The organism is Staphylococcus sp. HMSC063F05 (genome assembly GCF_001837075.1).
GTDB classification, from domain to species: domain Bacteria; phylum Bacillota; class Bacilli; order Staphylococcales; family Staphylococcaceae; genus Staphylococcus; species Staphylococcus epidermidis.
Map to the genome: position 1 here is coordinate 57,672 of NZ_KV831333.1, position 46,581 is coordinate 104,252.

Sequence of the window (46,581 nt, forward strand, 5' to 3'; positions counted from 1 at the left end):
ACTTTACTGACAACAATTTTGAAGCCGACAGGTTTTTGACCTATCGATTGTAAATGATTAACGAAATTCAGTAAATCTGTTGGATTTTTAATAAAATCAAAACGATTAGGTGAATTAATAGTTTCATATGGTTTCACATTTCTAATGCGTGCAATCTCTTCTGTGACTTTGTTCCCCTCCATATGCCCACCACGTGTTTTAGCACCTTGAGCTAACTTAATTTCAAATGCGCGTACATTATTGTGTTCGGCAAGATTGATAAACATGTCTCTATTAAAATTGCCATCATGATCTCTTACTCCAAAGAGTCCTGGACCAATTTGATAGATGATGTCACCATTACCTTTCAAATGATATTCAGATAATCCACCTTCACCTGTATTCATCCATGTACCAGCTTTAGCTAACCCCATTGACAGTGCAGTAATTGCATTTTTACCTAAAGCGCCATAACTCATCCCAGATTGACCAACTAAGCGTTTAATTTTAAAGGGATGCTTAAGGTTAGAGCCCAATACTACTGCATGTTCATCAGTTAAGAAAAACGGATCAACCTGAGCGCTTTTTCTGTATTCTTCTCTACTAAATAGGCGCTCATTCTCAATATGATATAAGAATGTAGAAATGAATTCAGTATGATCGATATGTAATTCAGTTGCTTGAAGTGGGAACATCGTATTTTGAATATAAAATCCCTCTAAGTAATCTTTCCCTGTACCAAAACTGGTCATTCGTGATTTATATTTTCCAGCTAAAACGATGTTTTTATAATCACTTCGTGAAAAAGGTTTTCCTTCATTATCGTTAGCGAAGAAATATTGTCTTAATTCGGGACCGATTTTTTCAGAAATATAACGGATTCGACCCAAAACAGGAAAATTTCTTAGTACACTGTGTTGATTTTGACCTTTATCTTTAAATAACCAAATAACCCCAAGAATCATAATCGTTAATAACACAATCATGATGATAATATTGACTATGAATTGCATGACAGTTAAAACTGACATAAACAATACCCCCTAAAAACGTTTTCAATATTATGATACAACAATGTATGCGTTTTACAATGAAAGTCTAATAGAAAAACATTAAAATTATTGTACGGCTATATTAAGATGAAAATAAATGTTTTATGCGAGAAGAGGGACAATATGGATATTAAACAATCTTCAGAGAAACAAGGTCGACCGCATCATTTATCAGACAGTAGGACAGTTTTAAAAAGAAATTTTATATTAATACCAACTTATATTTTATTACAAAGTATCATACCAATCATTGTTGTTTTCGGCTCATTAGGCATCACTGCCATGATAACACAACAGGCACCACCACAATGGTTGTATCATTGTTCATTGAGTTTAAGTTTTGTGATTGCTCAAGGTCTAATATTAATTATCTTTTATAAAATACATCAATCTGTAATAAATGATGTGATGAAGCAACAATGGATAATTGCAAAGAATAAAATAATTAAAATTGTAATAGTTGCGATTGTCGTATATTTATTATTACTTATAATTCGGGTGATTGGAACATCATTACCTAATCATTTAAGTTATCATCTCACTCAATCCGAACAACGTACGCTAGGGCTATTTAAATCACCATATGTGTTGTTAGTTACTTTTATATCCATGGTATTCTTACGTCCAATGGTAGAACAAATCATTTATAGATATCTCATCATCCATGAATTAGGAAAAGTATGGAATAGACAATTTGTAATTGGTTTGTCTATTGTTATTGAAACGATCGTACATGTTTACGACATGGCATCGATTTTTGAAATTTTTCCATATATCGTTATTGCTTCAGCAGCTACAATACTATATATTAAATCGCGGGATAATTTAATTGTCGCTTATATATTTCAAGTGATTTTGCAATGTATCCTTTTTATAGAAATTTTATGTAAGTATACCAACTTTTAAGAAGAAAAGTTTGAAAGTGGATAACACCCATACTATTTATAGATATTGTTATTTTTACACCAATCATTGAAGAACTTTTATTTCGTCATTTAATCATTCATGAACTAGGTAAAAAATTAACTTATGGTTTGATGTATATTGTGTCAATAGTGGGATTTACATATTTTCATTGTACTGATGCAGTTTCACCATTTGAAGCAGGACCTTACTTTATTGCAGCAGTCGTATTTGTTATAGGTTACCATTTTAGCCACCGTAATTTAGCAGTACCCATTGCTTTGCATATGATTACAAATTTAATAGCATTTTAAACAGTACTGCTACTTATACGATTGTGTTTAAGTAAACTATTACTTCATATTAGAACCTAACAACCGCAAATAAACTATTTCAGATAATAAGTATTTTAGTGGTAGAAATTTAGCAGTTGCTATACTAGTGCATATGATTTTAAGTGTGGTTGCATTTATAAGTATGTATACATCTATAATATAAGTGAGTGATTGAGTACAATAATTTAACAGGTACAAACTTAAATTTAATAATATTAAAATAGTCAAAATAGGGAATAGAGTTTAGTAATGTCGATATAAGGATGTGTTTAAATTGCTACTTAAGGTTGAACATCTTACATACAAGGTTGATAATCGTACGATTTTAGATGATATTAATTTGAATATTAATAAAGGAGACACGATTGCTATTGTAGGTCCTTCTGGAAGCGGTAAGAGTACTTTACTCAAACAATTGAATCATTTAATTAGTCCCACGAGTGGAGATTTATATTTGAATGATCAATCTTACTTTAATTATAAGCCGGAAGAGATAAGAACACGTGTGAGTTATTTAATGCAACAAAGTGAGTTAATCGGTTATACAATTGAAGATAATATGAAATTTCCTGCTGAGGCTAGAAGTGAAGCTTTTGACCGTGATAAAGCGAAACAACTCATCTCTCAAGTAGGATTAGGTAATTATCAGTTAGATGCTCAAATTGAGCACATGTCTGGGGGAGAGCAACAACGTATTACCATCGCTAGACAACTCATGTATGAACCTGAAGTTTTATTATTGGACGAAGCTACTAGCGCTTTAGATACACATAATAAAAAGAAAATTGAAGAAATTATATTTAAACTAGCAGATAAAGGGATTGCCATTTTGTGGATTACGCATAGTGATGACCAAAGTATGCGTCATTTTAAGCGTAGAATCACAATTACTGACGGTAAGATATCGAGTGATGAGGAGTTGAATGGTAATGAGTAATACAGCACTTTGTCTGACAGCACTTTTATTACTAATCCCTATCTTTATTTCTTATAAAGAAGGATTGCATATTATCAAAGATTTAGTTATTGCTACAATTAGAGCAACCATACAACTATTGATTTTAGGCTTTTTATTACATTATATTTTCGAAATTAATGAAAAATGGTTATTAGTGCTATGTGTGTTAGTCATTATTATCAATGCATCTTGGAATACAATAAGTCGTGCTTCACCTGTCATGCATCATGTTTTTTGGATATCATTTGTGGCTATATTTGTGGGAACAGCGCTACCATTGGCAGCAACTGTTGCTACAGGTGCAATTAAATTTACAGCGAATGAAGTGATTCCAATTGGAGGTATGTTAGCTAATAATGGTTTAATCGCGATTAATCTCGCTTATCAGAATTTAGAAAAAGCATTTGTTCAAGATGTTTCTGATATTGAATCCAAACTTACGTTAGCAGCGACACCTAAGCTCGCATCAAAATCATCTATTAGAGAAAGTATACGCTTAGCGATTGTTCCTACAATTGATTCTGTAAAAACATATGGTCTAGTTTCAATTCCAGGTATGATGACAGGATTGATTATCGGAGGCGTTGACCCACTTCAAGCAATTAAATTTCAATTGCTTGTCGTGTTTATTCATACAACAGCGACGATTATGTCTGCACTCATTGCAACGTATATGAGTTACGGTCAATTCTTTAATGCTCGTCATCAACTCATTGCTAGAACGCAACGCACAAGACAAAGTAGTTAAATATAGTTGTTAACCTACACAGTACAGCTTTAAATATTATATAATAAAACAGTTATAAACAATGATAAGTTTGTAGCTGTTTTATTTTAGTCAAAATCAATAGTTACGTTATTACTTTGAAAGGGGCATCTAGTTGTTATGACTGTCGCACGCACAACAACATTTATATTAAGTGTTTTCATCGTAGGTATGGTTGAGATGATGGTTGCAGGTATTATGAATTTAATGAGTCAAGATCTTCATGTTTCTGAAGCGGTGGTTGGGCAACTGGTAACGTTGTACGCGCTTACCTTTGCGATATGTGGTCCGTTATTAGTGAAGTTGACTCATCGGTTTTCTTCGCGATCAGTATTATTATGGACGTTAATTGTCTTTATCTTCGGGAATGGTATGATTGCCATTGCGCCACATTTTGGAATAATAGTTGTAGGACGTATTTTATCTTCTGCCGCAGCTTCACTCATTATTGTGAAAGTTTTAGCACTCACAGCGATGCTCACATCAGCAAAAAACAGAGGTAAAATGATTGGTATTGTTTATACAGGTTTTAGTGGAGCGAATGTCTTTGGTGTTCCCATCGGTACAGTGATTGGCGACTGGGTAGGATGGCGATTTACATTTTTATTCATTATTATTGTAAGTGTATTTGTTGGTGTTTTAATGTTAATATATCTACCAAAAGAAGATGAATTGTCACATCCAAATCAAACACCTCGTTCATCTAGTATTGAATCACAAACTGGCTCAAGCGTCATAAGACCTCGTGAGGTTTTTAAATATCTGATGATTACATTTTTAGTGCTGGTTGCTAATTCTGTAACATTCGTGTTTATTAATCCATTAATTTTATCCAATGGACATGAAATGTCTTTTGTGTCTTTAGCACTACTTGTTAATGGTGTAGCAGGTGTGATTGGTACTTCATTAGGCGGTGTTTTATCTGATAAGTTTACTAGTAAGCGTTGGTTAATAATTTCGATTTCAATATTTATAATAATGATGATAATTCTTAACTTATTATTACCAGGAACAGGATTATTATTAGTTGGCTTATTTATGTGGAATTTAATGCAGTGGAGTACAAATCCAGCTATTCAAAGCGGTATTATTGAACACGTCGAAGGAGATACAAGCCAAGTGATGAGTTGGAATATGTCGAGTCTCAATGCCGGTATTGGCGTTGGCGGAATCGTAGGTGGACTCGTTATGACACATTTATCAGTGGAATATGTTACTTATACTAGTGCATTGATAGGTTTAATTAGTCTTATCATTGTATTCACTTTAAAAAATAGACATTATGCTAAAAATTTATGACTGGAAAAGGTGTGCACGATAGCACATAGAAGTATCTTTATGATATTAGATTTGTGTATGCTATCAGTGCCTTTTCCAGTCTTTATCTATAGATATGTAACGCTTGATGTTGAGGTTCATAACATTTCCATGGCATCTTACCTTTTCGGGCAAAATAAGCTAAGTCAGATATCATGTTACGACTTAAATTCATATCATGTTGAGTTATAGAATAATGATTTTTAGTCAAAATAGAGAGGTGACCAAACCAAAATACTAAATCCAATATATGATATGCACTTTTAAAGTAGGAGGTATGGGGTTGGTGCCAATCAAAACGTGCTAGCCAAGTGTCGCAACTATTCATTTTATTTAAAAATAGATAAATCGGACGAACAAAACAATACTCTGTTATTAAATTTCTTTGTTGTTTCATTGTGAGGGCATCATTTTTTTCGACGTGTGTACCATATTGAGACATCAAGTGAATAAAACGTTCAGAAGGTAAGGTGCGTGTTGCGTCTTCAATATAAATATCACCTTCATCGTGTGTATAACTCATGAATGTTGGTTTGGGAAATTTTTTAATGGATCGTGACATATGATGATCTTTAATAGGTTGATAAATCAAATCAAGTCCACGAGATCTTCCACGCTCTATTTTTTGAGACTCCATTAGATATAAAATGTCATCACTGGTAAGTGTCTTAAGTGTTTTATTAGGAAAATAATGCCTCATGAGTTGTGAAAAATGTTGTACTTTAGTATGTGCATTGAGTGGTGTATCAGTAGTTAACGTTCCACTTAATAACATCACTTTATGATAATAATCATCAAGTTCGGGCATTTGCATTAATGTCATGATACTCATACTACCTGCAGATTGACCCATTAGTGTCACGTTATTTGGATCACCGCCAAAATGTTCGATATATTGATGTACCCATCTTAAAACGTTAATTTGATCAGAAATCCCATTATTATAGTTCAAATGTTGATTAAAATAAGACCAATCTAGGTAGCCGAGTGCACCTAAGCGATAATTAAAAGTAACTACTATTATATTTTCTTGTTCTACTAAGTGTTCAGGACAATATAGTTCAGCTGTGCCATGTCCTTGAAGAAAACTACCACCATAAAAGTAAATCACTACAGGTAAATGATTTTGATTGGATGATGGTTTCCAAATATTTAAAAACAGGCAATAATCATTTTGTTTAAAAGAATTAAACGATGAATCTGTCATCGAAAAAAAGTCTTCAAGTGAATTGTAGGGTTGTGGTGGGATGGATTGAATATGAGTTGCATCAATCATTGGTTTGCTTAGTTCCATAAACTTTGAATGTTGGAATCGAGATATCTTATTGAATGATTTGGCATACGGGATACCTAAGAATACATCAATATTCTTTTTGTGTATGCCATTGATGGTACAGTTACCTATCTTGACTTGAACCATGTTTGAACACACCTTTACATATAAAGTCGTAGCTTAACTATAACATGAAAAATTATATTTAGATGAAATGTGAGCAAGTAACAAAGTGAAAGAATTGTTGATGATTGACTTGAACAATGTGTTAAAAAATTAAATTTTACAAACGAAATAAAAATGATATTAAGTGTTTAACTAAATATTTAACGAATGATATCAGATAGAATTAAATGAATTTTTGAGTTTAATTCATAATTACTGGTATATTAAAAAGCTTGAGACAGTAATGATAGTCCCAAGCTTTTATTATAAATATTTTATATTCTATAAGCTGTCGTCTTATTGATTTTGCTCTTGTCGATCGCGTTCTTTCCAATCTTTATGACGCGCTTTTTTGCGTGTTTTACGCAACTTATCGCCCATTTTCTTATTCAACTTGTTCGCACGCTTGAAATAAATACTTTCAAAGTAACTTGTCGTACCTAGTTGATAGAAGATTAAAGCAACGATTACAATGACTAAGAAATCCCATGGATAGTGAATCCAATTTAAGCCTTTGAACTCTTTACTTCCAATAAATGATAAAAATGCGAGAACAATAAGGTAGATAATAATCCATAAGCTTCCGCCAATTTGTTTTTTAGTATTCTTCCAATTCATTTTATATTCATAGAAGAAATAAATAGGTAAACCTAAAATAATAATTAAAATAACTTCTGCTGTTGTTGGCCACATTGCCCAATAGATAGCTAATGATGCTAAAACAAAGGATAAAGGTGCCATAAATTTTAAAATATTAGCTTTGAATGGACGAGTCATTTTTGGTGCCATTTTACGTAATGAAATAACCGTAGTTGGACCAGTTAAATATGCAACTAATGTTGCAGTAGAAATAACCGCAGCTAGTGTACCCCAGTCACGGAACAATGTCACCATAACCATGCTGATAATTGCATTAAATGCAATGGCAACACGTGGGATATTATACTTTTTATTAATTTTACCTAAGAATTTAGGAATATGCCCATTTTTTTCCATAGCGCGTAACACACGTCCAGTAACGGCAACAAAAGAAACTCCAGTACCAAACGGTGACACAACTGCTTCCATATAAAGTAATATTGCTAACCAGTTAAGACCTAATAAAATTGCCATATCTGCAAATGGTGAATTGAAATTGATACCGCTCCATCCATGCTCGTGCAACATTGAACTTGGCATAGATGTAATGAACGTACTTTGTAAAACTATATATAATATAGCACTTAATGTAAGTGAGATAACAATCCCACGTGCGATGTTTTTCTCTGGATTTTTAATCTCTGATCCCATGTTAATAATTGTCTGGAATGCATTAAATGAGAAGATAATTCCAGATGTTGTTGTTGCAGCAAAAATAGGTGCACTTCCGTAAGGCATAAATGTACCGATAGAGTGTCCATAATTACCTGTATCAAAACCGGAAACTAATAACATAATTATGGTTAAAATAGGGACACCTAATTTGAATACTGAAATTAAACTTGTAAATGATGTTAATAACTTTACTGACCAATAGTTTAATAATGAAAAGATTGCAATAATGATGTAAACAGCAATCAAACCGTAAGTACTGATTGAGCCATCTTTCATTAAAGATCCCATTGGTTTAGCCCAATCCCAAGGCCAAGAACTCATATATTGAACAGCAGACACAGCTTCAATGGGAATAATTGTTACTAATGATACCCAGTTCGCCCATGCTGCAATAAAACCAAGTAATGAGCCGTGAGTATACTGTGCATAGTTGCTCATACCGCCTGATTGAGGGAACATAGTTCCTATTTCAATATAGTTATAGGCAATCGTTCCAATTACTAAGAAACCGATAACCCAGGAAATAATGGCGGCTGGACCGGCCATTGAAGATGCCTCCCACGCTCCAAATAACCAACCTGATCCTATTAGTGAACCAAGACCAAGGAGGACGAGTTGAGAAAGACTTATCTTATTACTTTTTGATTTGCTATTATTTTTCATAAATACTCCTTTGTATATGTTGAATAATCAACAAAAATATTACGATATAATTATACGCTAGTTAAAACATTAGTCAAACTAAATTTTTGTAATAATACAATTAATATTGTTTGATTAAATATCAATAAAAAACAAATATATAATATAAGAAGGTAATGCTTATTTAAAAGAGGTGTAGTAATGAATAAACAAAAAATGAGCAAGTTGAGCAATTTTTAGCTAAAGAAAGCCAATGGCAAGATTGTTATAAATTTTTGAGAAATTTAATTTTTAATGAAACTGAACTTGAAGAAAATTATAAATGGATGCATCCTTGTTATACGATAAACAATAAAAATGCTGTGCTAATACATGGATTTAAAGGTTATGTAGCGTTGCTTTTTCAAAAAGGAGCAATACTTGAAGAAAAGTATCATACATTGATTCAACAAACTGAAAGACTACAGGCTGAAGCTGTCCCCTAAGAAAGCGAGAAAACAATACGAAGTATTATAAATAAAGAAGCCAGTAAATGAATTTATAAAAACTCATTTACTGGCTATTTTGCTAGGAATTATGTCCCAACCTTTCGTATAAAATGAACGATATTCTGTTTAGAATTATTTTTGGTCACCATTTAAACGGACTAAAATTTTAGCTTGAGATTTATCGTTTACAAGTTGATTGAAGCCACTTTCAACAATATTATCTAATTCAATTTGATCTGTTACGACGTCTTTAACATTTAAGCTACCGTTAGCGATTAAATCTATTGTTTGTTGGAATGTAGTTGGTGTATAAGCAATTGTAGTTGTTAACTTGACACCTTTATTCATTTGTAATAATGGATTGAATTCTACGGGATGACCGAAGATTGATACGATGACAGCAGTACCACGTGGACGTGTTACTTCAATAGATTGTTGTAAAGTAATACCTACACCAGCAACTTCAAATGACACATCTACACCGTTGTCAGTATGTTCATAAACCGTTTGTACTGGATCGACGTTACCTGAGTTATACACGTGAGTCGCACCGACACTTTTAGCTTTCGCTAAACGTTCTTCTGATAAGTCAAAGACAAATATTTTACTTGCACCAGCAGCTTTTGCTGCAACAATAGTTAACAAACCAATTGGCCCAGCGCCAAATACTGCTACAGTATCACCGAATAATAATTCGCCTTCTTTAACTGCTTGGACAGCAACGGCTGTTGGTTCTACAAGAGCACCTTCTCGTGCTGAAACATTATCTGGTAGATGATAAACATTTGTTTCAGGAGCATTAGTAAACTCGGCAAATGCACCATCAGAACCTAGTCCTATAAATGAATAACCATCATACAAGTCAACATTTTCCGGCTTTTCTCTTTTAGACACTGTTGGATTAACTACCACACGATCCCCTTTTTTAAAACGTGATACGTCTTTACCAACATTTTCTACGACACCTGAAAATTCATGACCTAAAGTCACAGGTGCAGTTTGACCAAGTAGTGGGTCCGGTTGATCAGTTGAAATAAAGATAGGTCCTTCCAAATATTCATGTAAATCAGTACCACAGATACCGGCCCAAGAGACTTTAACTTGCACTTCATTGTCTTTTATTGCTTTGGGTTCGCGATCTTCAACGCGTACATCCTTTTGTCCATACCATACTGCTGCTTTCATAATAAAAACCCCTTAAATATAAATTTGACTGCAAAATATGAATATCAGTCTTTAATGTGATGTAATAATTCTTATTACATTTTGAGCATAATACTAAACTGCTCTATTTTCAAGAGGACACCGACATATAATGTGATATTTTTCACAATATTATAAAAATTAAACTTTTAATTCATAGATAGTGAATCATTTGCATAAATAACCGTAGATTTATTAATTTATAATTTTTTTAACATAGAAAAAATATAAAAATTCTGTGAAAAGTGTTTATTTTCAACTCATTGGGTATATATTAATATCTGTCTCTGTTTTCATGTATAGCAAATTTATGGTTAATGTTTAAGACTATTAATTTAACGTAAAAATATATAAGCAAAGGCCTTTGTCTTTTGTTTAACTTTAGTCATTATTTGTTTAACAATTGCATCAGAGGTCTTTTTTTAGGTCATGGAACAAGACATTCTTTATATAGGAAGGGGAAAACAATTATGTTAAGTATTAAAAACTTAACCAAGATTTATTCAGGGAATAAAAAAGCGGTAGATAATATTTCTTTGGATATTCAATCTGGTGAATTTATCGCTTTTATTGGGACGAGTGGTAGTGGTAAAACAACTGCACTACGCATGATTAATCGTATGATTGAGGCGACAGATGGACAGATTATGATGAATGGAAAAGATGTCCGTAATATGAATCCTGTTGAATTGCGGAGAAGTATCGGTTATGTCATTCAACAAATTGGTTTGATGCCACATATGACTATTCGAGAAAATATTGTTTTAGTACCTAAACTTTTAAAATGGTCTAAAGAGAAGAAAGATGAAAAAGCTAAAGAACTTATTAAACTGGTAGATTTACCTGAAGAATATTTGGATCGTTATCCAGCTGAATTGTCAGGAGGGCAACAACAACGAATTGGTGTTGTGCGCGCTTTAGCAGCTGAACAAGATATTATATTAATGGATGAACCTTTCGGTGCATTAGATCCTATTACACGCGATACATTACAAGATTTAGTAAAGGAATTACAACAAAAATTAGGAAAAACATTTATTTTTGTCACTCATGATATGGATGAGGCTATTAAATTAGCAGACAAAATATGTATTATGTCTAAGGGAAAAGTCGTTCAATACGATACACCTGACAATATTTTACGATATCCTGCAAATGACTTTGTTAGAGATTTTATTGGGCAAAATCGCTTGATTCAGGATCGTCCTAATATGAAATCTGTGGAAAGTGCTATGATCAAACCCGTCACTGTTAAAGCAGATGATTCATTGAATGATGCAGTAAATATTATGAGAACACGTCGAGTAGACACTATTTTTGTAGTCAATAATCAAAATAAATTATTAGGATTTTTAGATATTGAAGATATCAATCAAGGATTACGTGCGCGTAAAGAATTAATTGATACCATGCAAAGGGATGTCTACAAAGTACATATCAATTCAAAGTTACAAGACTCAGTGCGTACTATTCTAAAACGTAATGTTAGAAATGTACCTGTGGTCGATAATGATGAACATCTCATTGGTTTAATTACACGTGCAAACTTAGTCGATATTGTGTATGACTCAATTTGGGGCGAAGAAGATTCTGATAGTTATGAGAGACCAAATGAAAGCTTAGATGAGAATAATCACGATTTACCACAAAATCAAACTGATACACGAACAAATATAAATGAAGATGTGAATGATTATCATGATGCTCAACATAGAGGTGAGGATTAATAATGAAAGCATTCTTACAAGAATACGGTAGTCAACTTTTATCAAAAGCAGTAGAACATTTTTATATTTCTATGTTTGCATTATTGTTAGCGATTGTAGTAGCTGTCCCTTTAGGTATTTTATTATCAAAAACGCAACGCACAGCTAATGTGGTATTAACAGTTGCTGGCGTGCTTCAAACCATTCCTACTTTGGCTGTGCTAGCTATCATGATTCCAATATTTGGGGTAGGAAAAACACCAGCTATTGTTGCATTATTTATCTATGTATTATTACCAATTTTAAATAATACAGTATTAGGTGTTAAAAATATCGATAAAAATGTCATTCAAGCTGGTCAAAGTATGGGAATGACTAAATTTCAATTAATGAAAGATGTAGAAATGCCTTTAGCTTTACCACTTATTATTAGTGGTATTCGTCTATCAAGTGTATACGTCATTAGTTGGGCAACACTCGCAAGTTATGTAGGTGCAGGTGGACTTGGGGATCTTGTATTTAATGGATTAAATCTCTATCAACCACCTATGATTATTAGTGCAGCGATTGTTGTTACTTTATTAGCATTAGTTATTGACTTTATACTTTCATTAGTTGAAAAATGGGTTGTACCTAAAGGATTAAAAGTATCTAGATAAATGGGAGGAATTGACATTGAAGAAGTATCTTAACTATACACTGATTCTGATTGCATTGTCTCTCATCGTGTTATCTGGATGCAGTTTACCAGGTTTAGGTGATGGAAATGCAAAAGATGATGTGAAAATCACAACGACTGAAACAAGTGAAACTAAGATTATAGGTCATATGGAAAAATTATTAATTGAACATGAAACTGATGGAAAAATCAAACCGACGTTGATTGGGAACCTAGGTTCTAGCATTATTCAACATAATGCGTTACAACGTGGTGATGCAAATATGTCAGCGGTACGTTACACAGGTACTGAATTGACGAGTGTATTAGCAGCTAAACCTACTAAAGATCCTGATAAGGCCATGTCTGAAACACAACGCTTATTTAAAAAGAAATATGATGAAAAGTATTATTATTCACTTGGGTTTGCGAATACATACGCATTCATGGTGACAAAAGAAACGGCTAAAAAGTATCACTTAGAAAAAGTATCAGATTTAGAGAAATATAAAGATGAACTACGTCTTGGAATGGATACCCAATGGATGAACCGTGCAGGTGATGGATATCCAGCTTTTGTTAAAGATTATGGATTTAAATTTGATAGTGCACGTCCAATGCAAATTGGTTTAGTATATGATGCATTAAAAAATAATAAATTAGATGTAGCAGTTGGGTATTCAACAGATGGACGTATTGCAGCTTATGATTTGAAAATATTGGAAGATGATCGCAAATTCTTCCCGCCTTATGACGGTAGTCCACTTGCAAATGAACAATTAATAAAGGATAATCCAGAAATCGATAAGGCACTAAAAAAATTAGAAGGTAAAATCTCAACAGAAGAAATGCAGAAGTTAAATTATGAAGCGGATGGAAAAGGTAAGGAACCTGCAGTGATAGCTGAAGAATATTTAAAGAAACATCATTACTTTGAAGAAAAGAAAGGTGGTCATAAGTAATGAAAGGTAATTTGTTACATTCAATCATCGAATATTACTCACTGAACTGGGCCTTTCTTCTAGAACTGTTCTTCAAACATCTATTAATGTCGGTATATGGTGTGTTGTTTGCATGTATAATTGGAATTCCTATTGGTATTTTCATAGCCAAGTATAAACGTTTATCGTGGCCGGTAATTACAATTGCAAATATTATACAAACTGTTCCAGCAATCGCTATGTTAGCCATACTTATGTTGGCTATGGGATTAGGACCAACAACTGTTGTTGTAACTGTATTCCTATATTCGTTATTACCTATTATTAAAAATACTTATACTGGTATTGTAGAAGTTGATGAAAATATTAAAGACGCTGGTAAAGGTATGGGAATGACGGGGAATCAAATATTAAGAATGATAGAGTTACCATTATCTTTATCTGTTATTATTGGTGGTGTTAGAATTGCACTTGTTGTTGCTATCGGAATAGTAGCGATTGGGTCATTTATCGGTGCTCCAACACTAGGTGATATTATTATTCGTGGTACAAATTCAACAGATGGAACAACATTCATCTTAGCAGGTGCCATACCAATTGCTTTAATAGCAATTATCATAGATATAGGATTACGTTATCTAGAAAAACGTTTAGATCCTACTCGTAAAAACAAAAAAGATTCAATGCAAAAACATCAAGTACAAAAATTACGTTAATTGATATTAATAAACTTAGTTAATATAAAAAGAATAGGCAGTGACTGAAACAGAGATTATTTTAGTCAACAGTTGCTTATACATTAACAATGCCTGGAACATTATTTTGTGTTCCAGGCATTGTTTGTTTAATATATTAAGTTTTCAGGGCTATTTTAGATATATTTATAGTTTTGGGTAATTATAATAAGATTGGAGCAAGGATAGGAACTACTGCTACAACAATAACGCCAACGATGACAACTGCAATACTTCCCATTGATTCTTCAGTCTCACCCAATTCTTTAGCTGCCGCGACACCTAAAGTGTGTCCACTTGTCCCTAGTGCAAGTCCTCTGGCAATAGGGTTAGATATTTTAAATAATTTAACTATTTTAGCACCTAAAGCAGAAATGACAACTGCATTTAAAATAACTGCGAGTGAGGTTAATTCTTTGACACCACCGATACCGTCAGATACAGGTAATGCAATTGCTGTCGTTGCAGCTTGAGGTAGCATAGATGCTATAATTTGATTGCCAAATTGGAATGTTATTGCAACAAGATAAATTAATAACAAGGCAATAATTGTACCAACAGCTATACCACCAAATATTTGTAACCAATACCTTTTTAATACTTCGCGCTTGCGATATAAAGGAATCGCAAAGCATATTGTAGCTGGTTCTAGAAAGAAATTAATAATGTCGCCACCGATTTTATAATTCTCATAACTAATTCCTGTCAATTTCAAAAAAGCAATACCTGCAACCATACTTACGAATAAAGGTGCTAGTAAAAAGAAACCATTCGTTTTTTTATAAAAATAAGTCGCTATGACAAATGGTATTAATGATACTAATATCCCAAAATAAGGTGTATTAATTCCTAAATGTTCAATCATTGCTTACCCTCCTATGTGATTTGTTTCTTCATTTTTCTCTTTAGAAGGGAAAAGTGATTTCGTCACTAATAATTGTGACGCAAAGCCAGTACAAATTAATAATAAAAGTGTTGAAATAATAATAAGTAAAATAATTAAAATAGGGCTTTGCTTAAGGATTGGTAAAGAGTTAATGACTGAAATACCGGCTGGTACGAATAGGAATCCAATATTATTGGTTAATGCAGTTCCCACAGTCTCAACTTGACCTAATTTCACAATGCCTGTACACAATGCGATAAATAATAGTACAAGTCCAATTACTGAAGCTGGCATTGGAATAGGCATAAATGATTCAATAATTTTTGATATAAGTAAAATCACTGCAATCGTTAATGCTTGTTGAAAAATACTGTATTTCATTGACTTCTTGTTATCAACCGCTTTGTTTTTAACGAGATGCGTTTGTTCCAAAATAACCATTCCCCTCTGTTTTCTTCATGGTTACATTATAGAATGAAAGCGGTTACTATAGATATTTTCATAGCTCACTTACAAATATTTTAGGGTGAGGTGCACCATTTTAAAGGTGAAACTCATAAAGCATGATTTAAATTTTATTGAAGACCAAGTTGTTGTTTAAAAGTCTTCATATAAGAACGACTAACTTGATATTTAAATTCATGTGTTAACGTCAGCTGATACGTATAATTAAACCAATGCTCTATTGTTTGGATATGTTCTTTATTAACGATAGTAGCGCGATGTATTTTAATAAATAGAGAGGAAGGTAGTTTTTTCTCGTAATGATTAAGTGTTTCGGTCGTTTCATAACTTTGTTTTGTTGTATCTATCGTTGTAATCCCATTATTAACAGATAATGCGATAATGTCTGTGAAATTTAAGATGTGAATACGTTCATCCACTTCAATTGGGAGTACATGTGTTTGAGCGCGCTCATCATCACTATAATCAATATATTTAGGTGTGATAGTTTTATCTTTGTTTTTTGATTTATCTTTAGCCATGTCAACCTTATTTACAGCTTGATTAATACGTTCTTTTTCAAAAGGTTTTAATATATAATCGGTTGCATTTAATTCAAAGGCTTTGACTGCAAATTTCTCGTGAGCGGTTGCAAAGATAATATGTGGTGATCGCTTCATTTTATTAATTTTTTGAGCTAAATCAATACCACTTTCATCCATTAAATTTATATCTAAGAATATTAAGTCAAATGTGTTGTAGAGTAACTTCTCCAATGTTTCTTCTATGTTTTCTGCTTCTTCAATTTCATCTATAGCATCATTAAGATTTAAAAGATATTGTAATTCATTTCTTGCAAGTGGTTCATCATCAACGATTAACGCTTTCATTAAAGTGTTCCTCCTTAGAAGATTTATATGGAATTAAACAACTTACAGTCGTGCCTGATTGAGAAGATTGAATGTTCAGTGCCGATGTTGTTCCAAATAGTCCAGTAAGTCTTTTATTAAGATTGACTAAGGCATTACCAGTACCAGTGGTAGACGTCACTGTCGTATATCCAATAGTATCTAATTGATCAGCTGGTATGCCTTGACCATTATCTTGAACAGATATACTTAAGTAGTCTTGCTTCATGCTAACATCCACATCAATATGATTATTCTTTTTACGATTTTTAAATGCATGTTTAATAGAATTTTCCACTAATATTTGAATTATAAAAGGTGGGATGAGCGCATCTTGACACTGATCATCAATTCGATAGTGTATGTTAAATCTATTTGGATAGCGCGCTTGCTCTAAGGATAAATATGCTGCTACTTGTTGTAATTCCTTTTGTAAAGTAATCGTATTATTACGTGCACCATTAAGATTAGAGCGGAAGAACTGACTGAGTTGAATCAGTAAACGTCGTGCTTTTTCGCTATCAATTCTTACTAGTGCTGATATAGTGTTAATAGCATTAAAAAAGAAATGTGGATTGACTTGTGCTTGTAATGATTTAATTTCAGCGTCTTTCAATAATTGTCCTTGCATTTCAGCTTGACCTAGTTCTAGCTGTGAGGAAAATATATTAGCGAGACCTTTTGCGAGCTGTTGGTCTGAAGTTGAAATAATATTGTTATCTGTGAAATAAAATTTTAAAGTCCCTGCGACTTCATTATGTATATAAAGAGGGACGACAATGGCTCCTTCAAGAGGGCAATTAGGATGGTGACATCCAATTCTTTCTCTCGTATGAGCGACTTTTAATTTTCCAGATTGAATCACTTCTTTAGATAAATCAGTAATTATTTCTTTACGTGCTACGTGATGGTCACTGCCTGCACCAATATGTGTTAAAATATCTTTTTTATTTGTAATAGCGACCGCCGACACTTGCATTAATTTTAAAATAATTTCAGCAGCTTGTTGGGCTGATTTTTCATTAAGTCCAGATCGAAAGTAAGGTAGTGTTTCGTTAGCGAGTTGTAATACATCATGCGTCTGGACTGCACGCATTTGTTCTTCTTGCTTGATGGTCGACAAAATGATGGTTAAAAATATGGCTGTACCTAAACTATTAATGATAATCATCGGTAGTGCTATAAAACTGACTAATGTAATTGCGTGATGTAGGTTATTTGTAAATAATAATATACACCCCATTTGAATAATTTCAGTTATTGCACCGATAATAGCACCTTTTCTAATGGACGGATATGTATTTTGTTTTATTGTTTGATGACCAAAGTAACCAGATATGATAGCGATAACTATGGATGAAATAAGATAGGTATATGCGTCAGCCCCGCCAATATATAAACGACATAATCCTGAAATAATGCCTACAATTATAGCTACCCACGGTCCACCTATTAGACCAGAAACACCAATAGTTAATACACGGGTATTGGCCATTGAGGCGTCTTTGCTTAAGTGGTAATAAATATCACCAGATACGATATGGCCATTTTCTATTTCAATTCCTGTAAAATTTGAAATCATAGAGAATATACCAAAAATAATGATTAGTTGGAATTTTGAACGCCATTTGTCACGTTCGCTCATCATTGTTTTAAAATGATTAATATTCATGAGTATATATGCGAGTAAAATAATTAATCCCACGCGTTCAAGTAATAAAATAAATAAATTAAGCATAACGTCAATCCTCATTTAATTTTTAATATCATAAAAAGAAATATATTTTTTATTAAAAATAAAAGCACTTACATTGGCTTGTTTCATATATTTATAGTTTATATTAAAACACGATTAAATCAATTATAGTATGGAAAATTGAAACTAGATAGTGTAGAATATGTTTCTATATTTACAAATTTTCTAAAAATTACAAGAAATTAAAAAAGAAACATATCTAGGATGAATGAATATTAAAATGATAAACGATTTAGTCATATTTTTATTTCAGTTAAAAAATTGTTCTAAATATGATAAAGTTTCTTAATGTAAAAATGATATTAGAAGAAAGCAAATAAAAGATTTGTAAAATAAGAAATGGATATCGTAATTAAATAAGTCTTATTAGAGATTTCTAATTAATTGTGAAGGAGTAAGTGATAGATGAATACATCACAAAAGTTTAGGGGAGATAATCGCTTATTATTAGGGATTATTTTAGGGGTTATTACATTTTGGTTATTTGCACAATCACTTGTAAATCTAGTCGTGCCATTACAATCATCATACAATAGTGATATTGGTACTATTAATATAGCAGTTAGCTTATCGGCACTATTTTCTGGTCTGTTTATTGTAGGTGCAGGAGATATTGCAGATAAAATTGGTAGAGTAAAAGTGACATACATAGGCTTAGCACTTAATATTGTTGGGTCGGTTTTAATCATTATTACGCCATTACCAAGTCTATTGATTATTGGACGTGCTATTCAAGGATTGTCAGCGGCATGTATAATGCCAGCGACACTCGCAATCATTAATGAATATTATATCGGGACAGCACGACAACGTGCATTAAGCTACTGGTCCATCGGTTCATGGGGAGGTAGTGGTGTTTGTACTTTGTTTGGTGGTTTAATGGCAACTAACCTTGGATGGCGCTCAATCTTTATTGTTTCAATTATTCTGACAATATTATCCATGTTTCTCATTAAACATACACCCGAAACAAAAGCAGAGCCTATAGGAGATCAACCGACAGAGACAAAGAAATTTGATGTTGTTGGTTTAATCATCTTAGTGGTTAGTATGTTAAGTATTAATGTGATAATAACTCAAACCTCTCAATTTGGTTTGTTCTCACCATTTATTTTGGGACTTATTGCAATTTTTGTTATATCGTTAATTATATTCGTGATTTACGAAAATAAAATCAAACAACCACTTGTCGATTTTGATATCTTTAAAAACAAAGGTTATACAGGTGCAACGATTTCAAACTTTATGTTGAATGGTGTAGCTGGTGGTACATTGATTGTAGTAAATACTTTTTATCAGCAAAAATTAGATTTTAACTCTCAGGAAACAGGATATATTTCACTTACATACCTAATTGCAGTATTAATTATGATACGTGTGGGTGAAATGATATTACAATCGTTAGGACCTAAAAGACCTTTGTTACTCGGAAGTGCCTTGACCGTCATAGGATTAATATTATTATCTTTGACGTTTTTACCTAATGCTTGGTATATAGCGTCAAGTGTCATTGGTTATTTATTATTTGGTACCGGTTTAGGTGTTTATGCAACACCATCCACGGATACAGCTGTTGCACAAGCACCAGATGATAAAGTAGGCGTCGCATCCGGTGTATATAAGATGGCATCATCCTTAGGAAATGCATTTGGTGTGGCCATCTCAAGTACAGTTTACAGCGTACTTGCAGCCCAACTTAATCTGACTTTAGGTGGTTTTACTGGAGTAATGTTTAATGCGCTTATAGCATTATTAGCATTCCTTTCTATTTTGTTCTTAATACCGAAAAAACAGTCTAATGTATAAGAGCATAGTCAACAACTTTTAATTTCATCTTTAATGTTGAAATGGAAAATATGAATTTATGTCTGGGACATCATCGGTGTCTCAGACATTTTGATATATTGATATAGAGAACTAAGCAAAAATGTAAGTATGAAGAAGTCTATAAATTTTAATTCTTGTTAAAGAGAAAAGAGATAATCAAGTCAATATGAAGTTAGTTCTACTCATATTTTAAAAACGCAACTGAAATAGAATAATAAATTAACAAAGAAACGATTCACTGTGCAAATTGCTAATAAAATGTCGAATGAGCAATGTACGTTTGAGAGATAATACTTATTCTTAATTAACAGAAAATTCTTACAAATTAACCGTATTATATTGACTGGTATGTAGTAAAGTAGTATTTTAAAAACAATATAGAATTGTAAGGAGATGGAATATATGAAAATAGCAATTGCAGGTTCTGGCGCATTAGGTAGTGGATTTGGTGCTAAGTTGTTTCAACATGGTTATGACGTCACTTTAATTGATAATTGGGAACCTCAAGTTACTACAATACAACAGGACGGTCTACATATCGATATTAATGGTGAAGCGCATCATTTCAGGCTACCTATGTATAGACTAACGGAAATTCCTAAATCAACGTCCTATGATATTGTTTTTCTATTTCCTAAATCTATGCAATTAGAAGAGGTGCTTAGTCATATTCAACCCCATCTTCATGATAATACAATTGTTGTGTGCACTATGAATGGTTTGAAACATGAACGTCTTATACAACAATATGTTTCTATAGATAGAATTGTACGTGGAGTAACAACGTGGACTGCCGGTATTGATCAACCTGGTCACACGCACTTAATGGGGCAAGGTCCTGTTGAAATTGGGTGTCTAGTGCCCGAGGGAAAAGAAAGCGTAGATATCATTGTTAATCTGCTACAAAATGCAGAATTAAAAGGTGTAAAAAGTGAACATTTACATCAATCAATTTGGAAGAAAATATGTGTTAATGGAACAGCTAATTCATTATGTACTATACTTGAATGTAATTTGGCAGCACTGAATAATAGTGATGACGCTAAAAATTTGATATATAAAATTACACAAGAAATTGTTCATGTTGCAACAGTTGATGATGTTCATCTTAATGTTGATGAGATTTTTGATTACTTAATTACTTTAAATGATAAAGTAGGCCCACACTATCCTTCTATGTACCAAGACTTAATTAAAGATAATCGAACAACTGAAATAGATTATATTAATGGAGCAGTTAGTAAATTAGGGAAAGAGAATCATATTGCTACACCTGTAAATGATTTTGTAACAAATCTTGTACATGCTAAAGAAAATCAACGTGGTGCACAATGATAAAATAATATGAATCGTTTGAGTTACAAGCTCTTTTTAAATTATTAACATGGCATATTTAATAGTGGAGAACGAAAAGCACGCTATAAACAATTTTGCAAGATTGTTTATAGCGTGCTTTTTTATGACTCTTCGGTTAATAACTCACTATTGTCTTTATTTTGCTCTAATTTTTGTTTGAGTTTTTTAGCTTCATGTAGTGCCACTTTCTTATAATGAGAGTGAGCAAAATGCATTTGCACTATTAGAAAAGCAGCGCTTATACTCCAATATAAGCCCAAAGCTGCAGCAGAATGTAGAGACGCATATGTTATGAATATCGGTGAAAATACCATCATAAAGTAATATGTTTTTCTTTGATCTTTTGGATAATGGATTGAGTTTACAAGTGGCTGAACAAAATACATGATTGCTGCGATTATTGTCATAATCAAATCAGGTTGCGTTAAATCAAACCATAAGAAATGTGGGTATTCAGTAATTCCGTGACTCGAAGGGTACTTCAAACTCATATAAAGCCCCATTAATATAGGCATTTGTATAAGAACAGGAAGACACCCTAACATATTTTTTAATGGATTAATTCCATACGATTGATACTTTTTCATAAGCAATTGATTGGCTGCATTACGTTCTTCTTGTGATGTTGCGTGTTTCATTTTATCTCTTATAGCATCCAATTCTGGTTGGACGACTTTTGTTTTTTCGCGCATCATATGCATATTCTTAACTTGTATTAACATGAAAGGTAATAGGATGAAACGAACTATGAGTACAATAGAAATAATAGCAAAGCCATAGTTATCCTGAAAGACTCTGCCAAGAAAATGAAGAAATCCATCCATAGATTTTACAAAAACGTTATAAAATATACCAGTTTGGTTCTCTTCTTTAGAATAATCGCATCCAGCTAGTAAAATGATAAAACCTAATAAAGTGATGAAAAGTCGTTTATGCATAGTGATACTTCCTTTTTGTTAATAATTCTATTAATTTTATGATAAATGATATTCAAGTTCATCAAAATAGTATAATATTGCATGATTCAAAAATAACAAAGTCATTCTTAAGTGTGTATCGCATGTCTTAAATGTGGCTTTTTAATGCTTAGGTGTTATTTTAATGTTTTTTCTTTTTATCAGAACGGTAAGTTATACTTATTAAAGATAACCAAACCAGTAACATGGTTATGGCTAGATAGACACTTACAACTAAATATTTCGAATGTAAAGGTAACCATGATAAAACAAACCCCCAAGTTGCATCTCCTAATATTATCAAGGGAAGTAGATAAAAAAGAATATTCATTGCTACAAATCCCAACAAAATGATGCTGAACATGATTGAAGTTCGTAAACATTTACGGATGAAGATGTGGCCTTCACGTAATTTTAAGATTTTACTAAAAACTAAGATACTAAATATGACCATGAATATATCGGCCAATGTGGAAATGATAAGTTGCATATCTTTCGTTTGGTTCACTTTTTCTTCTATAGTTGTGTAATGACGATTATTCATAATTTGAGTATTTAAATGTTCCGCTAAACGAGTCACTTGATTTGAATTTGTATTGGCTAATACGACAATGCCATAAGATTTACGAATATTTAATAAAATTTGTGAAGAGAAATTATCTAAAACGCCGGTATGAAATACGAGATGGTCATCAGTATTTATAAACCATCCCGAACCGTAGCTATCTGCGTTAGGCTCACTATTTAATGAGTTAGATAATACCTGATGCGATTGACGAATTAACTTGGCTTGTGATTTTGAAGTAGGGTGGATCTGTAGTTGGACCCATTTTGCTAAATCACTTGTACTTGACATCATATATGCCGCAGGAGTATCCCCAATGTTAAACTCTGGTTGTGCAACTTTATTTTCATTATCTTCCCATATATAACCTAATGCTTCGTTATTAGATTTGGTATTATTTACTTTAAAAGTGGTATGTTTCATCTTTAAAGGGGCTAAAACATGCTTTTGGATGTATGATGTATAGGATTGATGGGTAACATTTTGAATAATAAGACCTAAAATATCATAATTCATATTCGAATATTCAAAAGTTTCTCCAGGTACATGGTTCAGACGTTTTCCTTTTGCAAAATTAACGATATTTTCAATACTATCGTACTGTTTAGAGTAACGATTTTCTTCAGTGATATCTCCAGGGATACCACTAGTTTGAGCTAATAGCTGTTCAATAGTAATATCTCTTTCTTTGTCTTCATACTTCATTTTAAATCCGGGTATAAATGTACTTACTTTGTCATTTAAATTTATTTTTCCTTCTTGAGCTAGTTGTAGAATTGCATAACCTGTAAAAGCTTTAGTATTGGATGCAATTTCAAATTGAGTATGTGGATTTACCTTTGCTTTTTTTTCAATATTGGCATAACCATACCCTTTATTTAAAAAGATTTTATTGTCTTTGATGATCAATATTGCTAGTCCGGGGATATCTCCTTTCTTCATTGCTGTCTCAACCATTTTATCAATATGTTTTTGAGAAGCATGTGTCAATATCGTCTCATTCTTACTATGTGCGATTTCTCGTGTTGTTATTGAAATTATCGATAAAATAGTCATCAAAAAAATGACAACAATGACAAACAGTTTTATCTTCATTGAGCATCCTCTACTTTAAACTTAAAAATTTATTGCCTACGTTATGGCAACAATGAGTGAATTTATTATAACAGTTTTGGTGTGTAAAGTTACAGATAACGAATAGATATTGGGTTAACTATATCATAATCAAGTAGTCTTTTTTTGAGAGAAACAATAAATTCTAAAGTGTAATATAACGCTAATAGAGTAAATGTAATGATTAAAGATCTGTGAAGTAGCTATACAATTTTGATTTATGGGAGTATAGTTTTATCCATCAAAATGAGTTAAAGAGGTAGGAGTCATGTTCATTCAATTTAAAAGACTTTTGATTGGTAGACCTAAAAGAAACAGAGACTTAAAAAACGAGAAAATTTCAAAATTTAAAGGATTAGCTATCCTATCATCCGATGCATTGTCATCAGTTGCATATGGTCCTGAGCAGATATTAATTACATTATCGGTGATAGGAGCTGTGGCATCTTGGTATATGCTGCCTATTGCCGGAGCAGTTTTAATATTATTAACAGCTCTAATTTTATCTTATAGACAAATTATTTATGCTTATCCAAAAGGTGGGGGAGCGTATATTGTTTCTAAAACAAATCTTGGTGAGAAATGGGGATTGCTAGCTGGAGGGTCTTTATTAGTCGACTATATATTAACGGTGGCAGTGAGTATTTCTTCAGGAGCAGATGCTTTTGTTGCTGCATTTCCCCACTTATATCATTTTAAAGTGCTTATTGCATGTTTATTAGTACTCTTTATTTTAATGATGAATTTAAGAGGTTTGACTGAATCAGCAACTGTATTATCATATCCAGTCTATTTATTTATTATAGGTTTAATTGTTTTGATAGTCGTTGGGACATTTCGCGTAGCTACTGGACAAATCGCACCACATATTCATTCCACTGTAGGGAGTACTGTGCCCGGTGTTACGTTATTTTTACTTTTAAAAGCATTTTCATCTGGAGCATCATCACTTACAGGTGTAGAGGCAATATCCAATGCAGTAACAAATTTTAAAAATCCAGCACCTAAGAATGCAGTCAAAACTTTAGTCACTATGGGTACAATTTTAGCAGTGTTATTAGTAGGTATTGTTGTACTCTCATATATATATGGAATTATGCCTCAAACTGAAACGACCGTGCTTTCACAACTTGCGTCCCAAATATTTGGTGAAAATGTAGCGTTTTATTTTATACAAGCTACTACAGTTATGATTTTGGTATTGGCTGCTAATACTGGTTTTACAGCATTTCCTATGCTAGCTGCATCAATGTCTAAAGACAAATATATGCCACGTATGTTTACTGTTCGTGGTGATCGTCTCGGTTATTCAAACTCGATTATTATATTAGGTGTATTAGCCATCATTTTAATTATCCTATTTGAAGGAATGACAAAGAACCTCATTCCATTATATGCAGTAGGTGTTTTTATTCCATTTACACTTGCTCAGTTTGGTATGGTTTTAAAATGGCTTCGAGAACGACCTGAACGATGGGGAATAAAGCTTACTATCAATTTAATTGGTGGTACGATTACGTTTATCGTATTCATGATTTTACTCATTACCAAACTTAATCAAGTATGGCCAATTCTTTTATTTTTACCTTTTGTTGTATTTATTTTTATTAGAATTCATGTACATTATGAGAATATAGCATGTGAATTACGATCTGAAATTGATATACACGATATTCCTGTTGTAGATCGTAATTTAGCTATTGTACCTATTCAAAGTATTACAACTGTAGTTGATAAATCTATTTATTATGCCAAATTATTAGCTAATGATGATGTTATTGCAGTGCATGTGACATTTGGTGATGAAGATGAGCAGGCTTTTATGACTAAATGGAAAAAACATTTTCCTGATGTAAGACTTGTGATTTTACATTCAGAGTATAGAAGTATTATACGTCCGATTTCACGATTTATAGATAAAATTCGTAAAAAAGCGAATGATAAAAATTATTTAATTACAGTAGTCGTTCCAGAATTTATCCCTAAAAAGGCTTGGCAGCACTTGTTGCACAATCAAACGAGTTTACGTTTAAAATTGCATTTAATTTATCAAAAAAACGTTACTCTGTGTACTATTCCATTCAAATTAATGAAATAACAAAAGGACCAAATACACTTGATTAAAGTGAGATTTTGGTCCTTATTATAATGAGTATATTCGCTTTGAGATAATATATATTTTATAAATATTGATGATTAATATTTTAGAGTCATAGCTTATAATTAAGTTTAATCACAATTTACTTTAATGTCGCTGTCTATCGGCTAAAGATTCAGCATTATTCTTGTATTTCTTATAATAAAAGAATAAGAAGATAAACCATAACGGTGAAATAAAAATAGCTACTCTAGTATCTTTGCTAAAGAATAGCAAAATAAAGATAAATATGAAAAAAGATAACACAATATAGGCAATAATTTTTCCGCCCCATAATTTAAATGCACTTGATTGATGTTGTTCAGGATTCTTCTTTACGTATGCGATGTAAGAAACGATAATCATTCCCCATACTACAAGGAATAGGACGGTAGATAGTGTCGTTACATAAATAAATAATTTAATAGCATCTGGGAAAACAAAATTTAATAAAGCTGCGATTAACAATGTTATTGAAGATACTAACATTGAGAGATAAGGTACACCATTAGAATTAGTTTTTGTCAATACTTTAGGACCTAAACCTTGTTTCGCTAAACCAAATAAAAAATTCTACTATTAGAATATATTCCGCTATTTGTTGCAGATGCTGCTGCTGTTAAAACAACAAAATTAACTATGCCAGCAGCAAAGGGAACACCAATTAGTGTGAATAATTTAACAAACGGACTACTATCAGGATCAACTTTAAACCATGGAATGACAGACATGATTACAAGTAAACCACCTATATAAAATAATAAAATTCGTATAGGAACGTTATTTATTGCTTTAGGAATTGTTTTTTCTGGATTTTTTGTTTCGCCAGCTGTGACTCCTATAAGTTCTATACCGATAAATGAATATACAGCAATTTGGAAGGACATTAAAAATCCAGCTGCACCATGTGGAAACATCCCGCCATGATGTATCAAATTACCAAAAGAAGCATGTCCATATTCTGTTTTAAATGATAAAAAAATCAGAACTAAACCTACAATAACCATCGTAATAATTGTAACGACTTTAATTATAGAAAACCAAAATTCAAGTTCTCCAAATAATCTGGCGCCAAGCAAATTAAATGATATAAGTAGGAGTACAATAAATAGTACTGTCAACCAGTGTGGGACTTGTGGATACCAATAAGCAAAATATTGTCCCATCGCAGTGAGGTCCGACATGCTAGAGACAATCCAACAAACCCAATAGGTCCACCCAATTACAAATCCACCAAATGGACCAAGGTATTCATTTGCAATATCTACGAATGAATTAAATTTAGAGTTACTTAATAATAATTCACCAAGAGCTCTCATAAAAGCAAATAACACTATACCTATCAACATGTAAGTAAAGAGTAATGAAGGTCCGGTTAGAGAAATTGTTTGTCCTGAACCTAAAAATAAACCAGTTCCTATAGCGCCACCTATAGCAATTAATTGAATATGCCTATTATTCAACTCTCTTTGTAGTTGTTTTGCCATCAACTTCCTCCTTAGGGATACGAATATGAAAGCGTTTACTCAAAATTTATCTTATCCAACATATTTTAAAAAAGCAAGAATTTTCAGAAATATAAGTGGATATATGTATTAATATGGTATCTTACATTAATAGTTATAACCTTGTAATAAAAAATTATGAAATACGATAAATGTAAACTTTATATTAAAAATTATGCTTAATTATAGACATTATTTTACAAATAGCAAGTATAATGATAAATAATCACATGAATTAACTTTCATTTATCTCTGTGTAATAATGTAAGTTATTATAAAGAGAAATGAGGATTGAGAAGATGAAAATAGGTACTATTTCTGACCTACACATTGACCGTCATCCACACTTAAATCCTGAAATATATTTAGAAAAGCTTTGTCAGGTGATTAAACAAAGGTCTATTGAGTTACTTATCATAGCAGGGGATATATCTAATGACTATAGGATAAGTTACGATTTTATTCAAAGCATTCAAGAATTAAGCGGGATACCTACTTATTTTGTTCCGGGAAACCATGATTTATGGTCTGACCAAGCAGATAAAACTTCAACAGAAATACTATCATTCTTTCGCTCAAAAGAGGAATGCTTGATCGGCAATCCAATCATTATTAATGATCAATATGCAATTGTAGGCCATGTCGGTTGGTATGATTATAGCTATGCAGATCATCGTTTTTCTCAGCAAAAAATAGCAAGTGGTAAACATTATGGTGCAACTTGGCAAGATAAAGTAAGAACAGATTGGTCATTATCAGACCCGCAACTATCCCTTTTAGCTGCTCAAGAGGTGGAAAAAGACATTAACAATGTAAGCCCACGTCAAATTATTTTAGTTACGCACGTTGTAACACATCCTCAATTCGTAGTACCAACGCCTCATCGTATTTTTGACTTTTTTAATGCATTTATTGGTACTCATGATTTTGATACTATTTATAGAAATTACCCTATTCGATTTAGTATAATGGGGCATGTTCATTTTAGAAAAAAACTTGTTGAAAATAACATATTATATATATGTCCGTGCTTAGGATATCAAAGACAATGGATGACAGATGATATAGCATATGAAATAAATCATGCTTTAGTCGATTTTGATATTTAGTATCAACTTATTTAATAAAGCCTCTAGAAACTGAATTTAAACAGTCTCTAGAGGCTTTATTATTAATTATCGATATATATGCATTTTTTTCCTGGGGCATTATAACTATTTTCCAAAGTGTGCTTTTTAATTTTAATGATTTGTTTAGAGTTAGGAATAATAGATGGGAAAATAACAAATTTTGATAAACGACTCCATAACGGATCAATATAATAATAATAGTCATCATCATACCCTATCAATAAAGTAACGTGAATATTTGAGACTAGTTTTGTTGGTTGATTGTCGAAATGAAATACACGTCGAAGCGGTTTAGAACCCAAACTAGTATGATAAATGATCACCGGCTGACCTTTGTCGATAAATTTTTCAAGTTGATTTAATGATGTACCTGTACCATCTACAATTCGAGAATCATATTGTTTAAGAAATGGCGCAAAAGCATCAGGAAATATTGTTTGATGATGGCCAAATTTAACTAACAAAGGATGACCAACATAGCCTTTGTAGGGATTGGTTGGATGTTTAGGCCAATGACTCATAATTTGTGTTGCTTTAATATCGTAATTATTAAATTGTAATAGCATCGCTGCGGATACTCCCTCACACCCCATTACAAAAGGGATAGGGAATAGTTGACTTATAGGCTTTACTGGTAAAATTATCTTCATAAAATGTATCCTCTAATAACTTTGATAAATTATATTATATAACGTGCGATTTATTTAGTATACAAAATTGATGTAGACAAACTTGAAATGAGCGTTTTCATCGGATGTTCAGAGTAGAAAGGGAAGAATTAGTATTAAAATTGTCAAGGGAATGAAAATTGAAGTGAAAATAGGAGTGCTCATTTAAACACTACAAAATATAAATTTAGAATTATAAGTCTATGGGTCCTATTAAAATAGAAAATAGGAGTGGAACTTAATTATACTACATTGTCAGTTCACTCCTATATTTTGGTTTACGAATAACTATGTGTTTTTCATAAATAATTTGAAATAAATAATTTGTAGTGCAATAAGTAAAACAGCTGTCGCACTAATAATAATTAGATACGGGGACATATCATGCTGACCGTTCAAACCAACTAGGGGAGAAATGAGGCCTCCTAAAATAAATTGGAATAGGCCAAGTAAACTTGAAGCATTGCCACTTCCACCTGTGCGTTCAGCCATTGCCATAGAAAAACAAAGTGGTGCTATAGAAGTGACTGGACATATATTAATAAAAAAGCCAATAAGTAAAACATACAATGGAAGATGTAATGTTAAAGTAAATATTAAAATTACAACACCTAACATTTGAATGATTGTTAAATATATGAGCATCGCATATCGGCTTACCTTTTCTACTATAATAGCGGTTATCTGACTGACGACTATCAAACCCACTCCATTAATAGCAAACATTGCACTGTATTGAAGTGGTGTCATATGATACATCTTTTGTGAAATAAAAGGTGCGGCTGACGAATAACTGAATAACATGACATAAGTTAATCCTTGCAATAACATCGGAATAACGAAGGTGGGTTTTGTTAATAACAGACCAAAATCTTTAAATATTGCTTTAAAATTTAACTGAGATTGTTCTTGATGGGGCCCAACTGGCATCTTTAATAAAATGCCTAAGATGACTATTAAGGTAATGATTGTTAAAAATATAAAAATCATTCTCCAACTTGCAATAGATAAAGCGAGGCCACCTAACAGTGGAGCAATGATGGTGATTATACCGTTTATGACCATAAGAGAAGTTAAAAATTTTGCTAATTCGTCTCCGTCATAGTTATCTCCAATAGAAGCTTTGGCTATGACGATTGCACCACCTCCTGCTAAACCTTGAATTAAACGGATAATTAAAAATATTGTTAAATGAACTGTAAAAACTGATAATAATGAGGCTATTAAATATCCAATCAATAAAATGAGTGCCATTTTTTTACGACCTAATACATCTGATAGTGGCCCGAATACAAATTGACCAATAGCTAAACCTATCATAGCAAAGGATAATGTAAGTTGTATTTCTGAAATTGATGAACCAAACGCATGCTGAACTTTAGGTAAAGATGGTCCGTACATATCAATAGTCAAAGGACCAAATGCAGTCATAACGCCAAGTATAACGATTAATATTTTAGATAAGTGTTTGGAACTTGTAGTCATCATCATTATTCTCCTAGAAAAGTTATAGCATCTATTATATACGTTTTACATAAAAAAGTAATCAGCTTACACAAATAAAAAAAGAAGAGTATTATCAAATAGGCATTGATAATTTTGTCAACGTAATGTTGGTCAATGAAAAAATGGTAAATATGTATATATGTCATTCAATCACCGACTGTCTATGATAAAAAAGAACCCGAGACAAGCATTAATGTCCCAGATTCTTAAGGATTTGTAGATATTTAGTTTGAAGTCTCATGCCTTTAGTTTCCTGAATTTGATCCATTCAAGATATTTTCTAGTTTAGCTTTAATACTATCAAATTTTGTATTGATGTCTTCAAGCATGTTGTTAACTTTACTTTGATTTTCGTTATTAAGTTGAGCGTTATTTGCATTTTTCAGTTTGTCGATTTGGTTTTGATAAAATTTTGTGAATTTAGAATCCGCATTAGTTTCTTCATTTTGTTTTAATTGATCAATTTGATTTTGTAGTTTATCAATTTGGGATTGGGTGTCCTTTTTATTTTTTATATCGCTTTTGGCTGAATCAACTTGTCGATTAATGTCGTCGTTTTGATTTTCAACTTCTTTTTTATAGTTTTGTGAAACGTTAGGGTCATTACTTACTTTATCATTATTATGATTGATAATTGCACGCGTGATAAAGATAGCTACAATAATGAGTAAAATAACTATGATTGCAATCAGCCATTTTTTAGTTTTGCTTGATTTTTCATTTTCTTCTTCCAATTGCTGCTCACGTCGATAGTCTCTTCCATTGTAATAACGTTCAGGATGATTTTCATACTCTCTATCATTTTCACTTTGTGTTGCACGATTTGAATTTGCTCTCTGTTGGGACTCTTGATGTTGTCGATACATATCTTCTTCTGAACGTTTACGATGATTTTGATATTGGTCATCATATTTGTATGAATCTCTATATTTATCTGTTCTTTTCATATTGTCACCTCATTTAATAATTACGCTCAATCAGTTTTCAATTTTTAATTGTAAAAGTCGTGCGATATTTGTTGTTGTATGTTTAACATGAAGTGCGCCTTCTTTCAAAGCTTCGTCAAGGTGGCATGGACGTTCCATGATACTAAACACGCTATCGATACCGTGGTGATAAATTGCTTCGTAATCTTTTCCTAAACTACCACAAATAGCAATGACGGGTATATCATATGATTTTGCAACTTTAGCTACGCCAATGGGTGTTTTGCCACAGATTGTTTGTTTATCCATTTTACCTTCGCCAGTAACAACTAAATTCGCATCTTTTATTCTTTGTTTAAATTGAATCTCTTCAAGAACTACATCAATTCCAGGACGTAATTCAGCGTTTAGAAACGCAATTAACGCTGTTCCCATGCCTCCTGCAGCACCAGCGCCCGGGATATCTTTTACATTCATATTTAATTCTCTTTCAATTTTATCATGATAGTGACGTAATGCGGAATCCAACTTTGGTATCATCTTTTGCTGAGCGCCTTTTTGTGGACCATAAACTATTGTTGCTCCATTGTCTCCTAATAATGGATTAGTTACATCACAGGCTACTTTAATATTCACATCTTTCAATCGTGGGTTTATACGAGTAATATCAATGTATTCTATTTGAGATAGGGCTAAACCTCCATCGCGAATCTCTTGATTGTTTTTATCTTTAAAAGAGACACCTAAAGCCTTTAACATTCCTACACCACCATCATTCGTGGCACTTCCACCTATTCCTAAAATAATTTTATTAACATCGTGATTAAGTGCATCATTAATGAGTTGGCCGGTACCGTACGAAGTTGTAATAGATGGATCTCTTTCATCTTTACTCAATAATGCTAGTCCTGAAGCAGCTGCCATTTCAATGATAGCTGTTTGGTGTTCGTCGCTTCTCGCATAACTAGCCATGATATTTCTATTAAGTGGATCTTTTACTTCTACACAATAAGAGGTAGCATTTAAGGCTTCTTTCAATACTTCGGTTGTTCCCTCGCCACCATCAGCCATAGGAATAATGTCATATATTGTACTGGAATCGAACACCTCTTGGAATCCATCTTTAATAGCTAAAGCAGCTTCCTTCGCCGACATACTTTCTTTAAAAGAATCAGGTGCAATGATAACTTTATATGGTGACATTTATATCACTTCCTAAACAATTGGTTTATATTTATTCTATCCAAAAATGAAATTAAACTAAAGAAATCTTGATAATTAAAATGGAAATCATACGTGAATTGTATAATAATAAGAATATAAAATTGACGATGAGCAATATGTATATATTAATATGATTAAAGTTTCAATAAATGTCTATATATTTTCAGTAGATAATTGAATGAATCACATAAAAAAGAGAATAAACATGATAATCGTTTAAATGTTAGTTTTGAATTACATCATGAAGAACAGAGAGGTCAACAATGAATAACTTAAAACAATATGAATCATTTTTTTGGTTAATAGGAATTTTTATCTTTTATCTTATAATGGCAATTCTAACACCATTATCAACTACGGATTGGCATGCATATAAAGTTAATCTAAGTCAATATTTGACTCAAGAAAATGGTCGTTATTTAGGACATTTATTTGAATGGATTGCCGTACATAATATCATAATAAGAGCTTTAATATATGCGATAACTTCGTTTTTAGTTATCTATTTAGTTGCTTATATGGTTCAATTACATACGAATCGTATTTATTTTATTTTGAGTTTTGTGTTAATGGTTACTGTACCTAATACAATTTATAGCGAAACTTACGGGTGGTTTACTGGATTTTTTAGTTATATACCTGCTACAGTCCTATCACTTTTTATTCTTTTTACGGTAGTTAAAATGATTGAGTCGCACGATACAGTTTCTGAAATGCAATTATGGGTATTTTTATTAGTAAGTTTGTTTGGACAATTCTTCTTGGAGAATCTTTCCATCGCTAATAGCTTAATTATTTTAATAGGAATGGTAGTCTATTTCTTTGTTAAAAAAAGACCCAGTTATTTCTTAATTGTAGGATTTATGCTTAGTTGTATAGGTAACATTATAATGTTTTTAAACTTCAATTATTTTTTAATTAAGGATGGATTAAATACGCATTATTCAATTTCCGATAGTCATGGAATGATACATAAAGCAGGTGTGACGTTATTTAAGCTTGTACCAGAATATATGTTTATTAATCAAATGATTATTCTTACCGTGATATCAATAGTAAGTATAGTTTTACTTAAGCAAAATAAAAGCCTGAAGCATATGAGAGTTTATATTAAAATACCACTACTCTTAGGTTTAATTACTTTACCTGTTTATAAGATCTTCGTTTACAATCAATTTCATTTTGAATTATATAAAGCTTCATTTTCTATAGCCGTTTTGAATACAACGATTTGCTTCATTTACATGATAAGTGTGATATACGTTGTGTTTAAAATGATACAGCAAAGATACATAAGAATGATTGTGATGGGGAGTTTTATAGCTATGGCTTCATCTGTTTTGCCACTTTTATTTGTGACGCCTATAAGTTATAGAAATTTTTATTTTATTTATACTTTATGGATCGTGATATTACTTTGTTTAATTCAGCAATGTGATGTGCTATTTAAACAACTTGAACATATAATTAAAATATTTGCGATTATCATCAGCATCATTATGATGATTGGATTTACTTTTATACATATTAGTAGTGTGCACAGAATAGACTTCATTAAAGAACAAATAACACAACATCATCGCCATCAGAAAATAACATTGGAAAGATTACCATTTGAGCGATATACTCATATGACTACACCAAAGTCGAAGGAACAATTTCAAGATTTCAAACACTATTATGATTTGCCCAAAGACATCACATTTAAAGTAGTCCCATATGGTACAAAACAATAACTGTTCAAAGGGGAAATATTATGAAGTTAACCCGAATACATTATGAGATTATAAAGTTTATCATAGTTGGTGGAATTAATACCTTTAACTACTATATAACATACTTATTTTTGTTAAAGGTGTTACATGTGAATTATATGGTTAGTCACATTGTTGGATTTATTGTAAGTTTTATTATTTCATATTATTTAAATTGTTATTTTGTATATAAAGTAAAACCTACAATAGAAAAGTTTTTAAGATTTCCTATCACTCAGATAGTTAATATGGGAATGCAAACGTTATTATTATATATATTCGTAAAGTGGTTGAATATCGCTTCAGAAATTGCACCTTTTGCGGGTCTAATCATTACAATCCCAGTGACATTCATACTTTCTAAGTGGTTACTTAGAGATAAAGTTTAACGTAATCATAAGCACTATTTTTCCTTTAAGATGAATTGAATTTCTTTTTCAAATATTTACCAATTCGTATTTAGAAAAATTTAATGTATATAAGTCTTTACATATTCATATATGTACAAGGCTTATTTTTAAATGAATAAATAATGAAGTGAAGGAAAGTATTTTTTTAGGCATATCTAATGAAATAATTAGATGGGGAATATAAAAAATGTAGAAATAAAAAAACGTTGTCATTGTGGAACTGATAATTCATACTAATATTAGCAAAAAATAAAGGTGGTAAGTGAAGGTGACTCAAAATGAAAATTTGAAGTTAGCGCAACGAGGTGCATTTCTTAGTTTAGTCATCTATATTATACTTTCTATTGCGAAATATATGACTGGATATGTTTATGATTCGGCGGCAGTTAGAGCGGATGCTTTAAATAACATGACAGACATTTTAGTTTCAGTAGCAGTTATTGTCGGACTTAAAATCTCTATTAAACCTGCTGATCAAAACCACCCATATGGGCACTTAAAATCTGAAAATATTTCCACATTGCTAGTATCATTCATTATCATGTTTGTGGGAATACAAGTTATTATAGAAAACTTTCCGAGATTGTTTACACATGATTCACATATTCCTAACTTTATTACTATTATTATAAGTATGATCAGTGGACTTGTGATGTTATGTGTCTTTGCTATTAATTATCGATTATCTAAAAGAACGAAAAGTAGCTCATTAAAATCAGCAGCTAAAGATAATTTATCTGATAGTTTAGTCAGTATTGGCACTGCCATTGGTCTAATGTTCACACAAATTGGATTTCCAATTATCGATATTATATTGGCAAATATTTTAGGTTTATTAATCGTGTATACAGGTTTTGGAATTTTTAAAGAGTCGATTTTTACTCTAAGTGATGGTTTCAATGAACAAGATTTAGAAGAATACAGATTAGACATATTAGAAGTTGAAGATGTAATTGATGTTAATAATATTAAAGGTAGATATCATGGAAGTAGTATCTTTATTGATGTGACCATTGTAGTAGATCCTTATCTTTCACTTTATGAAGCACATCAGATTTGTGATAAAGTTGAAATTCATTTGCATAATAAAGGAATTTCGTCTGTATATGTACATCCAGAACCCTATACTACAAAAGACGAAGTAAAATAAAATATATAAGAAGTCAATCATTACCTGACCATAAGGTAGTGGTTGACTTTTTTATTTTAAACCAGAATCATTACTGGGAAATTAAGAATTATAGTTCTATAATAAAAATAAGGAGAGAAAAAAAGAAACAATTTATTACTTGTACTATTTTAATGGAATTACTACATTGACTGATATTTAAATGGATTTGTAGTTAATTCATTGTAACTACATTTAGATTATAGAAAGGAAGTTTTGATTTATGCCAAAATTAATACTATGTCGGCACGGACAAAGTGAATGGAATGCGAAAAATTTATTTACAGGTTGGGCCGATGTCAAACTATCAAAACAAGGAATTGAAGAGGCGCAATCAGCAGGTAAAAAAATTTACGGCAATCAAATTGAAATTGATATTGCGTTTACCTCTTTACTCACTAGAGCTTTAGAAACAACACAATATATTTTAGCAGGTTCTGACCAACAGTGGATTCCTGTTTATAAAAGTTGGCGTTTAAATGAACGACATTATGGTGGTTTACAAGGTTTAAATAAAGATGATGCGAGAAAAAAATGGGGGGAAGATCAGGTGCATCAATGGAGACGCTCATATGATGTACGTCCGCCTAGAGAAAGTGAAGAACAACGAGAAGCATATTTAAAAAATCGTCGTTATCAACATATTGATCACCGTATGATGCCTTATTGTGAAAGTTTGAAAGATACATTAGAACGAGTTGTTCCGTTCTGGACTGATCATATTTCACAACACCTATTAGATGATAAAACTGTACTTGTTTCGGCCCACGGAAATTCCATTCGCGCATTAATTAAGTATTTGGAAGGTTTATCAGAAGAAGATATCGTCGGATATGAAATTAAAACGGGTGCACCGCTAGTATATGAACTCACAGATGATTTAGTTGTTAAGGATAAATATTATTTATAACAAGATGTATATAGTTTAAAATATTTTCATATCATAATAAATAAACCATTCAATGGTCAGTATTGATTTCATTGAATGGCTTGTTTTTTGTGTGAAGTGATATTTAAAACAATTAAATTATAGATAAATTTATGAAACCTAGGTTATTGAGCGAATTAAATTAAAATAATTGACGAATGTTACATTTATTTCGAACGTTGATGCTGTTTTATTATTTTTAAAGCACGTTTTCGTGTTTTGATATTAGGACTATTGAGGTTGCGTCTTGCTGTTTGTAAATTCTGTTTCATTTTATCTTCCTCCTTGTATAACACTATTATGAAAGAAATTAAGTTATTTGTAAATAGTAATTATTACGATTTGTAAATCGTTTAAAATAATAGTTAATAGAGTTTGAACTTTCTGAACACTTATTAGCAAGTAACTCTTTATTGACTATTATGTAATAACGGGATAAAATATTTTTATTCCGATTAGAATAATAAGAATAAGGGGTTTGATTAAATGAAAAGACTTTTACTTTGCATTGTTGCACTTGTTTTTGTTTTAGCAGCCTGTGGCAACAATTCATCTAACAATAAAGATAATCAATCAAGCAGTAAAGACAAGGATACGTTAAGAGTTGGTACGGAAGGTACATATGCGCCCTTTACTTACCATAATAAAAAAGATCAATTAACAGGTTATGATATTGATGTGATTAAAGCAGTTGCAAAAGAAGAAAATCTTAAACTTAAGTTTAATGAAACGTCATGGGATTCAATGTTTGCAGGATTAGATGCTGGTCGTTTTGATGTTATTGCAAATCAAGTGGGTGTGAATAAAGATAGAGAGAAAAAATATAAATTCTCTGAACCTTACACATATTCAAGTGCTGTACTTGTTGTTCGTGAAAATGAAAAAGATATTACATCATTCAATGATGTAAAAGGTAAAAAGTTAGCACAAACGTTTACGTCTAATTATGGTCAATTGGCTAAAGATAAGGGTGCGGACATTACTAAGGTAGATGGATTTAATCAATCAATGGACTTACTATTATCTAAACGTGTAGATGGTACATTTAACGACAGTTTATCTTACTTAGATTACAGAAAACAAAAGCCTAATGCTAAAATTAAAGCAATCAAAGGACATGCAGAACAAAATAAATCAGCATTTGCATTCTCTAAGAAGGTTGATGAAAAAACGATTGAGAAATTTAATAAAGGCCTAGAAAAAATTAGAGATAATGGTGAATTAGCTAAAATTGGTAAGAAATGGTTTGGTCAAGATGTTTCTAAACCTGAATAATGAACAACAACATGCATTAGATGCAGCCAAACAAGCATTTGGTCCAATGTTAGAGGGATTGGTGAAATACTCAATCCCTATTACTTTGGTCACTTTCATTCTAGGTTTAATCATTGCATTGTTTACTGCACTTATGCGTATATCAACCAGTAAATTGCTTAGAGGTATTGCGCGTGTCTATGTATCAATTATTCGTGGTACACCTATGATTGTACAGTTATTTATTATTTTTTATGGTATACCGGAGCTTGGAAGATTGGTAACTAACAATGCTGATAATCAATGGACACTTGCACCTGTTATTGCTGCAGTCATTGGTTTATCTTTAAATGTTGGTGCTTATGCTTCTGAAATTATACGAGGAGGTATATTGTCTATTCCTAAAGGACAAACAGAAGCGGCTTATTCTATAGGTATGAACTATAGACAAACTGTGCAACGTATTATCTTACCACAAGCTATTCGTGTATCTATACCAGCACTAGGAAACACATTTTTAAGTTTAATTAAAGATACATCATTACTTGGATTTATTCTTGTTGCAGAGATGTTTAGAAAGGCACAAGAAGTTGCTTCGACAACGTATGAGTATCTAACTATTTATTTGTTAGTAGCTTTAATGTATTGGGTCGTATGTTTTATCATCTCAATTATCCAAGGATGGTATGAATCACGCATTGAAAGAGGGTATCGCTCATGATTGAATTGTCTCATATCCATAAGTCTTTTAATGAAACTGAAGTGATTAAAGGTATTGATTTGAAAATTAATCAAGGTGAAGTTGTGACACTAATTGGACGTTCAGGTTCAGGTAAAACAACTTTACTTAGAATGATTAATGCTTTAGAGATACCTACTGAAGGTACAGTGTATGTTAATGGCATGACATATAACACTAAAGATAAGAAATCTCAAATTAAAGTAAGACAACAATCAGGAATGGTTTTTCAAAATTATAATTTATTTCCACATAAATCTGCATTAGAAAACGTTATGGAAGGTCTTATAACAGTTAAAAAGATGAATAAAGCAACGGCTAATGAAGAAGCAATGAATTTATTGGCTAAGGTTGGATTGGTACATGTTAAAGATCAACGGCCGCATGCTTTATCAGGAGGGCAACAACAACGTGTCGCAATTGCTCGTGCATTAGCCATGAATCCTAAAGTGATGTTATTTGATGAGCCAACATCTGCACTTGATCCTGAATTGGTCAATGATGTATTAAAAGTCATTAAAGAATTGGCTGACGAAGGTATGACAATGGTCATTGTGACTCACGAGATGCGTTTTGCCAAAGAAGTTTCCAATCAAATTGCTTTTATTCATGAGGGCGTCATTGCAGAACAAGGTACGCCTGAAGATATATTTAATCACCCCAAAACAGAAGAGCTTCAGCGATTTTTAAATGTGATTAATGAAAAATAGAATAGTAATATTATAGAAATGGAGAGGCTAGGACAAAAAGGTCCAAGATAAGTAAATAAAGACAATTTCTATTGAAATAATATAGAAATTGTCTTTTTTATAATTTTTTTGATGATTTTCAGCTCGTTGAGCTGTTACTTTTCTTATATTAAGCCACGATGATGTCTGAATTCATCGAATTCAGTATCGGGAATTGTTTCTGCAATATCATTTACATGTCGTGAAATATCATTTGTGGGGATAAGAACTGAAGTTCCCATTAGTAGAGTATGTTGAATCATGTTATAATCTTTATACATAAGGCACCTCGTTAATTTTGTTTATTGGTATTTATTAAATTGTACGTAAGGGCCTTATTTTTCAAAGTATTTTAATGTAAAATTACATATGAATATAAAGTATTTTGGCGAGACTCTTGAGGGAACAGGACAAGCTGAAGACTACAGGCTGAAGCTGTCCGATAAGAAAGCGAGAAAACAATACGAAGTATTGTAAATAAAGAAGCCAGTAAATGAATTTATGAAAACTCATTTACTGGCTATTTCACTAGGAATTATGTCCCAGCCTCTCCTTTAAGTGTATAGAAAGTCAATGACTTAAACTCATGTGCATTAATATTTAGTTTTTTATCTATGTTGAAGGAATCGAATTGATTAGAATTCGATTCCTATTTGCTAATGAATAATTATCTACGACTTTCTAATTCTTGTTTTACTTTATAAAATAGTGGTTTAATTGGTTTGATAAAATCACCAATATATTCATAAATTTTAGCGTTAAATCCTTCTTTAAATTTTTGAACGCCAGCATCTTCAGCATTTTCACTAAAGTCTCCGGTAACACCGTAGAAATTATATCTATCGATATTATGTTCTTTTGCAAATTGAATCATATCCCATTGTAATCGATATGCTCCCATATAAGCATTATATTTAGGGTTAGAGCCACTTGATAAGTAATACACTTCGTGATCATTATATATATATAATGCTGCAGCAAGATGAAGAACTTGACCTTCTTCTGCTATTTTCTCTTTAGTTTGTCTGATTTTACGCGCATTACTATCGAATTGTTGTTTGACTTGTGTATGTTTCGTTTTATTTTTCTTAGAATTTGGATTTTCTTCTAATGTTTTTTCAACATCTTTTAGTTGTTGATTAAGGTTTTGATGTTTAGTTTGCAACGTATCTAAATAATCTTGTAAATCGATGTAAGCAAGTTTTAACATAGCATGATCTTCATAAGTTTTTTGCATCTCAACAAAGTAAGGCTCTTCACGGAATTTAAAGCCATGTTTTTCTTCAGCCATTTTGAATAATTCAAAAAATGTATTTGTTTCTTCAATGGGTAATGTTTTAACTTTAACACCCATTTCATAAGTCTTTTTAATATTTCGACGTGTTTGGTAATCCATTTCTTTTAATAATTGATCTTCAGATTTATCTTTAAGGTTAAGTACTGATAACCAGCGGATTTGACTCATTGTATCATAACCTACAGTGTATCCTTGGTGTTTGTAACCTAATTCTTCCATTGTTTTAATCAATGCGCGATTATCAAAGGATTCAATGATTTCTCCATTAGGTTGACGTAAATTTTCTAATACATAAGGGTCAACGAGTACATATAAACAATTGTGTTTTTTTAAATAAGCAGTAAGTGATTTAAAAAAGAAGCGAACTAAAACTAAATTGTTAAAGTCCATGACTGGTCCTCTATGTGTGTAAAAATACTTAAAGAATTTTAAAGAACGTGCCTCTGTTAATAAGCACGCAGCAATGACATCTTCTTGACCATCTTTAACTCCCACTAAATGTACGTCACCTTTTGTTTTCGATCTATTATTATAATGTATACTGGATTGTGTATAATGCGAGAAATTTTCTGAAGTAAATTGCTCGAATTCTTCAGAAGTTAAATTTACAAATTTCATTATATTTCTTCACCTCTAAGTCAATTTCCATGTTTTATCGTCATGATATATATTACCAAACCCTAAACATCCTTACACATCATAACATAAAAAATTGTGTCATACTTTCGTATGAGGCCGTTTTATTTAAAAGAGAATAGATTTAAAAAGTAAGAGGTATAAAAAATTAAGTTAATGAAGATCGTACCTCTAAAGAGAATGTGATAAAATTTAAGTTGAAAGAATTGCTTAGATTAAATAACATGCTAATTGTAAACGTAGAGCTAAAGAAATATTGACATCGTTTGATATGTTAAGTGTAAAAAGAGATTAACTTGAAGTCCATGACATAGATATAGATAGAGTGAGTAGGAGTGAGTATGTTGAAGAAGTTATTAGTCGGGGTTAGTGTACTAACTTTATTATTAGCAGGTTGCATGAGTCACGAGTACGCAGACAAAATAGATAAAGCGGTTAAACTACAAGAGAAAAAGCAACAAAAAATTGCTAAAAACGATTCAGGTGATGAAGTTAAACATTTTGATAAAAAAGATGCCAATATTTATGTGTTTGACAAAGGAAAATATGTTGTATTGGAGTATAAACCACTTAGTGATGATGCTGAAGCGCGTTACTATACTTATGAATTTAAAGATAAAAAAGCATATTATAATAAAGACTTTAATGCAAAAGCATACTACCAATCTCATGAGCCTGACTATAAAGAAGAGAATATGTATTAATCGTTTTAGGAAAAGGAGAAACGATGAAAAAATTAATCGGATTATTGATGATTTTATGTATGGTTTTGCTATACAGTTGCTCAGGTCCAATGGACTCTCCAAAGCATTCTAATAATAGCAAACCTGTAGTGGTAATATACGGTGATTATAAGTGTCCTTATTGTAAAAAAACAGAAGATCGCGTGATGCCAAAGCTTAAGAAGAAGTATATTGATACAAACAAAATTAAATATCAATATGTGAATTTGGCATTCTTAGGAAAAGATTCAATTGTAGGTTCAAGAGCGCAGCATGCGGTAAATCATTATGCTCCCAAGAAGTCACTTGAATTTCAGAAATTAATGTTTAATCAACAAAAAGATGAACATAAGCAATGGATTACAACACGTCTTGTTGATAAGCAAATTGATAAATTAAGTATCAGTGATGACAAAAAGAAAAAAATAAAGACTGATTATAAAACTAAAGGTTCCATCTCGTGGAAAAAAGCCAAGGAAGATCAACAAATTGCGAAGAAAAATCACATCAAGCAAACACCTACAGCGTTTGTTAATGATAACAAGGTTGAAGATCCATATGACTTTTCTAGCTACGAGATGTTGCTAGAAAACGAAAAGTGAAAGTATCTGTAATAGTAGTTAATATATATAAATCTTTATTTATTTAAAATGCCTGAGACTAATCATTGTCTCGGGTGTTTTTTAATTTTGACAGTCACTTGCTAATTCAAAAATGGGTGTGTATTAACCATATTTAATTTGTTTTTAGCAACGAGAACTATAAATTAAGCGTGATGTTTTTCTGAAACTTCTTCGATATTTTAGAATTAATGAAATTATCTTAAGCGTATTATTTTTGTTAATATTGAGGCAATCGATTCTTTAAAATGTGAGGTACATATATGACGATAGAAAAAAAGAAAAATAAGATTATTTTTAATAGAACTTTTAGTGCACCAATTAATAAGGTATTTGATGCTTATACAAAGCGAGAACTATTTGAACAATGGTTTCATCCTCAAGACGCATCTGTCACAGTTTATGATTTTAATGCTACGAAAGGAGGAAGCGCTTTTTATGCTATTCAAGCTCCTCAGATGATAAGTTATACTATTGCTGAATATCTGCAAGTGGATGCACCATATTATATAGAGTATTTAGACTATTTTGCTACGTCAAAAGGGGAAAAAGACACAAGTATGCCTGGTATGCATATCACTTTGAATTTTGAAGAAGTAAAAGGAAAGACTACTGTAACATCGACATCGACTTTTCCAATTGAAAGTGCCGCTCAGCAAGCGATAGACATGGGTGTAGAAACAGGTATGAATTCAACACTTAATCAGTTAGAGAAATTACTAAATCAAAAGTGATATAAACCTCGATCGTATACCTAATCAAAGAAACGTGAAAAAATTTGAGTAAATCATTACACTTTGATGAAATGTCATAAAGTTTTCAGTTATATTGTTTAAATATTGAAAATGCTATGTATATAAACTTTTTTGAAAATTTCTATATCTTATAAATAAAATTTAATATACACATATGTCATTCTTACTTATATAATAAGTGTGAAAATATTAATGTGGATAGGATGAGAAGACATGTTCAAGAACAACAAAAGTATTGAAGATACTTATGCAACAAAACCTATTATTCAGAATATCGTTGGTCAGGCACAAATTAAACAAGTGATGGCGAAACAAACACCCATGAGATATACGTTGAAAGCTATCATGGCTGGTTTTCTATTATCAATAGTTACAGTTTTTATGTTAGCAATTAAAACACAATTCGCTTCAACGCATAATGACGGATTAATCAATTTGATGGGAGCTATTGCGTTTAGTTTAGGTCTCGTATTAGTTGTGTTAACCAATTCTGAATTATTAACTAGTAATTTTATGTATCTGACTGTTGGTTGGTATTATAAAGCAATTAGTGTAAGTAAAATGATATGGATTTTTATTTTCTGTTTTATATGTAATATCTTAGGTGGATTTATTTTATTTTTTCTAATGAAATATGCACATGTTATGACGCCAGAAATGACAGATAGTTTAACAGCATTAGTACATAAAAAAACAGTAGAATCGACTTGGTTAAATATTTTGATTAAAGGTATATTTTGTAATTTCTTTATTAATATCGGTATTTTTATTTCAATGCAGTTTAAAGAGGGACTAGCCAAAGCATTCTTTATAGCTTGTGGAGTGATTGTCTTTGTATTTATGGGTTACGAACACGTTGTTTTTAACGCTGGATTATATGCAGGTATGATGTTCTTTAATATGGATGGATTATCTTGGTTGGGTGTGCTAAAAAATATTGTTTTTGCATTCCTTGGAAACTATATCGGTGGAGGTATCTTTATTGGATTAGTGTATGCATATTTGAACGGTAAACGTGACAGCCTCCAACCATAGAGGACTATTAAGTAATTGAGATTTAATCACTAGTCTTTATAATATTGACATCTTCATGTGCTAGAAATGGATGTCTTGCTTCATGTTGAAAGTGTTTAAATTACAAAGTATTATTGCATCATTGAAATGATATATAGATTAAAGAGATGAAATCATGAAATAGAGAAGATGAGTGGGGCTTTAGTCCTGTAGTTACGTTGCCTTACTTCAAACTCGAAATCCATTTTAGAATTTAAAAAAAAGTTAGTATATTTAGAATTCTGTCTTATGCTTCTATACGTTAATAAAACCTGGGATATTTACAGATATCCTAGGTTTTGTTTATCAGTAATAGAATCTTGACACTTTATAAAAATGATAATAAACATTTATTGACGAGCACTTATAAAAAATTTAATCTATAGTTCATGTGGATGTTCAGTACTTAAGGAGTGAAAAATATGTCGAATATTAATATTAGAGTGGCACATGAACAAGATGCTGAAGAATTACATAGCATCATGCAAATTGCTTTTACACCTTTAAGAGAACTAGGTATTGATTGGCCATCAGTTCACGCTGATCTTGAAATGGTAAAGGATAATTTAAGACAAAATACTACATTTGTACTTGAAAATGAAAAAGAAATTATTTCAACGATTACGGTTTGCTATTCATGGAGTAGTGTAAAACCCATTTCAGGTTATCCGTTCGTTTGGTGGTTTGCAACACGACCAACTTATGATGGACAAGGATATGGGAGTCAACTTTTAAAATATGTAGAGGAGACATTTTTACGCGATACTTTAAAAGCTGCTGCGGTAACCTTAGGAACATCAGCACGTTTGCACCCTTGGTTATTAAACATTTACGAAAAGCGGGGTTATGAAATATACGCTAAACATGAAAATGATGATGGTGATTTAGGAGTCATAATGCGTAAAATTTTAATACCAGAACAATTTAATGATGACATTTTGGGCCGACCGCCATTTTAGAAATATTTTTGTGTTCTAGAATGATAATTTAGTGAGATAGAATTCTTAGTCCTTAATGACCCCAATTCTATAATTTGTAAAATATTTGATAACAATCTATATTTTGAATTCTATACTAGAGTTCAAAAATGAATAATTACATTTTTATTTCAGTCATTGACTGAGCATACTGTAAGAAAGAGGCTGGGACAAAAAGGTCCAAGATAAGTAAATAAAG

At 31.7% G+C, this 46,581-nt stretch carries 42 protein-coding genes and 2 pseudogenes (1 of these 44 cut by a window edge); 26 read left to right on the forward strand and 18 right to left on the reverse strand.

Features of this window, described 5'->3' with window-relative positions; translation table 11 throughout:
• Window positions 1-1,010, reverse strand: partial view of an FMN-binding glutamate synthase family protein gene (locus tag HMPREF2576_RS04780; RefSeq protein ID WP_002484956.1) — the 5' portion only. Its footprint begins 568 nt before the window's first position; 1,010 of the gene's 1,578 nt are visible here — the first part of the coding sequence; its start codon is at window positions 1,008-1,010; its stop codon lies beyond the left edge, outside the window.
• Window positions 1,011-1,154: 144 nt separating this feature from the next.
• Between HMPREF2576_RS04780 and lnsB the strand changes: the two genes are divergently transcribed.
• The 5 genes from lnsB to HMPREF2576_RS04800 all read left to right on the forward strand — a co-directional run bounded on the left by lnsB (window position 1,155) and on the right by HMPREF2576_RS04800 (window position 5,292).
• A complete protein-coding gene (gene lnsB / locus HMPREF2576_RS04785; RefSeq protein WP_002469561.1) occupies window positions 1,155-1,937 on the forward strand; it encodes a CPBP family lipoprotein N-acylation protein LnsB in 783 nt (260 codons plus the stop codon).
• Between the two features lie 38 nt (window positions 1,938-1,975).
• Window positions 1,976-2,248 (forward strand): CPBP family intramembrane glutamic endopeptidase, encoded by a 273-nt coding sequence (locus HMPREF2576_RS11605; RefSeq protein WP_255263166.1) that lies wholly within the window; start codon window positions 1,976-1,978, stop codon window positions 2,246-2,248.
• Between the two features lie 295 nt (window positions 2,249-2,543).
• Window positions 2,544-3,206, forward strand: coding sequence for an ABC transporter ATP-binding protein (locus tag HMPREF2576_RS04790; RefSeq protein ID WP_001831406.1), 663 nt, complete (start codon window positions 2,544-2,546; stop codon window positions 3,204-3,206).
• A complete protein-coding gene (gene fetB, locus HMPREF2576_RS04795) occupies window positions 3,199-3,975 on the forward strand; it encodes an ABC transporter permease (RefSeq protein WP_002469550.1) in 777 nt (258 codons plus the stop codon). The genes HMPREF2576_RS04790 and fetB overlap by 8 nt, the downstream gene beginning before the upstream one ends.
• 138 nt (window positions 3,976-4,113) lie before the next feature.
• The gene (locus tag HMPREF2576_RS04800) at window positions 4,114-5,292 is read left to right on the forward strand and encodes an MFS transporter (RefSeq protein ID WP_002456659.1); all 1,179 of its coding nucleotides are present in this window, start codon (window positions 4,114-4,116) and stop codon (window positions 5,290-5,292) included.
• Between the two features lie 82 nt (window positions 5,293-5,374).
• Here the strand turns inward: HMPREF2576_RS04800 and HMPREF2576_RS04805 are convergent, their stop codons facing one another.
• Window positions 5,375-6,730 carry a carboxylesterase family protein gene (locus HMPREF2576_RS04805; protein WP_070856486.1) on the reverse strand — a complete coding sequence of 452 codons (1,356 nt, stop codon included), beginning with the start codon at window positions 6,728-6,730 and terminating at the stop codon, window positions 5,375-5,377.
• Window positions 6,731-7,045: 315 nt separating this feature from the next.
• Window positions 7,046-8,725, reverse strand: coding sequence for an APC family permease (locus HMPREF2576_RS04810; protein ID WP_070856484.1), 1,680 nt, complete (start codon window positions 8,723-8,725; stop codon window positions 7,046-7,048).
• 194 nt (window positions 8,726-8,919) lie between these two features.
• Between HMPREF2576_RS04810 and HMPREF2576_RS04815 the strand changes: the two are divergent.
• Window positions 8,920-9,174: pseudogene (locus HMPREF2576_RS04815) on the forward strand (DUF1801 domain-containing protein); the annotation flags it as partial.
• A gap of 150 nt (window positions 9,175-9,324) precedes the next feature.
• Here the strand turns inward: HMPREF2576_RS04815 and HMPREF2576_RS04820 are convergent.
• Entirely contained in the window at window positions 9,325-10,377 is a 1,053-nt protein-coding gene (locus tag HMPREF2576_RS04820) for a 2,3-butanediol dehydrogenase (protein WP_002438246.1), read from the reverse strand.
• A 488-nt stretch (window positions 10,378-10,865) separates the two neighbouring features.
• Between HMPREF2576_RS04820 and HMPREF2576_RS04825 the strand changes: the two genes are divergently transcribed.
• From HMPREF2576_RS04825 to HMPREF2576_RS04840, 4 genes are read left to right on the forward strand one after another with little or no spacing between them, the layout of a single operon-like run.
• Window positions 10,866-12,122, forward strand: a complete 1,257-nt coding sequence (locus tag HMPREF2576_RS04825; protein WP_038399547.1) for a betaine/proline/choline family ABC transporter ATP-binding protein — start codon at window positions 10,866-10,868, stop codon at window positions 12,120-12,122.
• A gap of 2 nt (window positions 12,123-12,124) precedes the next feature.
• Window positions 12,125-12,760 (forward strand): ABC transporter permease, encoded by a 636-nt coding sequence (locus HMPREF2576_RS04830; protein WP_001831629.1) that lies wholly within the window; start codon window positions 12,125-12,127, stop codon window positions 12,758-12,760.
• Window positions 12,761-12,776: 16 nt separating this feature from the next.
• Window positions 12,777-13,721: an osmoprotectant ABC transporter substrate-binding protein gene (locus HMPREF2576_RS04835; protein WP_070856482.1), complete on the forward strand. Its 945-nt coding sequence runs from the start codon at window positions 12,777-12,779 to the stop codon at window positions 13,719-13,721.
• Window positions 13,721-14,416 carry an ABC transporter permease gene (locus tag HMPREF2576_RS04840; RefSeq protein ID WP_001831612.1) on the forward strand — a complete coding sequence of 232 codons (696 nt, stop codon included), beginning with the start codon at window positions 13,721-13,723 and terminating at the stop codon, window positions 14,414-14,416. The genes HMPREF2576_RS04835 and HMPREF2576_RS04840 overlap by 1 nt, the downstream gene beginning before the upstream one ends.
• A 181-nt stretch (window positions 14,417-14,597) precedes the next feature.
• On the opposite strand, the gene lrgB is transcribed toward HMPREF2576_RS04840, so the two are convergent.
• The 4 genes from lrgB to HMPREF2576_RS04860 all read right to left on the reverse strand — a co-directional run bounded on the left by lrgB (window position 14,598) and on the right by HMPREF2576_RS04860 (window position 18,410).
• Entirely contained in the window at window positions 14,598-15,299 is a 702-nt protein-coding gene (gene lrgB / locus HMPREF2576_RS04845; RefSeq protein ID WP_001831408.1) for an antiholin-like protein LrgB, read from the reverse strand.
• A 3-nt stretch (window positions 15,300-15,302) separates the two neighbouring features.
• Window positions 15,303-15,752: an antiholin-like murein hydrolase modulator LrgA gene (gene lrgA, locus HMPREF2576_RS04850; protein ID WP_176746944.1), complete on the reverse strand. Its 450-nt coding sequence runs from the start codon at window positions 15,750-15,752 to the stop codon at window positions 15,303-15,305.
• Between the two features lie 143 nt (window positions 15,753-15,895).
• Window positions 15,896-16,654 carry a response regulator transcription factor LytR gene (locus HMPREF2576_RS04855; RefSeq protein ID WP_001831505.1) on the reverse strand — a complete coding sequence of 253 codons (759 nt, stop codon included), beginning with the start codon at window positions 16,652-16,654 and terminating at the stop codon, window positions 15,896-15,898.
• Window positions 16,635-18,410 (reverse strand): sensor histidine kinase, encoded by a 1,776-nt coding sequence (locus HMPREF2576_RS04860; protein WP_070856480.1) that lies wholly within the window; start codon window positions 18,408-18,410, stop codon window positions 16,635-16,637. The genes HMPREF2576_RS04855 and HMPREF2576_RS04860 overlap by 20 nt, the downstream gene beginning before the upstream one ends.
• 423 nt (window positions 18,411-18,833) lie before the next feature.
• Between HMPREF2576_RS04860 and HMPREF2576_RS04865 the strand changes: the two genes are divergently transcribed.
• Window positions 18,834-20,234 carry an MFS transporter gene (locus tag HMPREF2576_RS04865; protein ID WP_002438258.1) on the forward strand — a complete coding sequence of 467 codons (1,401 nt, stop codon included), beginning with the start codon at window positions 18,834-18,836 and terminating at the stop codon, window positions 20,232-20,234.
• A gap of 423 nt (window positions 20,235-20,657) precedes the next feature.
• Entirely contained in the window at window positions 20,658-21,590 is a 933-nt protein-coding gene (locus HMPREF2576_RS04870) for a 2-dehydropantoate 2-reductase (protein ID WP_002495098.1), read from the forward strand.
• Window positions 21,591-21,712: 122 nt separating this feature from the next.
• On the opposite strand, the gene yidC is transcribed toward HMPREF2576_RS04870, so the two are convergent.
• Both yidC and HMPREF2576_RS04880 read right to left on the reverse strand, forming a co-directional pair.
• Entirely contained in the window at window positions 21,713-22,549 is an 837-nt protein-coding gene (gene yidC, locus HMPREF2576_RS04875; RefSeq protein WP_001832893.1) for a membrane protein insertase YidC, read from the reverse strand.
• A 160-nt stretch (window positions 22,550-22,709) separates the two neighbouring features.
• Window positions 22,710-24,227 (reverse strand): serine hydrolase FLP, encoded by a 1,518-nt coding sequence (locus HMPREF2576_RS04880; protein WP_001831582.1) that lies wholly within the window; start codon window positions 24,225-24,227, stop codon window positions 22,710-22,712.
• A gap of 286 nt (window positions 24,228-24,513) precedes the next feature.
• On the opposite strand from HMPREF2576_RS04880, the gene HMPREF2576_RS04885 reads away from it, so the two are divergent.
• The gene (locus tag HMPREF2576_RS04885) at window positions 24,514-26,343 is read left to right on the forward strand and encodes an APC family permease (protein ID WP_002495100.1); all 1,830 of its coding nucleotides are present in this window, start codon (window positions 24,514-24,516) and stop codon (window positions 26,341-26,343) included.
• Window positions 26,344-26,490: 147 nt separating this feature from the next.
• On the opposite strand, the pseudogene HMPREF2576_RS04890 reads toward HMPREF2576_RS04885, so the two are convergent.
• Window positions 26,491-27,869, reverse strand: a pseudogene (locus HMPREF2576_RS04890) (amino acid permease).
• A 317-nt stretch (window positions 27,870-28,186) separates the two neighbouring features.
• Here HMPREF2576_RS04890 and HMPREF2576_RS04895 point away from each other — a divergent pair.
• Window positions 28,187-28,996, forward strand: coding sequence for a metallophosphoesterase (locus HMPREF2576_RS04895; RefSeq protein WP_070856478.1), 810 nt, complete (start codon window positions 28,187-28,189; stop codon window positions 28,994-28,996).
• A 62-nt stretch (window positions 28,997-29,058) separates the two neighbouring features.
• Here the strand turns inward: HMPREF2576_RS04895 and HMPREF2576_RS04900 are convergent, their stop codons facing one another.
• The 4 genes from HMPREF2576_RS04900 to HMPREF2576_RS04915 all read right to left on the reverse strand — a co-directional run bounded on the left by HMPREF2576_RS04900 (window position 29,059) and on the right by HMPREF2576_RS04915 (window position 33,320).
• Entirely contained in the window at window positions 29,059-29,667 is a 609-nt protein-coding gene (locus HMPREF2576_RS04900) for a C39 family peptidase (RefSeq protein WP_002438268.1), read from the reverse strand.
• Window positions 29,668-29,973: 306 nt separating this feature from the next.
• Window positions 29,974-31,173 carry a putative multidrug effflux MFS transporter TcaB gene (locus HMPREF2576_RS04905; protein WP_001831574.1) on the reverse strand — a complete coding sequence of 400 codons (1,200 nt, stop codon included), beginning with the start codon at window positions 31,171-31,173 and terminating at the stop codon, window positions 29,974-29,976.
• 263 nt (window positions 31,174-31,436) lie between these two features.
• Window positions 31,437-32,138, reverse strand: coding sequence for a membrane protein (locus HMPREF2576_RS04910; protein WP_001831448.1), 702 nt, complete (start codon window positions 32,136-32,138; stop codon window positions 31,437-31,439).
• A gap of 30 nt (window positions 32,139-32,168) precedes the next feature.
• Window positions 32,169-33,320 (reverse strand): glycerate kinase, encoded by a 1,152-nt coding sequence (locus HMPREF2576_RS04915; protein WP_070856477.1) that lies wholly within the window; start codon window positions 33,318-33,320, stop codon window positions 32,169-32,171.
• A 284-nt stretch (window positions 33,321-33,604) separates the two neighbouring features.
• Here HMPREF2576_RS04915 and HMPREF2576_RS04920 point away from each other — a divergent pair, with 284 nt between their 5' ends.
• From HMPREF2576_RS04920 to HMPREF2576_RS04935, 4 genes are all read left to right on the forward strand, one after another.
• On the forward strand, window positions 33,605-35,077 hold the full coding sequence (locus HMPREF2576_RS04920) for a hypothetical protein (protein ID WP_070856475.1): 1,473 nt from the start codon (window positions 33,605-33,607) through the stop codon (window positions 35,075-35,077).
• A gap of 20 nt (window positions 35,078-35,097) precedes the next feature.
• A complete protein-coding gene (locus tag HMPREF2576_RS04925; protein ID WP_001831514.1) occupies window positions 35,098-35,484 on the forward strand; it encodes a GtrA family protein in 387 nt (128 codons plus the stop codon).
• 289 nt (window positions 35,485-35,773) lie between these two features.
• A complete protein-coding gene (locus HMPREF2576_RS04930; RefSeq protein ID WP_002456052.1) occupies window positions 35,774-36,655 on the forward strand; it encodes a cation diffusion facilitator family transporter in 882 nt (293 codons plus the stop codon).
• A 241-nt stretch (window positions 36,656-36,896) separates the two neighbouring features.
• A complete protein-coding gene (locus tag HMPREF2576_RS04935) occupies window positions 36,897-37,583 on the forward strand; it encodes a 2,3-diphosphoglycerate-dependent phosphoglycerate mutase (protein ID WP_002438282.1) in 687 nt (228 codons plus the stop codon).
• Window positions 37,584-37,768: 185 nt separating this feature from the next.
• On the opposite strand, the gene HMPREF2576_RS11610 is transcribed toward HMPREF2576_RS04935, so the two are convergent.
• A complete protein-coding gene (locus HMPREF2576_RS11610; protein WP_002438284.1) occupies window positions 37,769-37,873 on the reverse strand; it encodes a putative metal homeostasis protein in 105 nt (34 codons plus the stop codon).
• Window positions 37,874-38,087: 214 nt separating this feature from the next.
• Here HMPREF2576_RS11610 and HMPREF2576_RS04940 point away from each other — a divergent pair, with 214 nt between their 5' ends.
• From HMPREF2576_RS04940 to HMPREF2576_RS04950, 3 genes are read left to right on the forward strand one after another with little or no spacing between them, the layout of a single operon-like run.
• Entirely contained in the window at window positions 38,088-38,876 is a 789-nt protein-coding gene (locus HMPREF2576_RS04940) for a transporter substrate-binding domain-containing protein (protein WP_002468267.1), read from the forward strand.
• Complete coding sequence (locus HMPREF2576_RS04945) at window positions 38,857-39,576, forward strand: amino acid ABC transporter permease (protein WP_002468258.1); 720 nt, start codon at window positions 38,857-38,859, stop codon at window positions 39,574-39,576. The genes HMPREF2576_RS04940 and HMPREF2576_RS04945 overlap by 20 nt, the downstream gene beginning before the upstream one ends.
• Entirely contained in the window at window positions 39,573-40,304 is a 732-nt protein-coding gene (locus HMPREF2576_RS04950; RefSeq protein WP_002468189.1) for an amino acid ABC transporter ATP-binding protein, read from the forward strand. The genes HMPREF2576_RS04945 and HMPREF2576_RS04950 overlap by 4 nt, the downstream gene beginning before the upstream one ends.
• 143 nt (window positions 40,305-40,447) lie before the next feature.
• Here HMPREF2576_RS04950 and HMPREF2576_RS12310 read toward each other — a convergent pair whose 3' ends face one another.
• Window positions 40,448-40,603: a hypothetical protein gene (locus tag HMPREF2576_RS12310; protein ID WP_070861188.1), complete on the reverse strand. Its 156-nt coding sequence runs from the start codon at window positions 40,601-40,603 to the stop codon at window positions 40,448-40,450.
• A gap of 386 nt (window positions 40,604-40,989) precedes the next feature.
• The gene (locus tag HMPREF2576_RS04960; RefSeq protein ID WP_002468846.1) at window positions 40,990-42,237 is read right to left on the reverse strand and encodes an aminoacyltransferase; all 1,248 of its coding nucleotides are present in this window, start codon (window positions 42,235-42,237) and stop codon (window positions 40,990-40,992) included.
• Between the two features lie 359 nt (window positions 42,238-42,596).
• Between HMPREF2576_RS04960 and HMPREF2576_RS04965 the strand changes: the two genes are divergently transcribed.
• From HMPREF2576_RS04965 to HMPREF2576_RS04985, 5 genes are all read left to right on the forward strand, one after another.
• A complete protein-coding gene (locus tag HMPREF2576_RS04965) occupies window positions 42,597-42,959 on the forward strand; it encodes a DUF4467 domain-containing protein (protein ID WP_001831622.1) in 363 nt (120 codons plus the stop codon).
• A 23-nt stretch (window positions 42,960-42,982) separates the two neighbouring features.
• Complete coding sequence (locus tag HMPREF2576_RS04970; protein WP_002438295.1) at window positions 42,983-43,579, forward strand: DsbA family protein; 597 nt, start codon at window positions 42,983-42,985, stop codon at window positions 43,577-43,579.
• 281 nt (window positions 43,580-43,860) lie between these two features.
• Entirely contained in the window at window positions 43,861-44,331 is a 471-nt protein-coding gene (locus tag HMPREF2576_RS04975) for an SRPBCC family protein (protein WP_070856472.1), read from the forward strand.
• 234 nt (window positions 44,332-44,565) lie between these two features.
• The gene (locus tag HMPREF2576_RS04980) at window positions 44,566-45,387 is read left to right on the forward strand and encodes a formate/nitrite transporter family protein (protein WP_001831430.1); all 822 of its coding nucleotides are present in this window, start codon (window positions 44,566-44,568) and stop codon (window positions 45,385-45,387) included.
• Between the two features lie 440 nt (window positions 45,388-45,827).
• Window positions 45,828-46,364: a GNAT family N-acetyltransferase gene (locus HMPREF2576_RS04985; protein WP_001831547.1), complete on the forward strand. Its 537-nt coding sequence runs from the start codon at window positions 45,828-45,830 to the stop codon at window positions 46,362-46,364.
• The last annotated feature ends 217 nt before the right edge of the window (window positions 46,365-46,581 follow it).

Excerpts from the sequence above, each read along its gene's own strand:
- lnsB (WP_002469561.1), top strand. The coding sequence starts at position 1,155 with ATGGATATTAAACAATCTTCAGAGAAACAAGGTCGACCGCATCATTTA.
- fetB (WP_002469550.1), top strand. The coding sequence starts at position 3,199 with ATGAGTAATACAGCACTTTGTCTGACAGCACTTTTATTACTAATCCCT.
- HMPREF2576_RS04800 (WP_002456659.1), top strand. The coding sequence starts at position 4,114 with ATGACTGTCGCACGCACAACAACATTTATATTAAGTGTTTTCATCGTA.
- HMPREF2576_RS04805 (WP_070856486.1), bottom strand. The coding sequence starts at position 6,730 with ATGGTTCAAGTCAAGATAGGTAACTGTACCATCAATGGCATACACAAA.
- HMPREF2576_RS04810 (WP_070856484.1), bottom strand. The coding sequence starts at position 8,725 with ATGAAAAATAATAGCAAATCAAAAAGTAATAAGATAAGTCTTTCTCAA.
- HMPREF2576_RS04820 (WP_002438246.1), bottom strand. The coding sequence starts at position 10,377 with ATGAAAGCAGCAGTATGGTATGGACAAAAGGATGTACGCGTTGAAGAT.
- HMPREF2576_RS04825 (WP_038399547.1), top strand. The coding sequence starts at position 10,866 with ATGTTAAGTATTAAAAACTTAACCAAGATTTATTCAGGGAATAAAAAA.
- HMPREF2576_RS04830 (WP_001831629.1), top strand. The coding sequence starts at position 12,125 with ATGAAAGCATTCTTACAAGAATACGGTAGTCAACTTTTATCAAAAGCA.
- HMPREF2576_RS04840 (WP_001831612.1), top strand. The coding sequence starts at position 13,721 with ATGAAAGGTAATTTGTTACATTCAATCATCGAATATTACTCACTGAAC.
- lrgB (WP_001831408.1), bottom strand. The coding sequence starts at position 15,299 with ATGATTGAACATTTAGGAATTAATACACCTTATTTTGGGATATTAGTA.
- HMPREF2576_RS04855 (WP_001831505.1), bottom strand. The coding sequence starts at position 16,654 with ATGAAAGCGTTAATCGTTGATGATGAACCACTTGCAAGAAATGAATTA.
- HMPREF2576_RS04860 (WP_070856480.1), bottom strand. The coding sequence starts at position 18,410 with ATGCTTAATTTATTTATTTTATTACTTGAACGCGTGGGATTAATTATT.
- HMPREF2576_RS04865 (WP_002438258.1), top strand. The coding sequence starts at position 18,834 with ATGAATACATCACAAAAGTTTAGGGGAGATAATCGCTTATTATTAGGG.
- HMPREF2576_RS04870 (WP_002495098.1), top strand. The coding sequence starts at position 20,658 with ATGAAAATAGCAATTGCAGGTTCTGGCGCATTAGGTAGTGGATTTGGT.
- yidC (WP_001832893.1), bottom strand. The coding sequence starts at position 22,549 with ATGCATAAACGACTTTTCATCACTTTATTAGGTTTTATCATTTTACTA.
- HMPREF2576_RS04880 (WP_001831582.1), bottom strand. The coding sequence starts at position 24,227 with ATGAAGATAAAACTGTTTGTCATTGTTGTCATTTTTTTGATGACTATT.
- HMPREF2576_RS04885 (WP_002495100.1), top strand. The coding sequence starts at position 24,514 with ATGTTCATTCAATTTAAAAGACTTTTGATTGGTAGACCTAAAAGAAAC.
- HMPREF2576_RS04895 (WP_070856478.1), top strand. The coding sequence starts at position 28,187 with ATGAAAATAGGTACTATTTCTGACCTACACATTGACCGTCATCCACAC.
- HMPREF2576_RS04900 (WP_002438268.1), bottom strand. The coding sequence starts at position 29,667 with ATGAAGATAATTTTACCAGTAAAGCCTATAAGTCAACTATTCCCTATC.
- HMPREF2576_RS04905 (WP_001831574.1), bottom strand. The coding sequence starts at position 31,173 with ATGATGACTACAAGTTCCAAACACTTATCTAAAATATTAATCGTTATA.
- HMPREF2576_RS04910 (WP_001831448.1), bottom strand. The coding sequence starts at position 32,138 with ATGAAAAGAACAGATAAATATAGAGATTCATACAAATATGATGACCAA.
- HMPREF2576_RS04915 (WP_070856477.1), bottom strand. The coding sequence starts at position 33,320 with ATGTCACCATATAAAGTTATCATTGCACCTGATTCTTTTAAAGAAAGT.
- HMPREF2576_RS04920 (WP_070856475.1), top strand. The coding sequence starts at position 33,605 with ATGAATAACTTAAAACAATATGAATCATTTTTTTGGTTAATAGGAATT.
- HMPREF2576_RS04925 (WP_001831514.1), top strand. The coding sequence starts at position 35,098 with ATGAAGTTAACCCGAATACATTATGAGATTATAAAGTTTATCATAGTT.
- HMPREF2576_RS04935 (WP_002438282.1), top strand. The coding sequence starts at position 36,897 with ATGCCAAAATTAATACTATGTCGGCACGGACAAAGTGAATGGAATGCG.
- HMPREF2576_RS11610 (WP_002438284.1), bottom strand. The coding sequence starts at position 37,873 with ATGAAACAGAATTTACAAACAGCAAGACGCAACCTCAATAGTCCTAAT.
- HMPREF2576_RS04940 (WP_002468267.1), top strand. The coding sequence starts at position 38,088 with ATGAAAAGACTTTTACTTTGCATTGTTGCACTTGTTTTTGTTTTAGCA.
- HMPREF2576_RS04945 (WP_002468258.1), top strand. The coding sequence starts at position 38,857 with ATGTTTCTAAACCTGAATAATGAACAACAACATGCATTAGATGCAGCC.
- HMPREF2576_RS04950 (WP_002468189.1), top strand. The coding sequence starts at position 39,573 with ATGATTGAATTGTCTCATATCCATAAGTCTTTTAATGAAACTGAAGTG.
- HMPREF2576_RS12310 (WP_070861188.1), bottom strand. The coding sequence starts at position 40,603 with ATGTATAAAGATTATAACATGATTCAACATACTCTACTAATGGGAACT.
- HMPREF2576_RS04960 (WP_002468846.1), bottom strand. The coding sequence starts at position 42,237 with ATGAAATTTGTAAATTTAACTTCTGAAGAATTCGAGCAATTTACTTCA.
- HMPREF2576_RS04965 (WP_001831622.1), top strand. The coding sequence starts at position 42,597 with ATGTTGAAGAAGTTATTAGTCGGGGTTAGTGTACTAACTTTATTATTA.
- HMPREF2576_RS04970 (WP_002438295.1), top strand. The coding sequence starts at position 42,983 with ATGAAAAAATTAATCGGATTATTGATGATTTTATGTATGGTTTTGCTA.
- HMPREF2576_RS04975 (WP_070856472.1), top strand. The coding sequence starts at position 43,861 with ATGACGATAGAAAAAAAGAAAAATAAGATTATTTTTAATAGAACTTTT.
- HMPREF2576_RS04980 (WP_001831430.1), top strand. The coding sequence starts at position 44,566 with ATGTTCAAGAACAACAAAAGTATTGAAGATACTTATGCAACAAAACCT.
- HMPREF2576_RS04985 (WP_001831547.1), top strand. The coding sequence starts at position 45,828 with ATGTCGAATATTAATATTAGAGTGGCACATGAACAAGATGCTGAAGAA.